Origin of the sequence: Methanothermobacter thermautotrophicus, assembly GCF_014889545.1 — an archaeon.
Classification (GTDB): Archaea; Methanobacteriota; Methanobacteria; order Methanobacteriales; family Methanothermobacteraceae; genus Methanothermobacter; species Methanothermobacter thermautotrophicus_A.
Map to the genome: position 1 here is coordinate 171,114 of NZ_QKOF01000005.1, position 57,671 is coordinate 228,784.

A 57,671-nucleotide genomic window follows, 5' to 3' on the forward strand; every position below is an offset into this window, starting at 1 on the left:
TGCATCTCTTGAGTTTATCCATACCCCCAAACACCACGTCCGTCTCGCTGAGATCCGTGCCTGTTATGTACTTCAGGTTGAAGTTTTCAATGGGGAAAGTGCTACCATCTGGCATTTCCTGTGATGTGGGGTATCTCTTTGTACCGTACCCATATGCTGTGCATCCAACAGGTGAATGGATAACATGCAGAACATCCTTTATTGCGCCAGTTATCACACCCTTTGCACCCGCAAATGCGCATCCCCTCTCAGTCATGCAGCCGGGGATTGTTGTTGTGTTACATGAGGGTATATCCTCCTCGGGATCTTCCTCCTTCTTTATATAGATGTGTTTTCTTCTCTCAGGTATTTCGGTGTCAACATCAAACAGTTCAAATGGCATTTAAATCATCCTTCAGTGGTCCATCCATTACCTTATTAAAGCGCCATGTCTCCTTTTTCGCCTGTCCTTATCCTTACAGCATCATCCACTGGACATACAAAGATTTTACCATCCCCAATGTTCCCTGTGTGGTTTACCTTCATTATGGCCTCCACAACCAGCTGAACGTCACAGTCCTCAACCATGATGCTGATCATCCTCTTAGGGATGTATCTCATTGTGCCCTTTGCCTCTTCAATACCCTCTGGGGGAAAGGGGAGGGTAACATCACCGATTATGGCCCTCTGATTCCCCCTCCCCAGGACTCTTCTGGCGTTCATGGCCGGGAAGCCCAGGGCTTCAAGGACATCCCTGGTCTTCTTCATTTTATTTGGCCTTATTATGACTATTATCTCCTTCATTAAAACACCTAAAGACTCTCTTCCCTTGTTCTGACAGTATATGCGCTTTCCACAGGACTTACAAAGATTTTACCGTCCCCAATGTTCCCTGTGAAGGCTGTTTCACTGACAGTGTTTATGACCTTCTCTGCATCCGCGTCATCCACAACTATGAGGAGCATGGTCTTTGGTATCTCATCATAGTAAATCTCATCAAGGCGTATCCCCTTCTGTTTACCTCTTCCTATAACATCCATTTTTGTGAGGGCTGGAAATCCGACTTCAGCCAGGGCATCAACAACCTCTTCAGATTTCTCTGGTCTTATTATAGCCCTTATCATCTTCATTTTTAACACCTAATCCATAACCCCATATTTTACAACGAGTTCTTCCATTTCATCCATTGTCATTGGTTCCGGTACCACGAAGTCCCTGTTTTCAATTATTTTCCTTGCAAGTTCCCGGTACTCCTGAGACTGGTTGCACTCTGGATCGAATTCTATGACTGATTTTTTGTTGAATTCTGCCTTCTGGACGATATTGTCCCTCGGAACGAAGTGTATCATCTTTGTGCCTATTCTCTCACAGAATTCCTCAAGGAGCTCCCTTTCTCCATCAACGTTTCTGCTGTTGCATATTATTCCCCCGAGACGTACACCGCTCTGGTTGGCGTATTTAACCATTCCTTTGCATATGTTATTTGCTGCATAGAGTGCCATCATCTCCCCAGAGGCCACTATGTATATCTCCTCTGCCTTTCCATCCCTGACTGGCATTGCAAAGCCCCCGCACACAACATCCCCCAGTACATCGAAAAATACAAAGTCCAGGTCCTTTTCATAGACTCCATGTCTTTCCATGAGGGTTATTGCAGTTATGACACCTCTGCCAGCACATCCTACACCGGGCTCCGGGCCTCCTGATTCAACACATTTTATTCCCCCAAATTCCGTTTCAATGACCTTATCCGGTGTGCATGCACCCTCTCCAAGTTCACGGAGAGTATCCATCATTGTTGTCTGCATCTTACCCCCAAGTATCAGGCGTGTGCTATCCGCCTTGGGGTCACATCCATGGATCATCACATTTTTACCATGGAAGTAGCTCATTGCAGCTGCTGTGTTCTGCTGTGTTGTGGACTTTCCAATTCCACCCTTTCCATATATAGCTATTTTTCTTACCATACACCAATCACCATCTTAGTCGGAAGTGTGCTTCCTTCTTCCGATGATATTGGATTGGTGGATCTTATATTTAAAATTTTTGGTGAACAGGTGAAAATAGGTATATTAAAGATCAAAAAACTGAACAGTTTTTCTATAAAAAACACGGTTTATTGATTATTAAATAGTGAATATCTGGAATGATGAATGAGGATACCTTAAGACCATCTTCACTTTATCTTCAAAAAAAATTATGAGAGAAAAGACCTACTTAGAGGCCTTATATTCCCTTACCTTCTCAAGAAGCTTCTCGAGGATCTCCCTGTCTGATAGGAGGTCCGTGTCAACGACCTTCTTCATCCTTATGGGGACACCTTCCATACGGTAGGCTGTTCCCTCTGCCTCCATACCCACGATGGCCGGTGGAATTATTATGTCAGCCATCTCGGTTGTTGGGGTCCTGTGGGGTTCGATGGCTATGACGGGTATCTCAGCCATCCTCTCAAGGGCCCTCTGTGGGAAATGGGCTCCAGGGTCAGAGGCGATCACCATCATGGAGTCGGCTTCCCTGTTCTGAAGGAGGTCATTTGCACCTGTCTCACCAGGGTTGTACCTGGGCTCTCCCTCCGAGAAGTCAACACAGTATGGGTATCCGCTCTCCCAGGTGCAGACCTGGTTGAACCCTGTAACGTTGTAGTGTCCCCTCATTGGTATGAGTGTCCACTTGGCGTAGTCGTTGAGGTCCTCCACCATCATGATGGCTGTGTCGATGTTCCTGTGCTTACCCCTGCTGTGGGTTATACCCATACCGAAGAAGAGTATACCGAACTGTGCGTTCTTAAGCACTTCAACAGCCTCTTCGATCTGTTCCCTTGGAACACCTGCAACCTCGTCGTAGAGTATATCATGGCCAAGCAAACAGGCTCTCATTGCATCGAGGAGTTCATAGTCATGGTCAAAGTCAAGCTGGAGGTGTATGTCTGCAAGCTTCGCACTGTCGGTTTTCCTTGGATCCACCACTATGAGTGTTCTGTCTGATCTTCCCCTCTCCCTGAAGAATCCGCGGGCAAAGACGTTCCTTGACATGTGCCTTGGGTGGGCGTGCATCGGGTTGCATCCCCAGTACACAACAACATCTGCTCTGTTTTTGACCTCACCGAAGGTACATATGGGGTAACCCACGTCCTGGAGGGCGAGGACTGATGGTCCGTGGCATACTGATGCTGTGTTGTCGATTACTGCACCGGCCTCCTCTGCAAGTTCAACTCCAACGGCCTGTGCCTCGCATTCGGTACAGCTCCATCCATACATTAATGGCCTTTTTGATTCTGCAAGAATCTTTGCTGCCTTGTCTATGGCCTCCTCGTAGCTCACCTCGACGAATTCGCCGTTCTTTCTTATGAGTGGTTTGGTGTACCTCATTGCACCCTCTGCATGCACGAACTTGCTGTGACCTATCCTGCATGCGTTGATGGTTCCAACGATCTCGTTGTCCTCAACCTTACATATGATGTCGTCACAGAGGGTTCCGCAGAAGGGGCAGACCACATTTTTCACATATTCCATGATAATTACCTCCAAAAGTTTAGGGTTCTATGTGGCCGTTGCATCCGACAGCCGCATAGACTGTACCCTTAGCTCCTTTAATTGCGTGATCTCCTTCAAACTTGTAGTATGCTCCAGGGAAGGTTTCCCCGTTGACCTCTATGTCCTTTTCAACGCCGAGGTACTTGAATCCTGGCAGGAATTCCTCTATCATTCCCTTGACTATTATTGTTCCACCTGCCATTTCACCGCCGACCCTTGCAACGGCGTTGCCCTCGATTATTATGAGACCGTTGTTCATGTGTATGCCCGGCATTATGTTAACATCACCCTTGATGATGATCTTACCGCCGTTCATGTACTCTCCGATCTCGTTTTCAGCGTTTCCATGTACGGTTATGACGCCACCGCTCATACCTCTCCAGTCACCACGGTAGGAGGATCCGACGTAGTCACCTGCATCTCCGAGGATTTCCAGTTCTCCTCCCCTCATGTCCTGTCCTGCCCAGGATCTTGCGTTGCCTTCCACTGTGATCTTACCGCCCTTCATGCCTGCGCCGACGTACATGTTCACGTTACCCTTCACGAGGATTTCGCCGGCGGTCATCTCCTGGCCTATCCTCTTGGTGTTGTAGACATCACCGTCTATTATGATTTTTATGTCGGCTGCTGAGTCTGCTGGTTCACCACTTACTTCAAAGAAGTCACCAAGTTTAACTACCTCGTTACCATGCATTATCTGGATGTTCCTGATCTCATCTATCGATTTTCCTGCGAATACGTCGGGTTTGATGTTTGGTGCCTCCAGTGGCACTTCAGGCTGTTCCTTTGGAGTTAGTATTATTTCACTCATAACATCACCCCTTTAACTGGAGCAGATTTTGGCAGGTACTCATCCTGCACAGGGTAGTTTGCAAAGTTAACAGAGTAGTACTGTTTGAATGTGCTCTCAACGTTGGCGAGAACCTCGTTGTAGAGGGACTCATCGACCTGGGTGTCAGCCCAGTAGGTCCTTCCGTGTGGTGAGGCCACGACTTCTCCGTCCTTAACAACTATTTCGCCGTCCTTGAAGACGTAGGCCGCCCTTGAGAATCCTTCCTCAATGGCCATGTAGTCTGCTGATGGATCGACTGTTTCAGGGTTGATGTTGTAGACTGCTATGTCAGCATCTGCACCTGCACCGAGGTGTCCCTTGGTTTCGCTGAGACCCAGGACCTTTGCAGATGTTGCCCTTGTGATCTGTGCTATCTCTGAGAATGTGTACTCCCTGTCAATTGTTGCTATGGTACTCTTCCTCTGGGCCCACTTGTGCAGTTCTCCCTCAATGAGGTTCATCCTGTACCTGTTGCTCATGAGCCATGCGATGACCCTTGGGTAACGTGTGAATGGCCCTGCGTTTGGACTGTCCGTTGTGAGGCACACCTTGCCGGGGTCGTCTATGAGGAGGAAGAGTTCCATTCCGATTGCCCACTGGACTGCTGGGACCGGTGCCCTTGCAGAGTATATGAATGGAACGACACCTGAACCTGTTTCGAGTTCCACGTCACAGTTCGCCCATTTGAGTCCGTTGAGTGAGTGGAGGTCGTATTCCATTGGGCCGTCTGCGGTCATGGTTGTTGTCTCGTCGAGGGTTATCTGACCAACGTCTATCACCACATGGTCATTCCTGTTTACATAGTCAGCAACCTTTGGTGCCTCGGATACGAAGTCCCTCCATGTTGTTCCACCGTAACTGTGGAACTGGACGTGTGTTGCATACAGTATTGTGTCCCTTTCACCGGTTGCAGGGTTTGGTTTTATGTTCTTTGGCACGTCAAAGGATGCCAGGGTTGTCTCATAGTTTCCAGGGTGTCCGAGGTCGTTACAGTGGAGGTGTATCGAGTGTGGTAGCTGGAGTTTTTCGTTGACCTCTGCAAGTCCCTTTATGATCTCTGCAGGTGTTATGTCAAAGTAGGGTGCAGGGTCATAGATTCCATGGACGTTTCCACCCCATGCCCATGCCTCGGTACCGGCAGGGTTAACTATCTTTATTGCGTAACCTTTGGTGGCCCTGAGGAGCCATGAGGCGTAGGCTGCGCAGGCATCAACGTCTCCATCCTTGAGGTACTCCATCACAAACCAGTTGTTACCAAATAGAGGGTATGCTGCGTGGTCTATTATGGGTGTGTCATGGAATTCTTCATGGGTGTGCCTTGCAAGCAGTGGCGGCATGGCTGCCTCCATTGCTGTGGTGTAACCCATCTGGGCGTACCTGTAACCTGTCATGAATGTTGATGGCACTGAGAAACCGCTTCCAGCCCTTCCGGCTCTGAACTTTTCAACGTCCCTGCGGCTGTCCTCTGGCCTGTACATCCTTCCCACATTGACCTTTGCACCTGCTATGTGGGCGTGTGGGTCAACACCTCCTGGCATCACCATTTTTCCAGATGCATCAATGACCTTTGCGCTGTCACTGACGCTTTCAACTATTTTACCATCCTTAACGCAGATGTCCATCTTTTCTCCATCGACGTTGTTAAGAGGACAGTAAACAAATCCGTTCTTGATTATGTATTCCATTTGAATCCTCCCGCTGAGCTTTAGATCTGACCTACCTTACCGTAGACCTTCATGAGGGTAGGCATGTCAGGAACCTCTTCATCGGTGGGTATGATCTCCACCGGTATGTTCTTGAAGCTTGGTGTTGCTGTTGAATCGGTGTCTGGCCTTATAACCCTGTTGGCCCAGGGACCCATTGGTATGTAAACCATTCCCTCTGGGAGTGGCTCCTTTGCTTCAACAGCCTTTACAACTACATCCCCATATTCTGAGATGACCTTCACGTTGTCTCCTTCGTTTATCCCGAGCTGCTTCATCATGTCAGGGTTCATCTGGATTATGGCAGCCGCATCGACGTACATCTTAAGGTCCTTACCGGACTCTATAGCCTGTCCCTGCCATATGGTCCTTCCTGTGTTGAGTATGACTCTCATTCTAATTCCTCCAGCCTGATTGCATCAACAGGGCAACTTTCAACGCATGTGCCGCACTTTCCACAGAGTTCAGGGTTCTTTATGTTAACAACCCCGTCCTCAACTATCATGATGATCTCAACATCATCTGTTGGCCCCTTTCCACCGGCGACTTCGGGGCTTCTGAGGGCGTTCACTGGACATGCGATCACGCAGTTTCCACATCCATGGCAGAGTTCAGGGTATGCCTTAAGTCCTATTGCCATCTGATTACCTCCATTTATTTGAGTAATGATTCAAAGGCGTTCTTCCAGGCCTTTGATTTGATTGGAGTGGTATTTATCCTGCTCCTCTTAACCTCTATTGCATCGACGGGACATGACCTCTCACATGCACCGCAGTATATGCAGAACCTTTCGTCCTTGTAGAGCTTGGCTGGTTTTTCACCTGGTTTTTCTGGTTTCGGGAATGATAGAACGTTGCATGGGCAGACCATCACACATGTTTCACAGGCCTGGCAGGTGTCCTCGTTGATTATGAGTTCTCCCTCGAAGGGTTTTGTCACCTTTGCAGCGTCAACAGGGCATATCTCCTGGCACCATCCACAGTTCACGCAGAGTTCAGGGTCGATGTAGGATGTTCCTGTGACCTCAGGGACCTTGATCTCGTATTCACCGTATGGGCATATCCTGCAGACCTGCATTATGGCGTCAACAGGGCATATCCTCTTACATATGCCACAGTGGACACATTTATCCTCGTCGACGCGTATGTCAGTTGCGACTGCTGGACTTGAGGAGCTGGGTACCTGGTGGTCTATCTCTATTGCATCAGCCGGACACATCTCCTCACACATTCCACAGTAGATACAGGTTTCCTTGTCTATCTCGATTTCACCGGTTACGAGGTCCTTCCTTTCGGGAAGGTCCCTTGTTATGGTTATGGCATCCTGTGGACATGCTGTTTCACAGGCCTTGCACTGGATACAGGTTTCATCGTCTATCTCGGCTGATTTGAGGATTTTCGGGTATTCTGCAAGTTCCTTTATTGATGTTCCGTCAATCTGAAGGTCCAGTGCCTGGAATGGGCAGATGGAGCTGCACATACCGCAGAGGACGCATTTGTTCTCATCGATGCATATCTTTGACTCGTCCTGTTCTGTTCTCACCATTGCACCTGTCGGGTTGACTTCAATGGCGTTCACAGGACAGATTTCACCGCAGAGTCCGCAAACAGCGCAGAGGCAATCCTGGAAGATCAACTTTCTGTTTTCTTCACCGGTTCGCTCCACGGTAATGTTCTTACCTTCAATTACTTCGGTTGTTTCCATCAAGTTCTACCTCCTTTATTTCTATAGAATCAGTTGGACACATCTCAACACATATGAGACACCCGCAGCACCATTCGGATTCTATATGTGCCTTGAGGTCTCTTAAACTTATGGCCTTCATAAGGCATGTGTCCACACATAGCCCGCACCCAATACATGAGTTCCTGACCTTTCCCTGAAATCTCTGCTTCTGGCATGTTCTTATGATGGTCCTTGTCATCTCTGTGTTCTGTGTAAGGGAGTGGGTGAGAAGAAGGAAGTCCCTTGGACACATCTCTGTTATTATCCTTGCAACCTCTATTGACCTCCAGGAGAGGTTCCTGCCGTTGAGGTAGTGAGAAACAGTTGATCTGTTCATGTTTAGAGCCTTAGCTATCTCTCTCTGTGAATGGCCCTGCTTTGTCAGATTTACAGCTGCTATGTATTTGAGTCCAGAAACTATATGTTTCGGCATAGGGTCACCATGTGTGTTAATCACACATTTAGCCGCCGCCCCTATAATAATTTTCTACAAAAATCAAATAGAAAAATATATATAATGGTGTGTGGTTACTCCACAGGTCTTATGCTGACGGGTGTGAACTTCAGCTCAGGCATCCCTGATACCGGGTCACAATCTCCCCCTGTGAGGACATTAACAGGGGTCTCTGCAAAGTGGAACGTCATAAAGACAACCCCCCCCATGACCTCCTCTGCAATCCTTGCCCTCACCTCCAGAGAGCCTCTCTCTGATTTCACCATGACCAGGTCACCGTCCCCAACCCCGATGTCAGCGGCATCCAGAGGGTTTATGAGAAGTTCCTCGCTGTCAGAGAATGAATCAAGTTCCGGCACGCGTCCAGTCATGGACCTTGTATGGTACTGGTAGAGGTTGCGACCGGTTACAAGGACAAATGGATACTCCTCTGATACCTCCCTTACATGATACCCTGGCAGTAAAAATGACGCCCTCCCTGTGGGTGTTGAGAATCTCTCAGAATGCAGGTAGGGTGTGCCATCATGGTCATGAGATGTGCAGGGCCACTGTATGCCACCATCCTGAAGCCGCCCATGTGATATGCCGGCATATGATGGCACGAGTTCTGCTATCTCATTGAATATCTCAGATGATGACTCATAGTCGAAGCCCTCAGCCCCCATCTTCTCTGCCAGCATGCAGATTATCTCCCAGTCAGCCCTTGCTTCTCCAGGGGCATCAAGGGCCTTCCTGATCAGCTGAACCCTCCTCTCGGTGTTGGTGAATGTTCCGTCCTTCTCTGCCCATGCACATGCGGGTAGGACCACATCAGCGAGTTCAGCCGTCTCGGTCATGAATATGTCCTGGACAACAAGGAAGTCAAGACTCTCAAGGGCCTTCCTGGTCTTCTCAGTGTCAGGTTCACTTAGGAGGGGATTCTCGCCCATTATGTACATGGCCCTCAACCGGCCCTCAAGGGCGGCGTCAAACATCTCGGGTAGCGTCATACCTGGCCCGGGTATGGGTGAACCCCATTTATCAGAGAACCTGAAGGAGTCATCCATGGACTGATAACCTGGCAGGAGGTCCGGGAGCGCCCCCATATCACAGGCCCCCTGGACGTTGTTCTGGCCCCTCAGGGGGTTTATACCTGCCGATGGTTTCCCGAGGTTCCCTGTTAGGAGGGCGAGGTTGCTAAGTGCGATTACATTGCATGTCCCATCAACGTGCTGGGTGATGCCCATTGAGTATATGATGGATGCCGGCTGGTTCGATGCGTAGGTGATTGCAGCCCTCCTTATATCCTCTACCTCGACACCTGTGAGGCCCTCAACCTCCTCAAGGTCCAGGGCCATGACAGCATCCCTGAATTCATCAAAGTTCTCTGTCCTTGACTCAATGAATTCTGTATCATGGAGGCCCTCCTCAAGGATGAAGCGGCACATGGCCATGATCAGTGGAACGTCAGAGCCGGGCCTGTTCTGGAGGTGGATGTCTGCAAGCTCCGAGAGTCTGGTCCTCCTCGGGTCAATGACCACCAGCTTTGCACCTGATCTGATGGCCCTGATTACACTGTATGCTGTTATGGGGTGTGTCTCTGTGGGGTTGGTCCCAGCAGCCAGGATGCATGCTGAATCCTCAAGTTCAGCTATTGAATTTGTCATTGCACCGCTACCCAGACTCATTCTAAGGCCTTTGAGGGATGGTGCATGGCAGAGCCTTGCGCAGTGGTCGATGTTACCGGATAACATCACGGTCCTAGTAAACTTCTGGAGGATGTAGTTCTCCTCATTGGTGCACTTTGCAGATGCAACTGCAGCAAACTCTTCACCCCGGTACTCTGATAACCTCTCGGCCACAGTGGATAAGGCCTCCTCCCATTCAACCTCAACGAACCTGCCATCAACTTTTATGAGTGGTTTTTTAAGCCTTTCGTGGCTGTTTACGAACTTCAGTGCAAATCTGCCCTTAACACAGAGTTTACCGCTGTTAACCGGATTATCAGGGTCACCCCTTGAACTCACAACCCGGTCCCCCCTCACACCGAGGTAGATGCCGCAGCCAGCGCCGCAATAGGGGCATATGGTCTTCACCTCAGTGAAGGGTTTCTCTCCCCTTGAAATAAGGGCCCCTACAGGGCATACCTCAACGCATTCTCCGCAGGATACACAGGTTGATTCAAGTATCGCCCTGTCCATGAAGGTGGATATCCTTGTGTCATGACCCCTGTAGGCGAATTCTATTGCCTCCGCACCAGTAGCACGACAGACCCTCACGCATAAACCGCAGAGAATGCACTTATCATGTTTTCTCACGAAAAAGGGGTTTGATTCATCTGGTTCGACTTCATGCAGATCCTGTCTGAGTCTCGAAAGGTCATCCTCTGTAAGGTTAAGGTAGGATGAGACCTCCTGGAGAAGGCATTCCCCCGATGATGGGCATGAAAGGCAGTCCCTGCTGTGCTCTGATATCAGGAGGGATAGCACTGTCCTTCTGATATTATTTATCCTCTCTGATTCCGATGTGAACTCTGCACCATCCTCTACAGGAGTTTCGCAGGCTGTTACAAGACGTCCATCAGTGTTCTCCACCAGGCACAGTCTGCATCCTCCAAAGGGTTCAATTCCCTCCCTGAAGCAGAGGTGGGGGATGTATATGCCATTGGCAAGGGCCGCCTCCAGGACGGTCATTCCATCGTCAGCCTCAACTTCCCTTCCATCTATCTTAAATTTAACAGTCCCCTTCATGTTATCTTCAGCTGTCCTTTTATTGTGAAACTTTATCATGATGCACAGATAAAGGTTATGAGTAGAGAGTGAGGTGAAGAGGATGAAGATCATCGGAGTTACCGGTACAAAGAACACCGGAAAGACAACCCTTGTGGAGATGCTGGTGAAGAAACTCACATCGGAGGGCTACAGGGTGGGGACACTTAAACATACCCATACTGGCTTTGATTTCCCGGGGAAGGACACCGATAAGCACAGGAGGGCCGGTGCAGAGATGGTTGCCGGAACCGGCAGGGAAACCTTCTTCCTCCTTGAAAGGGGGATGGACCTCGAGGAGATTGTTGGCATCCTCGAGATCCTTGATGACCTGGACTTCCTCATAGTTGAGGGCTTCAAGGAGATGGAGTATGCCAGCGTATCAACCTCCACCCCAGGGAAGTTCACAGTGAAGGTTGTTGATCCCTTCAAACTTGAGGATGTGGATGAGCTCATCGATCTTGTGAAGAAGAGGAGCTATGGTCTGTTGCAGAACCTCAACTGCAAGAAATGCGGGTTCAGCTCATGCATGGAGTTTAAAGAGGCCAAGATCCGTGGAGAGGCTGATGACATCGACTGTAGGAGCCAGCCCGACAGGGTTCTGCTCAGGATCAATGGAAAACCCGTCCCCCTGAACCCCTTCGTCCAGGAGTTCATATCAAAGACCGTCAGGGGTATGGTTGATGCCCTTGAAACAGAAAGCTTTAAGAATGGAAGGGTTGATCTCATCATAAAGTAGGTCCACATGGAACTCGTGCATGGTCCGGTGACTGAGCCATCAGTATAGCATGGTCTCTGCATATTATGGCATCCACAAGATTCACTTGAGGTAAATCAATGCATGTACAGGACAGACACGGAAGGCCTGTTATGTCACTGCGGATATCAGTAACAGGTCGCTGCAACGTTAACTGTATCTACTGCCACAGGGATGGGATTGTCTCATCCAGGGATGAGATGTCAGCTGCAGATATAGAGAATCTCTGCAGTGTTGCCTCAGACCTGGGTGTGGGGAAGATAAGGCTCTCAGGTGGCGAGCCCCTCATAAGGGATGATATAGTTGAAATAGTTGAGAGGATAAACAGCATCGGATTCAGGGACATATCCATAACAACCAACGGCACCCTCCTTGAAGGGTACAGTGCTGCTCTAAGCGAAGCTGGACTTGACAGGGTTAATGTGAGTTTTGACACGCTCAACCCGGAGACCTACCGCTTCATAACCCGGAAGGATTACCTTGAAAGGGTTAAGTCAGGTATAACCAGTGCCGTTGATATGGGACTTGATCCCGTCAAGATAAACATGGTGATCCTCAGGGGTGTGAACCACCACGAGGTATGGGACATGTTTGAATTCTGCCGGGAGAAGGGCGCGGTGCTCCAGATAATTGAACTCCTCAAAACAGAAAGCTGCCATGATGATGCCGTCGAAAGATACCACTGCGACATAACCCCCATTGAGGAGGAGCTTGCAGAGATGGCAGACAGAATCAGGACCAGGAAATTCATGCAGGACCGCAAGAAGTACTATATAGATGGGGGGGAAATCGAGGTTGTGAGGCCCATGGACAATACAAGGTTCTGTGCAAAATGCACGAGGCTCAGGGTAACCCCTGACGGTAAGCTGAAACCCTGCCTTCTCAGGAACGACAACCTGGTGGACGCAAGGGACGCCCTGAGGGAAAATGACTCTGATAGAATCCGTGAACTATTCCATGAGGCCATAAGAAGGAGAGCCCCCTACTACACCCCATGAACTATTCTATGAGGCCATGAGAAGGAGCCCCTATTTTTATTGTTCTGAACTCTTCTCTACATCCCTTCCTTCTCATGAACTAGAAGGACCCAGAACTAACGGTAGGCGCCGGGTAACCTTCTGACAGCATCCCTCTTACATATATCCATGCATGAACCGCACTTGAGGCATTTATCCTGGTCTATAATATGGACCTCGTCCCTTGAACCGATTATGGCCTCCGAAGGGCATGTCTTGAGGCACGCCATGCATCCATCACATTTTTCAGGGTCTATCAGGTAGTGCATCAGCTCACTGCATGATGCAGCCGTGCATCTGCCGTTTATGTGGTCATGGTACTCGTCCTTAAAGTATCTGAGGGTGGTCAGGACAGGGTTGGGTGATGTCTGACCTAGGCCGCAGAGTGAGGCCGCTCTGACACTTTCAGCCACATCCCTGAGTGTATCTAGGTCTTCAGGATTTCCTGAACCCTCTACGATGTCATTGAGTATCATTAGCATCTGCCTTGTCCCCACACGGCAGGGCACGCATTTTCCACAGGACTCTCTCTGTGTGAACTCAAGGAAGTACCTTGCAAGTTCAACCATGCATGTGCGGTCCGATAAAACAACAAGGCCGCCTGAACCCATTATTGCCCCTGCAGATGTGAGGGAGTCATAGTCTATACCGGTATCGATAAGTTCAGCAGGGAGGCATCCCCCTGAAGGTCCCCCTATCTGTACCGCCTTCAGGTCTCCATCCACAACTCCCCCTCCAATATCAAAGATTACCTCCCTCAGGGTTGTGCCCAGGGGGACCTCTATGAGCCCGGTCCTCCTGACATCGCCCACCAGGGAAAATGTCTTGGTTCCCCTGCTATCAGGGGTGCCTAGGGAGCTGAAGTACTCTGCTCCGTGCTGCATTATCATTGAAACAGCGGCAAGGGTCTCCACGTTGTTTATAACGGTGGGCCTGCCCCATAGACCCCTTGTTGTTGGGAACGGTGGTCTTGTCCTGGGCATTCCCCTCTTACCCTCAATGGATGATATGAGGGCTGTTTCCTCTCCACATACAAAGGCCCCGGCGCCCTCCTTTATCTTTATATCCAGTCCGAAACCTGACCCGAGGATATCCTTACCGAGAAGTCCCAGATCCCTCAGATCAGATATGGCCGCCCTGAGCCTCTCGAGGGCTAGTGGGTACTCTGCCCTGCAGTAGATGTAGGCCTCCCTGGCCCCCACTGCGTATGATGCGATGAGTATCCCCTCAAGGAGTGCATGGGGGTCCCCCTCTATGAGTGAACGGTTCATGAAGGCCCCTGGGTCCCCCTCATCGGCGTTACAAATGAGGTACTTCACATCTGAGTCTTCCTGGCGGCAGAGACTCCATTTGAGCCATGCAGGGAATCCTGCGCCTCCGCGGCCCCTGAGGCCGGAGTCCTTCACCTCCTCAATTACCTCATCAGGTTCCATTTCAAGGGCCCTCACCAGGCCCCTGTAGCCTCCGGTTGCCAGGTAGTGACCAAGGTTTTCAGGATCTATAAGGCCGCATCTTCTGAGTATCCTCCTTGACTGTCCCTCCATGAATTCCAGAGTGTAATTGGGTTCAAATGAGTCGCCATTTAATGAAATGTCGACATTCCCCAGGGCCTCAACCTCCCTGCCCTCCAGGAGGTGCTCCTTGATTATCCTCTTTGCGAGTTTACGGTTCACAGGACCATAGATGGAACCACGGCCATCACCATTGAACACCACCACCATGGGTTCAGCATAGCATAGCCCCATGCACCCTGTGTGTATCATCCTGAATTCAACTGAGAGCTCGGCTGCCGTCTTTCTCATTATCTCTTCTATCTGCTGGGCCCCTGCAGACCTTCCACAGGTGGCTGAACCTATAAATATGGTCGGTTCATCCCTGAAGAGGGACATGTATTCCTTCAAAGAGACCGATACAATTTCTTCAATCATTTAAGACACTCTAAGACTTTTTTGGGAAGATTTTGCCCACCCTTGATGGTTTTATACGCGATACGACCTCATCGTTCACCATTGCACATGGCGCCAGGGAGCAGCACCCTATACAGCCCACGGATTCAAGTGAGTATTCCAGGTCATCTGTAACGTCCCCCTCCTCTATGCCGAGGTGCCTTTCAATTGCATCAAGAACCTGTTCAGCTCCGCTGACATGACAGGCCGTTCCTGTGCATACCATTACATGCTTTCTTCCCCTTGGCCTGAATCTGAACTGGGCGTAGAAGGTGGCTACCCCGTATAAATGGGCCCTGCTAACCCCTGTGAAGCGTGCTACCTCCTCCAGGGCATCCTCTGGAAGATAACCGTATTCATCCTGTATATCCTGCAGTATGGGTATAATTTCAGATTTATGACCAGTGTAGACCGCGAATATTCTCCTCAATTCCTCATCCATTCAAAGCCTCCAGGTTAAAGAGTCATGAACTCAAATCTATTATAGATGAAGGACCAAACATCTGTTTAACTGTTAAGCAAAGTGGGATATATGTTTTTATATACCTGGTGGTGGGTTCATGTCACTTTACAGAGAGGTTGATGCTTTCCGTGTGGATGATGAAAGGAGAAGGATCCATGAAAAAATCGTTAACGACATTGAGGTGCGTATCCGGATAAATGGGGGTATGGAGCAGCGCTTCACTGCAAGTCCCGAGGCCCTTGAGGAGTTTGCAACAGGTTACCTCATAGGTGAGGGTCTGGTGGACTCCGTCGATGACATAGTCTCCATTGAAATCAGCGATAATATAATCGATGCCGAGATAGAATCAGGGGATCTTGATATACGAAGGGAGCTTGTGATGGGATCCGACTGCTTCGGTGGCTGGAGACAGAGGGTTGAAATGGTGGAACCAGTTGATTCAGACCTGAGAGTCAGGGCTGATGACATATTCAGGGCATTCAAGCGTATGGTGAACTCCGCAATTGTCTGGAGGATGACCGGAGGTACCCATGTGGCTGCACTTGTAACAGGTGATGAATTCATGGTTTTTGAGGATGTTAGCAGGCATGTGGCTGTGGATAAGGTAATAGGTTCCGGTGCGATGGATGGTGTTAATTTCAGAGAGAGTTTCATTGTCTACAGCGGGAGAATGCCCGCTGATATGCTCATAAAGGTCGTCCGCGCAGGTGTGCCGGTCATAGCATCCAATGCAGCCCCAACATCCTCAGGGTATGATGCTGCCCAGAGGACGGGTCTTACAATGCTGGGATTCGTGCGCGGGAGGAGATTCAACATATACAGCCACCCTGAGAGGATAATACCTGGATAATTGATTGGAGATAAATTTTCCAGAATACATGAACTGAAAAGTTGAATGGATTCCTGAGGTAAAAGCCAGTGCAGACCCGATCAGAGTCAGGAAAAACCTGGATGAACTGTAATATTCCAAAAAACTGGGATCCCGGAATTTACCACTCCATTAACTGTTACTCAGTTCACTGTTTTAACTTCGGTGTGCTAATCAAAGGAGCTGTGCCTATGGTGCAGGTCCTCCTCCCTCTTATCAAACCTCTCCATTAGCTCAGCTATGATGCCGTCCAGGAATACCAGGGCCGATATCTCAAAGAGTGTTCCAAGGGGTGTTCTTGAGTGATGATTGCCCCTCATCTGCCTCTTCATGTAGTCCTTCTCACCGTCAATCTTTGTCCTTCCCTTTATGGTCACCGTTAGATCTGCCAGCTCTGCCAGGTCAGAGTCAGGGTATGAAGTTACCGCCACGACCCCTGCGCCCCTCTCCCTGGCTATGGAGGCCGCATTCACGATGTAACTTGTCCTGCCCGAACCTGAAATCGCGATGAGGACGTCACCCTCATTTATTGCAGGGGTTATGGTCTCGCCAACCACGAAGGCGTTTATCTCAAGGTGCATCAGCCTCATTGCAAAGGCCCTGGCAACAAGGCCTGACCTTCCAAGTCCCAGGACAAAGACGCTGGATGCAGAGGTGAGGATATCTATGAAATTCTCAACGGTTTCCTCATCAACATCCCTCTCAATCTTCTCAAGATTATTGATTATGTCCCTGATGGCCTTCTTTATTATCATCGCAACACCTATACCCATATATGAAGATATGATATAAAAACAGTGGGTAATTGACCTGCCTAAAAGGAGCAAAACGTATTACTGTAACATGGAATCTGCTGGAGCAATCAGATCCTATTTGCTGAATGCAACCGTAAATGAAAATCTACGCTGAATTTGCCCCTGTTAATGAAAAACAGAGCATATAAGGGAAAGGTGTGAGTATGGATATGAAGCCCCTCCCTGGAATGGAGATCAATGGGCACAGATTTGATCACCGGTTCTTCGAGACCCTAAGGGTGATAGGGGAGACCTTCTCACAGAGGAGGGCTGCCCGAATCCTCGGGGTGTCACCCCAGGTACTCAACAGGAGGGTGCTCAGGGCCGAGTCCCTCCTTGGTGTGAAGCTGGTGAGAAGCAGTGGGGCCGGATCAGAACTCACACCTGAGGCCATGGAGATCCTGGGGGCCTACATGCGCCAGATAAGAATACTGGAGGGATCAGGGCCTCCCATGATAGCTGCAGGCTACATATCCTCAAACCTTGTAGAGGCTGCCATTGAGTTTTTGGGATTATCAGCATCCCTATTTTCATGCTGTGATGAGGATTCATTCCATCTTGCAGAGAGGAGCATGCTTGATGCTGTATTCCTGGATGACCCCCTCCAGGCGTACCGGCGGGACCTTGATTTTGTTCCAATTGCCTATGACCACCTGGTCCTTGTTGGTAGGAGTGTTAATGATATCAGGGAACTTGATGGCTCCTCCTTCGTGGGGGTTTCCGGGTCGGCCCAGAGGCTGGCATGGGAGGTCCTCTCAGAGGCCGGTGTGGAATTTGAGGTTGTCAGGGAGGTGAGGTCCCCCTACCATGCCTACAGAATTGTCAGGAATGAGCAGGGGCTGAGCACATTCCTAAATGCTAGTCAATTCCAGGGTTCTGACATCCTTAGGGCTGAGACAAGGCACGTTATAAGCGCCGTGAAGTGCCGTGATGGTGAGGGGGTCCATGAACTGCTGGAGTTCCTCACCGGTGAGGGCCAGGCCCTGGTTGCTGAAGCAGGCTTTGAACCCCTTCACTGACCAAAACTTAAAACATTTCTGGAATCAGTTACCACGATCTGAGGACTATAACAAATAGGTTATAATCCCGATCCAGAAGAGCCCTGGTGAAGCTATAGGCATGTGAAGAAATTCACAGGTTATAACGAATAATCCAATCAGATTATAAACCAACCCAGACAGAATTAACCCAGATTCAGGTGATCCTATGAGTGAAGACAGAGACCTTCTTGCTGTTGGACATACCGCCTTCGATTACATAATACAGCTGGATGAATTCCCAGAACCCAACTCATCAACAGCCATAAAACGCATGAGGAACCTTCATGGGGGAGCAGCCGCAAATGTTGCCCTGGTGGGATCAATGCTGGGTCTTAGAACATCCCTTGTCTCCGCGGTTGGAGGCGACTTTGAGGGTTCGGAGTACAGGGAGCTCCTTGAGTCAAGTGGTATAGACACCAGTTCCATGATCATGGTGCCCGAGGAAAGCACCCCAACAGCCTTTGTGATGACCGATTCAGATCACAACCAGATAAGCTATTTCTACTGGGGCGCTGCAAGGTACTTCAAATGCGCCGAGACACCTGAGGATGCAATAAGATCTGCCCGTGCAGTGCACCTCGCAACCGGTGATCCCTCCTTCAACTGCAGGTGCGGGGAATTTGCAAGGTCCCTTGATAAGATAATAAGCTTTGACCCGGGCCAGGACCTCCACATGTACTCCCGCAGCCAGCTGGAAAGGGCAGTTGGTGTATGCGACATACTCTTCGGCAACCACCATGAAATAGATCGCATATGCAGCAAACTGTCAGTGGATATCCAGGGCCTCAGGGAGATGGGTCCCGGGGTGGTGGTTAAGACCTACGGCAAGGAGGGAAGCATCATATACTCAGATGATGTGATAAGGATAGACGCCATACCCAGGGAGGCCGCCGACCCCACAGGTGCGGGGGACTCCTACCGTGCTGGCTTCATGAGGGCCTACCTCCAAGGCGCAGACCTTGAAACATGCGGACGGTTCGCATCCGCAGTCGCATCATTCATAGTTGAGGAGGAGGGCACCCAGACAAACATCCCCGACACCGGAAAGGTCATGAAGCGCTTCGTTGAGCACTGGGGCTACGAACCGGTGATATGAGGACTCACTTAAACTGTGACAAACAGATATGCGGTCATGGAAGCAGCCAGTGACGGAGGACATCAAAGATCCTTTAAGAGTATTAACGGGGTCTGAAACAGTAGTTTTTATAACTGGAGGGATCCAATCAATATGATATCCACAGATCTTATTTCCGCTGATCCAGATCATACCCCAAGGGGTTAAGGGTCAAACCAGAAGGGTGATTAGATGACTCAAATGGATGAAGCTAAAAAAGGTGTTATAACAGATGAAATGAAAGCGGTGGCGGAGGCAGAGAACGTCACCCCAGAGTTTGTGAGAAGAGGAGTTGCCAGCGGGAAAATAGCCATCCCAAGCAACCTTAACCGTGAAGATGTTGCAGCTGTCGGCATAGGCGCAGGTCTGAGGACCAAGGTCAACGCCACCATAGGAACATCCACAGACATCGTCGACTTTGAAATGGAGGAGAAGAAGGCCAGAATTGCAATTGAAAACAGGGCAGACACACTCATGGAGCTCTCAGTCGGCGGCGACCTTGATGAGATAAGGAGAAGAATCCTTGACATCTCACCCATACCCGTTGGGAGCGTGCCGGTCTATCAGGCAGCCATTGAGACCATAAGGGAGAAGGGTGCTGCCATCTACATGGACGAGGACGTCATGTTCAGGGCCATTGAGAAACAGGCAAAGGATGGTATAGACTTCATGGCCATCCACTGCAGTGTCAATAGGGAAACCCTCAGGAGGCTCAAAAGGCAGGGCCGTGAAGGCGGCCTTGTGAGCAGGGGAGGGGCCTTCGTATCAGCATGGATGGTTGAAAACGGGCTGGAAAACCCCCTCTATGAGAACTTCGATTACATACTGGAGATTGCGAAGGAGCACGACTTCGTGCTTTCAATGGCCAATGCCATGCGCGCCGGTGCCATCGCAGACTCAACCGACAGGGCCCAGGTACAGGAGCTCATAGTACTCGGTGAACTCATCGACAGGGCAAGGGAGGCCGGTGTCCAGACCATCGTTGAGGGTCCGGGCCACATACCCCTCAATGAGATAAAGGCCAATGTTATACTACAGAAGAAACTCTGCAGGGGAGCCCCATTCTACATGCTGGGACCCATAGTCACAGATATAGGTGCAGGTTATGACCACATAGTGTCATCCATAGGGGCAGCCGCATCAGCAGCTGCAGGTGCAGACTTCATATGCTATGTCACGCCGGCAGAACACCTCGCCCTCCCATACCCCGATGATGTGAAGGAGGGTGTCATAGCAACAAGGATAGGTGCCTACGTGGGTGACATGGTCAAGGGCGTCCACAGCGGAGAGAAGGACCTTGAAATGGCCAACGCCCGTAAGAAGCTCAACTGGGAGGCCCAGTTCGATGCAGCCATGTGCCCTGCTGAAGCGAGGCGCATAAGGGATGAGAGGCCCCCTGAGGACCCGGACACCTGTACAATGTGCGGGGAGTACTGCGCCGTCAAGATCGTTAACGAGTGGCTTGACAGTGCAGATACAAGGATCTTCGACTGAAACCCCCCGCTCCTTTTTTTGAGAAGATTAATATATTTTGAAGTTCACACACTTTTTTATCTCACTGATTCTATCACGTTTTTATACAGGTGATCTCTTTGAAGCACTGGATTGAAAGGATAGCTGATGAACTTAAGGATAGGGATGTTGACGAGCACGTTGTTGCCAGTGGAACATCCATATCAGGCTCAATACATATAGGGAATTCCTGCGACGTTTTCATAGCAAGCTCCATAGCCAATTCACTCAAAAGGGACGGCTTCAAATCAAGGACCGTCTGGATAGCCGACGACCACGACCCCCTCAGAAAGGTGCCCTACCCCCTCCCAGAAAGTTATGAGAAGTACCTCGGGGTGCCCTATTCCATGATACCCTGCCCTGAGGGCTGCTGTGAGAGCTTCGTCGAACACTTCCAGAGGCCCTTCCTGGAGGCCCTTGAAAGGTTCAGGATAAGGGTCGAGCACTACTCCGGGGCCCGCATGTACACGGAGGGCCTCTACAATGATTACATAAGAACATCCCTTGAAAGGGCCCATGATATAAGGGAGATATTCAACAGGTTCAGGGACAGGCCCCTGAGGGATGACTGGCTACCCTACAACCCCATCTGTGAGAAGTGTGGCCGTGTGAACACGACGGAGGCCTATGACTTTGATGGAGATACTGTGAGGTACAGGTGTAAATGTGGCTTCGATGGGGAGATGGATATAAAATCCGGCCACGGTAAACTCACATGGAGGGTTGAGTGGGCTGCCAGGTGGAAGATCCTCGGCGTCACCTGTGAACCCTTCGGTAAGGATCATGCAGCAAGTGGAGGCTCCTATGACGTCAGCAGCATCATATCAGAGGAGATATTCGAGTACCCTGCGCCCTACCCTGTACCCTATGAGTGGATAACCCTCAGGGGGGAGGCCATGTCCAAGTCAAGGGGCGTCTTCTTCACGCCGGGCCAGTGGCTTGAGATAGGACCCCCTGAAAGCCTCAACTACTTCATATTCCGGAGCAAGCCCATGAAGCACAAGGACTTCAACCCTGACATGCCATTCCTTGACCTCATGGACCAGTTCGACAGGACAGAGAGGATCTACTATGGGCTGGAGGATGCTGCATCAGAGAAGGAGGAAGAGAAACTCAGGAACATATACCGGGTTTCGATGATAGAGGAATTCGATCTACCACTCAGGCCATCCTATCGCTTCATGACGGTCGCCTGCCAGATAGCAGGGGATGACCCTGAAAGGCTCTACGACATCCTCAAAAGGAATTCACAGCTCCCAGAGGAATTTATGGACCTTGACCTGGATCAGCTCACAGATAAACAGCTTGAACAGTTAAATGAACGTGTAGAGAACGTTAAAAACTGGTTAAGGCTTTACGCCCCTGAATTCGTCAAGTTCCATGTTCAGGAGGAGCTTCCTGATGTTGAATTATCAGAGCCCCAGATGAAATTCCTCCATGAAGTTGCGGACCTCATGGAGTCCAGGGAGATGACCGCCGAGGAACTCCACGACGAGATGTACAGCATACTCCGAAGGCATGGACTTAAACCCCAGAAGGCATTCCAGGCAATATACAGGGTCCTCATAGGTAAGAAGATGGGTCCAAGGGCAGCCTCCTTCCTCCTCTCACTTGAGAGGGACTTCGTTATAAGGAGGCTCAGACTGGAGGCCTGATATGAAGATCAGGATAGTTGAAAGGGAGGTCATGAACCCCCTGGCGGATACCTGCATGGATGAGATTCCCGTCAACAGAATAGGTGATGTCAGGACAGTCACACTCCTCGACAACACCAAACCAGGCGCAAGGACAATACTGGAGGCTGTTGAGTCCTCTCTGGAAAGTTTAAGATTCCTGTGGTCAAAGAAACCTGCAGGTGCGCCTGCAACAGAGGCCCAGATCAATGGGGCCAGACAGGGTGACCTCTGCATACTCGCCCTGGGTGACTGTGGATCCTGCACAACCTGGGTGATCCTCGACGCAATTCGCCTGGAGGGTATGGGGGTTCCAACAATCTCCATCTGTTCAGACCGTTTCAGGGAGTATGCAGAGAAACTTGCAGCCGCCCACGGGATGCCTGACCTCCGGATAGTTGAGATAGAACACCCCATAGCTGGACTGGAGTCTGAGGATATCCTCAGAAAGGCAAGGAAGATAATTCCATCAATACTGGAACATCTGAGGTGATAGGTTGGTTAAAATTGATAAATCATGCGGATGCCTCATAGATGACCTCCTGGATGATAACAGGCTCTGCGGTTCCTCAGGGGAGGATATGAAGGTCATGGTCGACCCTGACCCTGAGAGGATCAGCCTTGAGTTTTATGAGAAGAGGATGACCGACGGCCTCCCCATAATACCCCCAACACAGGTACGTGTGGAGAAATTCTACAGGTACACCTCCCGGGATCCCGGGGATGTCATAGCAGCATTACCCCCAAGGATGGGGATGGCGACCGTGGAGAAGGTGGCTGTTAACGCGGTCATGGCCGGCTGCATACCACAGATGATGCCGCTCCTCGAGTCATGCATTGAGGGTATCGGAAGGGAGGAATTCAACCTTGCAGGTATAAACGCCACCACCCACCCTGTAGCCGTTGCTGTGGTGGTCAATGGGCCTGTTGTCAGGGACCTGAACTTCAACCCGGGGGCCGGGTGCCTTGGACCCGGAAACCTTCCAGGTGCAACCCTGGGGCGTGCACTGCGGCTCTGCCTCATGAACATAGCAGGGGCTGTTCCGGGTGTGGGGGACCATGCCACAATGGGTTCCCCTGCAAAGTACAGCTACTGCCTTGCAGAGAATGAGGATGAGAGCCCCTGGGAGCCATTACACGTTGAGAGGGGCCTATCAGGAGATGATAGTGCTGTTACCCTCCTGGGGGTTGAGGCACCCCATAATGTGAATGACCACCGGAGCAGGGAGCCCGAGGACCTCCTTGACACCATAATCCATACGGCCTCAACTGCCGGCTGCAACAACAGCCACGTCCCGGGGGAGCTTCTTGTGATAATGAGCCCGGAACATGCAGAGACCCTTGCATCCCATGGATGGACCCGGGATGACGTCAAGGACTATATCCATGAGGGGGCAGTTGTACCTGCAGGGCTGGCTGACCGTGGGGGCAGGAAGCTGGATGATTGTCTCATTGTGGATGGTATGGTCCATCTAACGAGGAGCCCCTCTGACGTTGTTCTCGTTGTGGCGGGTGGGGTGGGAAGGCACACCATGATAGCCCATGGATTCGGTGGCTCATCAGAGTCCCAGACAGTTCCTGTGAGGTTCCCTGAAGATTGAAGCCTCCAGTGGTTCTCTGACTTACATTCTATTTTTTGATTCTATAACATTCCTTAGAACTAGATCCTCCAGGCCTAGAGCACTCTTAAGGGCGTTTTTTTAACTGATTTATTATAATAGAGCGATATTATCCCCATATTGGTCACCAATGTATTAAAGCCTGCGCAAATACGCATAAACGAGAAACTAAAGGCAACTATCATTGAAGAAAGGTAGGAATTCCGCGCAGAGAAACCATTAAACAGGTTGTTTGGCTCAAATTAGGAATACTGGAATGTTAGAGCAGATGAAAGCTTTTTTAGTGATTATATCGGTTATATACCTCCTGGGCTACGATAATACCCTTCTAGCTTCGAATAAGGTGATCTGTAACTCCCTCACCTAATCCCCATCCGTTAACTTAAAAGATCTGATATCCAGAACGAGACTCCCTGGATCCTTATATGGAGCTCATAGTTCAGTATCAGTTTTCATGGTCTACTGGAGACAGTGAAAAGTCAGTGTCTATAGGCGAATTCCTGACAAAAAATAGAGCCAATTTAAAAGGGCGCTCCCCCCAAGTAAACCGTTATCCATGATCCAGAGTGTCATGAATCTGAAAGGAGGAGGTGGGTGAATGAGCAAAGAAGTGCTTGACCCCTTCAGGTCTCCATTCAGAATATAAGGAGAATTCCAGATGATGACCCTGCAAAATATAAGGGATAAGGTTCCAGTCAATAGCTGAAATCATCATGGACATTACAGGTTTATTCTTCGTCTATCAAGAAGTTCCTGCTGTTTGCCCCGGTTCCAGCCCCCGCTTGAGGACTTGGCCCGGCCAACCTGCTGGACGTAACCCGTGATCCGGTCATACCACTCAACCTCATCCCTCTCACCGCAGCGTGCACAGGAATCCTGCAGCCCCCTCATGAGGGTCTTGCACCTCAGGCAGAAGCTGAGGGCGTTGCTGTACGCCCAGAAGCCTATGTCACTCCTCCTGCAGATCCTCCTTGTGAGGCCCCCGAGGGCTTCAGGGTCAGGTTTTGCTTCACCCAGCCAGGCATTGAATATGTGCCCCCCCGGTGTCAGGGGGTGGTACTTCTCCTCGATCCTTATCTTTTCAACAAGGTCCACCTCTGCATTCACGGGTGTGTGGCTTGAGTTGGTGTAGTAGTATGCACCCTCTGTGCCCTGGAGCACCGCCTCCTCAGGGTAATGCTCATGGTCCAGCATTGCGAACCTGTGGGCTGTGGACTCTGCCGGTGTCTGGAGGACGCTCCACCGCCATCCTGTCTCCTTCTTGAGTTCAGCTGCACGTTCATTTATGTGCTCTATAACCTTCAGGCCGAATCTGTTGGCTTCAGGGTCCTGTATACCCACCCCGAGGTGGTACTCGAGCATCTCATTGAGTCCCGTGAATCCGAAGCTCATTGTCGCATTCTCTATACGGTAGTACCTCTCTCCGTCTATCTCCTGGGAGAGGAATGGGAGCAGGTGGTAGTCGTCTAGGCATCTCTGGGCCTGGCTCCTCCTTATCCTGAGGACCTCCACCGCCATGTCAATGTACTCATCAAGGTACTCGAAGAGTTCATCATCATCCCGTGACTGGTAGGCTATCCTTGGGAGGTTGAGGGTTATGTAGGCAAGGTTCCCTGTCCTGAAGCAGTCCTTCTCCCAGTCCCCTGTCCAGTTATCTGCGAGACTCGTACGGCAACCCATGTAGTTGGCCATACTGCCCCTGTAGTCCGCCAGCATGTTTATGAAGTAGGCTGTACCGTACTTGGATGCCAGTTCATGGACCAGGTTCAGTTCCTCATCGAATTCGCCCCTGAAGGTCTCCCTCCGGAGGGAGTATATGGTGTTGGGGAAGAGGTGGGGCTTCCCATCAGCATCACCCTCCAGGAGGACCTCAGTGAATGCCCTTGTGAGGAGCCTTGCCTCCTCAGCGAAGTCACCGTAGACGCCAGCGTATTCCCCGCGGGGCCCATAGGCAGGTTCATCCTCAAGGAACTCCGGGACCCCGAACTCCAGGTTTATGCTTGTGAATGGTACCTGGCTTCCCCTTGCAGCGTAGGCCATGTTGAGGTTGAATATGAACATCTGGACCGCCTGTTTGATCTTCTCATAGGGCAGCCCTGCGGCGAAGGGCGCCACGAAGACGTTCCAGAGGCTCATGGCCTGGCCGCCTGACATGTTCTGCTGGGATGCCAGCATTATCTCCCCTGCATGGTTCATGAGGGTTTCAAGGTGCTTTGGTGGTCCTGCAACAGATGTATGGTCACCTGTACCGTCAACCCTCAGTCCATGCCTTATGAAAAGACGGAGATCGTGCTGCAGACAGTTGAGTGGCCGTGCAGCGAAGAATTCAAGGTCATGGATGTGTATGTCTCCTGACATGTGGGCGTCTGCGAGCCTTGAGGGGAGTATGTGGAGCAGTGTGTACTGTTTGAGGGCCTCATCAGCCACGTACTTGTGGACGGTTTCAGGGTTGTGGATCATGTTGGCGTTGTCCCTGGAACCGTTCTCTATGAGGTTTGTGATGTTGTAGACCGGGATCCCGAGACGTGTGTACCTCTTCCTGAGGGTTTCAAGGCCGTGCTCTATGAGCTTTGTGTTCACAACCTCCCTTATCATGGGGGCTGTGAGGTATTCCACATTCAGTTTCTTGAGCTCCCTCCAGACCTCGGTGGCGATTTCCCTTGCAACGTCCTCTGAGGCTCCTGCCTCCCTTATGAGGTTGTCCTCTATCTTCTTCTGATCAAAGGTCTCTATCTTATCCCTTGACGTCCTCACCCTGAGCCTGTTGGCTGCAAGGTAACGATCTGCCAGTTCCTCATCAACCTTCCTGAGGGAGTCGTAGACCAGGATCTTTATCTCCTTGGTGGTTATCCCATTGTAGACAGACCTTGCAACCTCTGAGGCCACATTCTCTGAGGTCCATAAACTGGCCCCCAGGTTTAGGAGGGATTTTACAAGCTTTTCATGGCTGAACTTTTCCCTTACGCCATTATTTTTCAGTACACATGTTTCTGCCTTTGTTGGCATTGCAGCCAGAAGACGTGAATCATCAACCACAAGATCACCACATAACTCCTTATAAAATCTAATCTCTCAGTGTAATTTATTATGTTCACCAAACCTCTTAAAGGTGCCGTGAACCCCTTAAAAAGCATCCGCTGATTAATAACACCCTTATAATGTTTTCGATAATTATTATTATATTATTTGTTTAATAAAGCATTTATATTGTGGAACTGTTCGTATAGGGAGAAATTAAGGGGCTCTGACAGAAATAAAAATTAATTGAAATTAAAAACTCTATTCAAGCTTTATCTGAACTGCGCCTATCCGTGGTGCCAGTACATTGTAGAAGAGGGCTGTGAGCCCATACACTATGAATGTGCAGATGAATGCACCGACTGTTAGAGCCACCAGTATCAGGATGCCTGCAGTGTACTCCCCTGCAATGGACAAGATGATCAGGGCTATTATTCCCACTATTAAACCCAGGAGGGCGGCTATTGACCCTGTTATGAGTCCAAGTGGTATGGCCTCTATCCCATCTATACTCACAAGTCCATCAACGGTCTCACTGAGTTTCAGTTTTATGGGTGTTATCCTGGCTGACAGGAAGTTGTATAGAAGAAGACCTATGGCGATCACTATGAATGATACCACGAATGTCATTACCGGTGTTAAAACGATGTTTATGATGGTCCCAAGTGCCGTTGCAGATCCAACCGCGGCCATGCTTGATACAGCCGATGGTTCAACCGTCTTTGCAATGCTGGTTATTGTGCTGAAGAATACCCACTGGAGAGGGGCTGCTAAAAGCTGGTATATGAAGTTCAGGATAGCCGCAACAGCAGAGAGTATCAGTGACGTGCTCACGATGTCAAAGGACTCAACCTTCTCCATACCTGTCAGGGCAAGCTTGATACCTCCAAGGCGTGGTGTCAGTCCATTGTAAATGTATGCCCTCAGAAAAGATTCCACAATGCTGAGCAGAAATGTCCCCACAGGTAGGACCACCAGCCCAACAACGGATATGCCAGTAATTAGCCCCCCAAAGGCCCTCAATTCGGCTGGAAGAGCAGATGAAATTGCCCCAGCGAATATAAGGATCAGAAGAGCGAAGATGAATGCCCATATCGCCCCTATGGAGGAGTTCATTATTGTGTAGGGAACAACCCTCACAGACTTTATTTCTTTTAACTCCATCTTATCACCATAATGATCTATGGTGACAGGACATATAAAAAATTTATGAGAAGATTTTGTTGAGGTATTAAGGAGAATAGGGGTCCTTCATGTGCTCAAAGCCATTTCTCTGATTCCTCCAGGACCCTCTCAACGATCCTCCTGGATGAGCCGATGTAGGTCTCAGGGTCCATTATCTCTTCAAGGTCCTCCTCTGTAACGTAATCCATGATCTCAGGGCTCTCAAGGACCACATCCCTCAGGCTCCTTCCCGTCCTGCTGGCCTCAATGGCACACCTGCGTACAGCTGCATATGCTGTCTGCCGACCCATACCCCTCCTTGTTAGCTCGGCCATGAGTCTCTCAGCCATTATGAGGCCCCCTGTAAATTCAAGGTTCCTCTTAATGTTCTCTGGATAGAACACTAGGTTGCCCAGGACATCCAGTGTCAGTTTCAGTATGTAGTCGGTGAGGATGCATGCCTCGGGCAGAATTATGCGCTCGGATGATGAATTCGTGAGGTCCCTCTCATGCCATAACGGGTTGTTCTCAAGGGCGGCGACAACATAGGACCTTATAACACGCGCAATACCACATATCCTCTCTGCAGTTATGGGGTTCATCTTATGGGGCATGGTACTGCTGCCCACCTGTTTCTCAGGATCGAATTTCTCTCCGACCTCCATTATCTCTGTTCTCTGGAGGTTCCTGATTTCAAGGGCTATCTTATCGAGGGTTGTGGCTATATTGGCAAGGACCATTATAAACTCTGCATGGTTGTCCCTCTGGACCACCTGGTTGGATATGAGGACCGGTCTGAGCTCCAGTATCTCTGAAACCCTCTCATGGACCTCCAGGCCCTCCTCACCCAGGGCCGCAGTGGTCCCGACGGCTCCTGTCATCATCCCGACGCAGAGCCTCTCACTGCATGCATCAAGGCGCTCCAGGTGCCTGTGAATCTCATCCGCCCAGAGGGCGAACTTCATGCCATAGGTGGTCGGGAGGGCGTGCTGTCCATGGGTCCTGCCGATGCAGACCCTGTCCCTGTTTTCATCCGCCAGTTCAAGGAGGACCTCAAGCAGCCCGGTGAGTTTATCCCTGAGAACCGATATTGACTCCCTGAGAAGCAGGGAGTTGGATGTGTCAACGATGTCATTGGATGTTGCACCGAAGTGAACATATTCCCCTGCGTCACCCTCGCACTGCTCTGCAAGGGCCCTGACAAGAGATGCTATATCATGTTTTGTCTCCCTCTCAATCTCGTTAACCCTTTCAAGGGTAACAAACTCGGTGCTGGCCTTCCTGACTATCTCAGAGGCAGCTTCCTCGGGTATGATTCCAAGTTCGCCCTCTGCCTGTGCCAGGGCTGCCTCAACGTCCAGCATCTTCTGGAGCTTATTTTCAGCCTCCCATATAACCTTCATTTCAGGTGTCCCGTACCTGAATTCAACTGGATGAATGGCCATCTTAACACTCCTCTATCATCCCGAAAATCTGAGTACAAGGCAGAAGACTGCCAGTATTATGCTCATCACAACTACCTGTTCCGGTGTTAGTTTCGGTCCCTTCGTCTCCTCTTCAAAGTACCTTACAAGACCTGCACCGCTGGGTGGAAGTGTCTTCTTATCCTTCTTTGCCATGAGAAATCACCATAAGTTTGATGTATAAAACCTTATTATACTCTGCAGATACCATATAATATAAGTTTCACCGGATGCTGAAAATGAGCTGGATGGAACAGATTCAGATAGAGTTCAAGTTTAAGCCGTGTGATGAATCATGAGGGACTACTTCGATGAGCTTGAAAGGGAGACAGAACGACTCTATGAAATCGCCAGGAAGGCGAGGGGCCGTGGGCTTGATGTAAGCACCAATCCAGAGATACCCCTTGCAAAGGACCTTGCTGAACGTGTTGAGGGGCTTGTTGGTCCGGAGGGTATAGCCAGGAGAATAAAGGAACTTGAAGGTGACAGGGGACGTGAGGAGGTTGCTTTCCAGATCGCAGCTGAGATAGCCTCCCAGTCCGTTCCCGAAGACAACCTTGAGGAAAGGGAAAAACTGGCAGACCAGGCCCTGAGGACTGCCCTTGCAATACTCACAGAGGGCGTGGTTGCAGCGCCCCTTGAGGGTATAGCCAGGGTCAGGATAAAGGAGAACTTTGACAGATCCCGGTACCTGGCAGTGTACTTCGCAGGCCCCATAAGGAGTGCCGGTGGTACGGCAGCCGCCCTATCAGTCCTCATAGCAGATTACATACGCCTTGCTGTGGGCCTGGACAGGTACAAGCCCACGGATAGGGAGGTTGAACGGTACGTTGAGGAGGTTGAACTCTATGAATCAGAGGTCACAAACCTCCAGTACTCGCCGAAACCCGATGAGGTGCGTCTTGCAGCCCGCGAAATCCCTGTTGAGGTGACAGGGGAGCCCACAGATAAGGTGGAGGTGTCCCACAGGGACCTTGAGAGGGTTGAAACAAACAACATCCGCGGGGGGGCCCTCCTGGCCATGGTTGAGGGGGTTATACAGAAGGCCCCCAAGGTACTCAAGTACGCAAAGCAGCTGCAACTTGATGGCTGGGAATGGCTTGAAGAATTCTCAAAGGCTCCCAAGAAGGGCGAAGGAGAGGAAAAGGTTGTTGTGAAGGCAGACAGTAAATACGTTGAGGACATAATAGGTGGAAGGCCCGTCCTTGCCTACCCATCAGAAAAGGGTGCCTTCAGGTTGAGGTACGGGAGGGCCCGTAACACAGGCCTTGCTGCCATGGGGGTGCACCCGGCCACCATGGAGCTCCTCCAGTTTCTGGCCGTCGGGACCCAGATGAAGATCGAAAGGCCAGGTAAGGGTAACTGTGTTGTCCCGGTTGATACAGTAGATGGGCCCGTGGTCAAGCTCAGAAACGGTGACGTTATACGGGTTGAGGATGTTGAAACAGCCTCAAGGGTCAGATCAGAGGTTGAGGAGATACTATTCCTCGGTGATATGCTGGTGGCCTTCGGGGAGTTTTTAAGGAACAACCACGTCCTCATGCCTGCTGGCTGGTGCGAGGAGTGGTGGATACAGACCATCCTCTCATCCGATAAATACCCTGAAGATGATCCCCTCAATCTCTCATACTACAGGACCCGCTGGAATGAAATGGAAGTGGATGCCAGGGAGGCCTTCCGGATTTCAGAGGAATACGATGTGCCCCTGCATCCACGCTACACCTACTTCTATCATGATGTGACCGTCAGGGAGCTCAACATGCTCAGGGAGTGGCTTAAAACCTCCCGGCTGGAGGATGAACTCGTCCTTGACCTCAGGCCAGAGAAGAGGATCCTGGAGGTCCTCGGGGTTCCGCACAGGGTGAAGGACTCGATGGTGGTTATAGGGTATGATGACGCCTATGCTCTGCTAAAAACCCTCAGAAAGCCCCTTGAGGATTCATCCGATACCGTGGGGTCACTTAACATGGTATCATCTGTCAGGATAATGAAGAAGGCCCCAACCTACATCGGCACGCGTGTCGGCAGGCCTGAAAAGACAAAGGAGCGGAAGATGAGGCCTGCACCCCACGTCCTCTTCCCCATCGGTAAGTATGGGGGTAGCCGGCGTAACATAGCCGACGCTGCAAAGAAGGGCTCAATTGTGGTTGAAATAGGGCGCGCCACATGTCCATCATGCAGGGTCAGCTCCATGCAGTCCATCTGCCCTAGCTGCGGATCAAGGACCGTGATAGGAGAGCCTGGTAGGAGAAAGATCAACCTGGCAGCGCTCCTGAAGAGGGCGGCTGAAAATGTTTCGGTGCGTAAGCTGGATGAAATAAAGGGGGTTGAGGGCATGATATCCACTCAAAAATTCCCTGAACCCCTTGAAAAGGGCATACTGAGGGCTAAGAATGATGTTTACACCTTCAAGGATGCCACAATACGCCATGACTCCACTGACCTCCCCCTGACACACTTCACGCCCAGAGAGGTTGGTGTGAGTGTTAAGAGGCTCAGGGAGCTCGGGTACACCAGGGACTGCTATGGTGATGAACTTGAGGATGAGGACCAGATACTTGAACTGAGGGTCCAGGATGTTGTCATATCAGAGAACTGTGCAGACTACCTGGTGAGGGTTGCCTGCTTCGTCGATGACCTCCTCGAGAGGTTCTATGGCCTTGAAAGGTTCTACAACGTTAAAACAAGGGATGACCTTGTGGGTCACCTGATAGCAGGCCTCGCACCCCACACCTCAGCTGCTGTCCTTGGGAGGATCATAGGGTTCACGGGTGCATCTGCATGCTACGCCCATCCATACTTCCATTCAGCCAAGAGGAGGAACTGTGACAGTGACGAGGACTCTGTGATGCTCCTCCTGGACGCACTACTCAACTTCTCAAAGTCCTATCTACCCAGTTCAAGGGGCGGGAGCATGGACGCTCCCCTTGTTTTATCAACGAGGATCGATCCAGAGGAGATCGATGATGAATCCCACAACATAGACACCATGGACATGATACCCCTTGAGGTCTATGAGAGGAGCTTTGACCACCCGAGGCCTGCGGAACTTCTTGATGTTATAGATAACGTCGAAAAGCGCCTCGGGAAGCCCGAACAGTACACGGGTCTCATGTTCTCCCATAACACCTCAAGCATAGATGAGGGTCCGAAGGTGTGCCTCTACAAGATGCTCCCCACCATGAAGGAGAAGGTTGAATCCCAGATAACCCTTGCAGAGAAGATAAGGGCCGTTGATCAGAGGGGTGTTGTTGAGGGCGTCCTCATGTCACACTTCCTCCCTGACATGATGGGTAACATAAGGGCCTTCTCACGCCAGAAGGTCCGATGCACAAAGTGCAACCGGAAGTACCGTCGCATACCCCTCAGCGGGGAGTGCAGATGCGGGGGGAACCTTGTGCTCACCGTCTCCAAGGGTTCCGTCATAAAGTACCTTGAGATATCAAAGGACCTCGCATCAAGGTACCCCATAGACCCGTACCTGATGCAGCGCATAGAGATACTTGAGTACGGTGTCAACTCCCTCTTTGAGAGTGACCGGTCAAAACAGAGTTCACTGGACGTATTCCTCTAAACCGATGGACTCACAGTTTGCGTTCCAGATACTTCGAAATCATGATTAAGCTTCTCACTGCCCCTCCCTCAACCTTCTTGCAGGTGGTGTGTACCCCCTGAGGGTGAGTGAAAGGGACACCACGGTCACTGAACTGAGGGCCATGGCCATGCCCGCGTATTCCGGTCGGAACACAATCCCCAGGGGGTAGAGGGCCCCGGCAGCCAGTGGTATCAGAACAACGTTGTAGGCGAAGGCCCAGAAGATGTTCTGCCGGATCCTTGATATGACCTTCCCTGCAAGCTGTAGGGCCGCTGGAACATCAAGGGGGTCATCCCCCATGAGGACAACCTCACCGGCCTCCCTTGCTATGTCTGTTCCGCTACCAACAGCCACCCCCAGGTCTGCCTCTGCAAGTGCAGGTGCATCGTTTATACCGTCGCCCACAAAGGCAACCCCTTCACCCCCATCCCTGAATTCAGCCACCCTTGCCGCCTTATCCCCGGGGAGGACCCCTGCAATCACTGTATCTATCCCAACCTCACGGGCCACTGCCTCCGCAGTATTCCTGTTATCTCCGGTTATCATTGCAGTACCTATCCCCATCCTATCCAGTTCCCGGACAGCCAGCGCTGAACCCTCCTTTATCTCATCGGAGACTGCTATGATTCCCTTCACCTCCCCATCGACTGCGACTATGACCACGGTCTTGCCATCTGATTCAAATTTTTCAGGGTCCCAGCGGTCGATGGGGATGCCGTATCTCTCCATGAGGGCCCGGTTACCTGCAAGTACATGGTGCGATTTCACCCTCCCCTCAAGGCCCATGCCGGGTATGGCCCTGAATTCCTCAGCCTCAGGAACATCAACACCCTCCTCCTCAGCCCTCTCAGTTACTGCAGCTGCTATTGGGTGCCTGGATTTTCTTTCAAGGGCTGCTGCCAGTCCAAGCACATCACCAACAATGTCTGTGACCCTGGGCCTTCCACGTGTCAGGGTGCCTGTCTTATCGAAGATCACACAGGATATCCTGTCGGACAACTCAAGGGCCTCACCCTTCTTTATGAGTATTCCAAGTTCAGCCCCCCTCCCTATACCTGCCGTGACAGCGGTTGGGGTTGCAAGGCCCAGTGCGCATGGGCAGGCCACCACAAGTACAGATATGAGGACCGTGAGGGATATCAGGAGCCCGGCGCCCTCAACAAGGTACCAGAACAGAAAAGCTGATGTTGCGACAAGCAGAACCGCGGGTATGAAGTAGGATACTACCCTGTCAGCAATCCTCTGGATGGGTGGCTTTGATGCCTGGGCCCCTTCAACCAGTCTTATTATCCCTGAAAGGAAGGTTTCATCACCGGTTCGTTCAACCCCGAACCTCAGGATGCCATCGGTGTTTATTGTTCCTGCAACAACCTCTGATCCAGGTTTTTTAAGGACAGGGAGGGGCTCGCCTGTTATCATGGATTCATCCACGTAGGATGATCCCTCCATGACCCTTCCATCAGCCGGTACCCTGTCCCCGGGCCTCACGATGACCTCATCACCCACCTCTATGTCATGGATCCTCACCTCAACTTCCCTGCCGTCCCTTAGGACCGTGGCGGTGTCTGGCTGGAGTTCCATGAGTCTCCTGACGGCCTCTGATGTTTTACCCCTGGCACGTGCCTCCAGGTACCTTCCTAGGGTGAGGAAGGATGCCAGCATCAGTGCGGTGTCATAGAACATGAAATCGGAGGGGAGAATCCCTGAGGTGCCAAGGATGCTTGAAAGGAATGCCACACCTATACCCATTGAGTACATTACATCCATGTCAAGTGTCCCTGATCTAAGTGATCTGAGAGCACCCCTGAATATTGGTCCTGAGACATAGATGAAGGGTATGATTGAAACGAGGAGTATGAATACACCCCCTCCGGGGGGGTGTAAACCGAGGTACATCGCTGCCATGAGGGGAACTGAAACCCCGAACCCCACAATTATCCTTCTAAGTTCTGGTTTAAGGTCCTCCCTGACCTCTTCACCCTCCAGGCCCGTGACGGTGTATCCCAGACCCTCCACGGTCCTTCTGAGGTCCTCCACCGAGGTCAGGGAGGGGTTATATGATATGTAGGCCTTTTCAGCTGCAAGGTTGACTGTGGCGCTGCTCACACCCTCAAGTTCCCTAAGGGCAGATTCTATTTTCTGTGCGCACATCACGCAGCTCATACCACCCACAGCCATGGCTATGTTCTCGTTGAGTACAGTGTAGCCGGCATCCTCAATTGTGGCCTCCATGTCGGAGAGTTCCACCCTTCCAGGGTCGTATTCAATGGAAACTTTTCCCTCAACAAGGTTTACTGTGGCGTCACTGACACCATCAAGTCCTTTGAGGGCCTCCTCGATCTTTAGGGCGCATGCGGCGCACCCCATTCCACCTATCCTTATCGTTATTCTTTTCATTTACATTCCGCCAGATCCATGATTCAAGACCTGTAACTTCGGCCAATCACGAGACCAGGTCATCCCTGTAGATTATACCATCCCTTACAACCAGGAGTATGTTCAGGGGCCTGGAGAGTTCATCTATCTCCTCCACGGGATTCACCTCAGTTACAACAATATCTGCAATTTTACCCTTTTCTATTGAACCTATCCTGTCCTCCCACCCCATACATTCTGCTGCATTTATGGTTCCAGCCCTTATGGCTTCCAGTGGTTCCATACCTGTCTCTGTAAGGTAGGACAATTCAAGGAGGTTCATTCCATGCTCAACAACGCCTGAGTCTGTGCCCATAACCATCCGCACACCCTCATTGTAGGCCATCTCCATGTTCTCCCTGTGGACTCCTGCCACCTCAATGGCGTCCCTGCGGCTGTATTCTGCCAGTTCTCCCCTCATGGCCTTTTCATTGTTGAGGCGGGTTACCAGGAATGTTGGCACCAGGTAGACACCCCTTTCAGCCATCAACCTGGCGGTCCTTTTATCCAGGTAGGTTCCATGTTCAACTGAATGAACACCTGCCTTTATGGAATTCTTTATCCCCTGGAGACCATGGGCATGGACCATGACCCTTTTACCCCTGAATGATGCCTCCTCAACTATGGCTGCAAGTTCTGACGGTGTGAACTGGGTGTCTGATGGTCTGTCTGTGCTGCTCATGACTCCACCAGTTGCCATTACCTTCACAACATCCGCCCCTGCCCTCAGGACCTCCCTCGTCTTCTTCCTCACAGATGGGACCCCATCACAGATACCTGAAGGGAGACCCCTGTATCTCCTTTCAATGTTGAGTCCGGAACGTGTGTGAAAGTCGAAGTGGCCCCCTGTGATCGAGAGGGGTGTGACGCTTATCTGCATCCTGGGCGCCTGGATGATGTGCCGGTCGGAGGCCATCTTAACACCGAGGTCTGCAAGACCCGCGTCCCTTACCGTTGTAACACCTGCCTGCAGGGTGGCCCTCATATTCTCAAGGGCCCGGTAGAAGTAGAGTGAGAGTGGATCCTCAAGTTTGCTCTCTGTCCTGAATCCATCCTCCATTAGATGGGTGTGGAGGTCAATGAAGCCCGGGAGAATGAAATTATCGGAGGCATCAATAATCTCAAGGTCACTGATCTTACTCTCAATGGATTTTATCCTGCCGTTTTCAACAACCACGTACCTTCTATCATGCTCCCCGGAATAAATGTCCAGTAATTCACCCCTGACCGCAAATCTCATGGAATAACCCCTGAAAAGACCTTGAATGTTCATCTTCAATCATGTAAAAAATTATATATTGCGCTGAAACCTATATATTTAGGGGAAGTGAATGATATGTTTCCTGACTCCTTTTTATTGGATGAATCTGGTCAGTCATCCTCAGAGTATATACTCCTATTTGGGGCCATAGTGGTGATTGCTATACTGGCACTGGTAATCTACAGGTCATACTTCCAGAGGAGCAGTCTGAACTCTGCCCAGGACACCAAGGAGGTAAGGGGCAGTACAGATGCTGGAAGTGCCTCAGATAATCCCCCGGTGAATAATAGCTCAGGCCCGGGACCCGGACCAGACCCCATACCCCCATCATTCCCATGATAACTCCCTAAACTTAACTGCTGGTTCCAGCCAGCATTGCACCCCCTATATTCCTGATTTTGCCTCGTAGTTAGATAACAGGGTAGCTGCCATTACAGCTCCGGCCATGTTCATTGAGAGGTCCCTCATCGTGTCTGAGTAGAGGGCTGCAGTTGGCTCATAGTAGATTAAAAACCCTGTGATTTCATAGAGGAGACATAAGAAGACTGCTACTGATACCGTGAAGACTAACCTCTCCCAGTGGCCCAGCTTCCGTAGGGTGCCGTGTAGGAGTGTTGAAAGATAAACTGACACCACAAGGCCCGCAGTAAAGTGTTCCGCCATGTTCACTGCCAGGGGAGCCAATGATGCCAGAAGTTTCAGTGCAAATTCGGCGGGGGGATATAATATGAGTGTCAGGATGAATATCCTCCTTTTGTAGCCTTCAAGGAGACCCTCAGGTTTATAGATGATTAACAGGGTAGAGAAAAACAGTCCAGCAAGGAGCTTGAAGGTCAACCTGGGGTGGGAGCTGAGGAGTACTGTTAACCAGACAATCAGGAAGACTGGTAACCATTTATATGATGATTTAGGATTATCAGTAAGCATAAATGCATCCCCTTCAACACTCAAAAAATCCCTGATCTAAAATCCCAGCCAGAGGTTCCATTCTCTTAAGGGAAACGCCATAAATTATATAATCCATCAAAAATTATTATTGATGGTGATAGATGATGGAGATCAAATTTAACTGGAAGGCAGTTGTTTCTGGTATCATCCTTACTGTTATACTTGGACCCATCCTCAGATTGCTGATCCCATCATGGATGGGTGTGCTTTCTATCCTCCTGGCCTCTGTGGGCTGCGGTTACATTGCTGATAAGGATTACCTGAACGGTGCCATGAACGGCGTTATCATGGGGGCCTCCATTGGTATCCTGAACATCTTAATGGTCTACATCAAAACTGGCATCATGAACGTGGCCATCCTCTCAATACTCATATATGCCCTCGCAGGTGATATGAGTCTTGGATTCATTGGTGGGAGTGCCGGTAGCTTACTGAGATCCCTCAGGGATTAGAACCTGATTTTTCCCTCCTCGGCATCCACCTCAACCTCCATTGAATCCTCCATGACACCGAGGAGGTCCTCTGATGGTCTGTCCACCATGGGTATACCGGCCATTATGGCCCCTGTTGCGATTATTGGCTCGGCATTCAGGCATATTATGGCGGCAGGGGCTGTTCCATTCCTGGCCATCTGGTATATGACATAGGACCCCACTGTGGAGCCCTTACCGCCGGGTATGAGGATAACCTTTCCCCTCATGCTCCTACCATGGAGCGGATGTTTTCTATCAATAACCTCCCCTGTGCTGGGGTCAACCCCTCCCAGAAAGCTCAATGGTTCATCTGATACTAGAAGGGGACCTCTTCCCCTTCCGCGTGATATAACTCTGCACTTAACTTCCACCGGATCATCTCCATAAACTTTCATTATTCAGCGAGAGACATGATCATGATGCACTGGTATCCCTTCATTAAACCGTGAAATCAACATAAAGGCCTAGGCAACGTTCTTCTTCATGATCTCCCTCAGGACAGAGGTTGCATAGCATCCCCTGGGTATTGAGAATTCAACTGTAAGGCCCTCCTGGCTCTCATGGGCATCCACGTCCCATATCCTGAAGCGTATCGCCCTCCTCATGCCGTGACTTCCCAGTTTGGGGACCCTTATGGAGTTAAAGTCCTCGAGGGATACTCCCTCGTCCTCGATTATCCTTCTCTCAATCTCACCGGGCCTGCCACCGGCGAGGGGGACCTTGCTGCCATAGAGTGGTGCCGTCGGATGGGCCTCAAAGTTGAGGATCAGCTCCTCCAGTTCATCAGGATCAGTGTCATGTATTATGTGCTGCTCATTATCAATGACTATATCCCCCTTGATGTAGGTGTCTATGCCAAGGGCGGCCCTCTCACTTACTGCCCGGTTGAAGAGGTATGACTGGTAGGCGTGGACGAACATCCTCTTGAGGGGTTTTGGAAGTGCATGGATGGCCCTCACATAGGATTCATCTGAGAACTCACCCCTCCGTAGATCCCTCAGCATGGGTCTTAGCATCATCCTCTCATACCTCATTGATGAGGGCATGAGCTCGTATGCCTCCTCGAGGTCGCCCCTGTCATAGGCCCTCCTGGCCTCTGAAACCCTCTCTGATTCACCCTCAAGGGGATTTCCTATGTAGGCGTCAACCGCGCCCTTTATGTCGCCATGGACAAGGGCCCGACCAACAAGGTGGGTGTTTGCCCTTGGGCTCCCGAAACGCTGCCAGCCATAGTAGTTGGGGACACCCTTCTCCTCGAGCTCCTCCAGGGTCGCCCTGGCAGCCTCAAGGGGTTCAGGGATCTCAGTGTCCCTTATAAGGATCCTGAAGCGGTTGCCCCTTAGCTGGCCCATCCTGAGTTTCTTCTCATTTGCTGTGACCCTGAGGAATTTAACGCCTCTCAGCCTCTCCTCTATTGCCTTAACCTCTTCGGGTGTTGTGTTGCTCACACATATCCACTGTCTGGTGACGGCCCTCTTATCCTTCATGCCGGCGAATCCCATCCTTCTCCTGTCAAGGTGTAGTTCCCTTGCAATGTCCAGGAGGACGTCAAGGGTTGTCCTGCCCTCCTTCTCTATCCATATCCATGTGTTGGGGCCGCTGCCACTGGGCTCTGTGAGGGGTATCTCCTCCACCTCGAAGTCCCTGTTATGTAATCTTATCCTGCCACCGGTACCCGGTGTTGATGTAACATATGTTTCCGCATTCAGCATCATTAAACTCCATAATTTATGTGAATTCAGTGCCCCGAACAGGAGCCTCATTGGTTAAAACTTATCTATTATAATACTGGCTGCCTTAAACCAGAGTCTCCAGCACCTCAAGCAGGCCTGCCTTAGAGATGCTAACGCCTATCCACTATACGCTTTGGCCTGCCCTTAACCTTATAAAATTCGAGTTCTCCGGGCCCGACGAAGTTGAATACTATCTCAAATGTTCCCTCAAGGTAGGCATCATAGAGGTCCTTCTTATATTTGAAGAAGGCCCTTATAAAGTTCTCCTGGATTATCTCCTTGGCACAGTTTCCTGGATCCTCACATTCAAGGGAGACCCTCATGGTGACGGTGCCCTCATCCTCGTCCCCGTAGAGGAAGGCCTCATATTCTCCTGTAAGGTAATCCATGTTCTCCCTCTGGAAAACCGCTGCCTCAACGTCAACCCGGTTGAATGGATGACCGGAGATCCAGAAGGTCTCTGCCTCCCTTTCAGGGTTCATTATTCTCATGTGTGTCCTTCCACATCTGCAGGTATCCCTCGATATTACCACAGTGGTGTCCTCGGTGTCATAGTTGAGGAGGAGCGTGCCTGTCCTCTCACCAACCGGTAGCAGTGTTGTCAGGACTATCCTGCCGCATTCCCCATCATCAACGAAGTCCCGGAGGTTGGGGTCATAGACGTCCAGGTGGACAAGGTCCTCTGGGACGTGGAGGCCCTCCTTGATGTGGCATTCCCCGCACATGGTACCCTCGGTGCTTCCATATGTGTTGTAGACATCAACACCCCAGATTTCCTCAACGTATGCCCTTGATTCGGGGGCGAAGCTTTCACCGCCCACAACCAGCCTCTTTATGCTTGACTCCCTGGGATCAATTCCCTGCTCCTTCATTCGCCTTGCGAGCCTCAGCAGTTTGAATACATTTGCAACTATCCCTGTTGGCCGATAGTTCTCCATTATCCTCACAGGGAAGGTGCATTTGCCCTCAGGTATTATTGTCATCCCTATCTTCTGTGCCGCCAGTGTCATTGTGTTGGCCCCGACATTCATCCCGTAGGATGCGCATACGACGACCCTGTCACCTGCTTCAAATCCCTGGGATACAAAGGACCTTGCATACTTCTCTGCGTACCTCTGCCAGTCCTCCCATGTTAGGAAGAAGGACTTTGGTCTTCCGCTGGTGCCGCTGGTCTCATGTATTGTGTAGATATCCTCCCATGGGGCGCATTTGAATTCAAATCTCTCCTTTTCAGGTGGTTGATTTTTTCTTACTGTTTCACCACTTATTATCGGGAGATCCCGGAGGTCCTCATGGCTCCTTATATCTGAGGGCTTAATATTGTTCTCCCTGAACCATTTGCTGTAGAATGGAGAGTTCTCATATGCATAGTTAACCGTGTACCTTATTCTCTCCTCCACAAGGGCGTCGAGTTCGCCGCGTTCCATGGTCTCTATTTCAGGATTGAAGTAATTCCCCATAACAACCACCATCTCCATAGTATAGATTGTAGTCCATGGAATAAAGATTTATTGATGGGCACCTGAAGGAACACATGCCCTTAAGCTCTCATTCCATTGACAACCAGCGGCTCCAGGATCCAACAACCCTGTTAAATAGAGCAAGGTCAGCACCAAGAGAAGGTAATCCGCCGCTTCACCCTTAAAAAAAGATCATTGCCCACCCTTAATGTAAAGAGAGTGCCCTGACCGGGACTTGAACCCGGGTAATAGGATCCGCAGTCCTACGTGATATCCGCTACACTATCAGGGCAAAATGAGAGTGAAGGATAGTCTATAGCACCCTATATTAATAATTTTCCATGCCGGTATTTAAGTTTTGCATCAGGATCTCCATAGATAGAGTCTGAAGGTGACGTTACCCCTTGACCTCACAGCCACATCAATTTCCTCTGCATCCTCCATTGAGCCCCGGGATGCCACGGTAACCTCACCTGACCCGCTGTCCAATGTGAGATTGTAGTCCATTCCCTCAAGGGTCCTGTTGAGGAAATCCGATGCCATGGTCGGGTCAGGGGACTCTGCAAGCCCATCCAGTATACTTTCACCGGATGGATAGGCTGCCATGACATCAAGAACATCCCCTGCCACCGGAGACTCATGTGTCACAACAGGGGGTTCTGTGTTGATGAGAGATGCTGTTATTATGAAGACCACTGTGAGTGCAAGAACAGCGTCGATTGTTGATATGTAACCTCCATCATCCATCATATCCCTTAAGGCCATTCTAAATATCCTTTAAAATCTATTCCCTGGAGATCATCCGGACCACCATGTCCTTCTTTTCTATGGCACGCCTTGCAGCATCCTCAACCTTCCTCTTCATCTCCTCAAAGTCCCCGGGTCTTCTATCACCCACCATCTTCTTTATCTGGGTGTATGCCGCCTCACGGAAGAGTGGCCTGAGTTCCTCCTCTGAACCATCCCTCAGGAGAACCGGGACCCCTGAGTCTGTGACCCTACCAACCTCTGCAACATCAACACCCGCACCCCTTATGGTGTCCATAACCTCCGGGGCCACATCATCGGGGGCTATTATCATGAGTGAGTCTATGGAGACCCCCAGGGGGTCAATGTCAAGGTCCTGGAGCATCCCAAGGACACGGGGGTTTATCATGGACATGACTGCATCGGCATCGAATTCCAGTCCAACCCCTGCTGTTGAGGATATCTCATGGGCGTCGCCCCTAAGACCACCATTTGTAACGTCAGTCATTGCATGGACATCCTCCAGGAGCCCTGAATCCATTATGGCCTCAGATGCCCTTATGAAATTCACGTCAAGGGTCTCCCATACAACATCGAAAAGTCCATGGTATATTGCGGTTGTGGTTATAGTCCCTCCCCCTGATCCCTCAGTGAGGAGTATGCTGTCTCCGGGCTCTGCCCGCCTCCTGGCTGTGGGGGGTGTCTCTGAAAAACCTATGGCCCCGACTGCACTGACGAGCCTGTCGCCGAGGACCATGTCACCCCCGACCCTCAGGGTGCTCCCGGCGACCACAGGAACTTCAACAAGTTCTGATACTGCTGCAACCCCCGCAGTGAAGTCAAATAGTTTACCGACGTCACCATCATCGGCAAGGTGGAGGTCGCTTATGAGGGCCACGGGCCTTGAACCCATCACGCACACATCCCTCAGGGCTGCCCTTGTCACATGGAACCCCCCAAGGAAGGGGTACTCACTGAGTCGTGAGTGTATACCATCCACTGCAGTTGTTATGTATACGTCTCCGCTTTCTGTTTGAGTCCTTACGACTCCACCATCATCCTGTGCCTCAGGGTTTATGAATGAACGTGTACCTGTACTTGAAACGATATCTGCGATCCTCCTGTGGACGAAGAAGTCGCCCTCACCCCGGGATCCTACCCCCATCTCACCCATTCCAACCCCTGCAGAGGGGTATGATATTATGGTCCGGAGGTCATCATCCACTCCGCCAGTTTTAAGGGTATTCTTAACCTCATAGATAACCGCATCCGCCATCCTTATGGATGTTTCCCTGTCCATATCCTTGAATTCCAGTATACGGTCTGCCAGTATGTTCCTGAGCGACTTTTCATCCATGGAATCAATTTTTCTCCTTACAAATCCCTCTATATCCATTTTTTCACCATCTCACTGATCTCTCATGCCCTGATTATCTCTACAAAGTTTCTTAGAACATCCAGACCTGCCTCCCCGCTCTTTTCGGGGTGGAACTGGGTTGCATGGATATTATCGGATTCGATGGCCGCTGTCATCTCAACACCGTACTCTGTCCTTGCAGTGACCACATCAGCCGAAGGTTCAGCATAGTAGGAGTGGACGAAGTAGAAGTACTCATCCTCAGCACCCTCAAGGAGGGGTGAGTCCTCCGCGATTATTAGCTGGTTCCAGCCCATATGGGGGACCTTATTGCCTGGTGGTATCCTTATGACCCTTCCAGGTATCATGTTAAGTCCCTGGACACCTGGAGATTCCTGGCTCTCTGAAAGGAGGACCTGTAGCCCCAGGCATATCCCCAGGAAGGGTTTCCCCTCCCTGATGTTCCCGAGTATGGTTTCCCTCAGGCCCTCGAGTCTGGCCATCGCACTTCCAAAGGCACCGACACCAGGGAGTAAGAGTGCGTCAGCCGAATCAAGGATCTGTGGATCTGATGTTACGCAGACATCTGCCCCTATCCTCCTGAAGGCATTGGCTATGCTCCTCAGGTTTCCGCTTCCATAGTCTATGATGGCTATCAAGAGATCTCACCTTGTATAGTAATCCTGGACCCTCACGGTGTCGTTTAGGTGAGGTGTTGATACCTCATGTAGTACCGTGTTCTCCATTGCCACTATGGAGTGCTTCTCCCCTGGCTCTATGCGGATGGTGTCGTTCTTGCTGAAGTACTCCTTCCTGTTATCAAATTCTATGTAACCTGAACCTGAGATTATGTACATGGTCTCATCCTTCTCCTCGTGGTAATGGAAGGATGTCCTGTATCCCTCCCTTATGAATAGCTCCTTTGTGAGGTACTTCTCGGTGTTTATGAGGACCTTCTCATAGCCCCATGGCTTGTCCTCCCTGTTACGGTACTCCTTCCTTATCTCCTCAAGTTCCTTGGAGGTGTCGATGGCCATCCAGAAGAGGCCGTCCTCCCTGTAGTAGCCCAGTTTGTTCTCCTTTGCCATGAGTGGGAAGAGTGTCTTTTCGATGTCCCCTGACTCAAAGTCACCGAAGTCGAGGTTTCCCTTGGAGAAGTAGACACCCGCGTTGATGTAATAGTCCAGCAGGGGTTTCTCCCTGAAGTTTACTATCTTATCACCGCTGGTTTCAACTATGCCATAGGGTGACTGCATCCGGGTTATGAACATGGTCATGGGGTAGTCTGATATCTCGCCCAGGTGTATCATCTTCTTTATGTTAAGGTCAGCCACAACATCCCCATTCCTTATTATGCACTGTTTCTCTCCATCTATGGCCTCCATGCCAAGTCTTATGGCGTTAAGCGTCCCCAGTGGTTTTTCCTCCCTTACATACTCTATCCTGAGTCCCTTGTAGTTATCACCATATCTCTCCTCTATTTTTTCTCCCAGGAACCCTGTAAGGAGGTACACCGTGTTTATACCTGCATTTTTAAGGTCAAAGAGCTGCTTATCAAGGATGGTGTAGCCCTCCTTTATCTCGATGAGTGGTTTTGGTATTCTCTCGGTTAGGGGTCTCAGACGTTTCCCGAATCCCCCGCAGAGTATCATTCCAACTGTTTCAGCCATCATATCACCTTTTCAATGTTTCTTCTAAGGGCGTCTCCAAAATCAGATCCCACTATGCTGCTCTGTCCCAGTGTCCTTGCATGGGCATCAAGTTCAGCCACCACATGGGTGTAACCCAGTCCCCTCAGTGGTTCCACCAGTCTGGGCCCATCGGTAACTGCAACGGATTCAAGATCCAGTTCCTCAACTGGGAGTGCATGGGGAACCCCTGATACGACTGCGAACTCTATCTTCTCATTCCTTAAAATTTCTGCAGCCCTTGCCCCGGTTATTGGGTACTCGTCCAGGCCACCTGTTATGTGATCCACCCTGTTACCGCACCCCTCTATCTCTGAGAGTATGTTCTCTGCATGCCTCTGTATCCTTGGAAGGCCAACATCCCTATCAAGATTCGCGATTATAATGGGGGGGTTATCAGGTTTCAGTGAACTGAAGGGCAGGGTCAGGATGTCAGCGAATAGATATGATGTCTCCTTCTTGGCATTGAGGACAAATGCCACCCTTCTACCTTCCATTATTGATTCAATGACCCGAAGAGCCACCTCATCCTTATCATCACCGTAGGATGGGCGGATGTATTCCCCCTGGGCCATGCCCCTTGTCTTCTCAATTTCGGTTGCGAGTTTCAGCATCTTTATCTGGCGCTCTGCCTCTTCTTCAGGAATTATGCCCTGCTCTGCAGCTGCCTCCAGGACTATTATGGCGCCCTCGGTGTTATCACCCTCCCCGAAGCCTCCATGGGATTCAACTGTTAGGACCCTTGCAGGTATACCTGCCCTCTGGACAGCCTCCCTCAGGTCCTCACCGATTATCATGCTGGCACAGGTGCCCACCACACCCACAAGCCGGGGAGAGAACATTTCATGGGCCTTCCTGAGGGTCTCTGTGAGTTTATCAGATGCCCCAAATATGAAATCCTGCTCTGACATTGCAGTTGTTAGGACACGGACTCCATCGGTTTCAAGGAGTCTCCCTGTCCTGAAGCAGCAGCCATGGGGGCCATGGAGGATTATTACGTCAGCGTCAAGGTCTCTGAGTGTGTAGAGTGATGCAGCTATTGGGCTGGGTCTCGGATGCATTCCTTCACCTCAAACGTCTGTAGTTATGCGCATAGGCTGAACCACGATGCAAATTCCTTCCTCATGATTCATATCCATGGATTGATTAATATTCATTTAGAAGCCTACATATATAAGGATGGTTGCAATGATCATAGAGAATCCCCTCATAGGAAACTACATTGAAAGGCCCAACAGGTTCACAGTCGCTGTTTATGTGGATGGTGAGAGGCGAATCGCCCACCTGAGGGACCCTGGGAGGCTAAGGGAACTTCTGATACCTGGAAACGATGTCATACTTAGGAGGGCCCCTGCAGGGAACAGAAAAACAGAGTTTGATGTTATAGCCCTCCGGAGGGATGATGAGTGGGTGCTTGTAAACTCGGGCTTCCACAGTGACCTGGCTGCCAGCATAATAGAATCCTCAGCAGTGGATGAGTTTCAAGGCTTCAGAATAGAAAAAAGGGAATACAGCTTCGGTAGAAGCAGGATCGACTTTCTGCTGACATCTGGAAAGGAAAGGATGCTCGTTGAGGTTAAGGGTTGCACCCTTGTCAGGGGGGAGCTTGCACTTTTCCCTGACGCCCCCACAGAGAGGGGCAGGAGACACGTTGAGGAACTGGAACATGCCCTCTCTGAGGGCTACCGTTGCAGTGTCCTATTCCTCGTATTTGGGAGGGGGGCACGTTTTTTCTCTCCAAATCATGAAATGGACCCTGAGTTTTCATCGGCACTGAGAAGGGCCCATGAAGCAGGTGTAAATGTAATACCCTACACCCTGGCCACTGATATCAATGGAAAAGTCCTTGTCTACCCCCTCAGGAGAATACCGGTACGCTGGCCTGATGAATCACCGTAAATCATATCCAATGCTGTGGCATCCCTCGCCAGGAAAGTAGGGGCCTGATGAATCACCGCAAATCCCTCTGAAAGTTCAGGCCCCGATGTACTCCCTCAACCTTTCAATCTCATCTGGTTTTCCTATGCCAAGTATGATATCCCCTGCCCTGAAGGAGTAATCCCTGGGGGGGTCTATTATGAGTTCATCCCCACGTCCCACTCCGATTACAATGACACCGGTCACCTCATGGATATCGGCGTCAAGCACTGATACTCCCTCAAGTTTGCTCCCATCAGGAACTGGAAGCTCCACCATCCTCCTCGTGGATTCCTCTGCAAGCACATCCTGTACAAAAATTGCCTCATAGCCGTCATCGATACTCCTGGACATCAGCCTCCCTGATATGACAAAGGGGGATATCACCTGATCAGCCCCCGCCATCCTTAACTGCTCAATGTTCTCATATCTCTCAGCCTCGGCTATGATCCTTACGGATTCATCTATCTTCCTTATGCCAAGTATGCAGTGTATGGTCTCTGAATCAGATTGAAGGTCCACTATAACCGCCCTTGCGCCCCTTACATTGGCCTTTTCAAGGTCAGAGACCCTGGTGGGGTCCCCATGGACGAAGTTGGCCCCGATCTTGAGGACCTTCTTCCTGACGTTCTCATCCTCTGCAAGCACAAACACCTCACTCCCCCGGAGTTCCCTGAGGCACTCAAGTGTGCTCTCACTCCAGCCACATATAACCACGTGCCTTGATTTAGCCACATCTATCAGCCCCATTAATTTCATCTGCTCCCTGTTTATGAGGAACTCTAAAAATCTTTCAACTGCAACCGCGAAGGTTCCTATGCCAAGTACAATCAGTGTTACGGTGAAGTACATTCCAAGGGGTGTTGAGGGACTGTAGTCACCGTAACCAACCGTCGCTATGGTTACAAAGGTCCAGTAGAAGGAAACAGTCCATGACTCTCCCTCTATGAAGTGGAACCCTGCTGTGCCGTAGATGATTACAGCAAGGACAAGGAGAAGTATGCGGGTGGCCGGGACCTTTAAAACCCGCGGGAGTTGTTTCCTTATTATCTCAAATACAAGGACCATCTACCTCGCCACCTTCATCAATAATGGTCAAAGATTCCACCAGCCATCCAGTCACTAGATCAGCGCCTCAGATAGACAAGAACCAGCACAGCTATCACAACAATTACAATGACAAGAACCAGGAGCCATACCCAGCCTCCTCCAGGAGAACCGTCACCACCGCCAGAATCTTCATCATCGAAGTCGATCTTATGTTTTGATGAGCTCTTAAAACCGCCCCCAGCCTTACCCTTGACGAAGGGCTTCAGGGTGTCATCTGAGTGGGCCATGCAGGTCCCTAGTGATGAACCCGCCACGAATATCATGAGCATGAGAAGAGCTAACCATCTCATACCAGCACCTCCCTTTCTTCAATTAATCATGGTTCAGTCAGAGTCCTATAAATTAGTATCCCTGACAATCCATGATGTTCACGCCAGCCTCCTCTGTATGAACTTCCTCATCTCATCTGTAAGGAAGACTATGGGCGGGAAGAGTATCAGGATGAACCACTCCATGATTCCCGGTGGGGCTGTGCCGAAGATGGGCTGCAGTGGTGGGAGGTAGATAACAAGGAGCATCACCGAGATTGCAAAGACCATACCTGCCAGTATCCACCTGTTCCTCAGGAGTCCCACTTCAAGTGCTGATGAACGTAGGGTCTGTGAGGAGAGGAGGTTACCCAGCTGTGCCATGACTATACCAGCAAAGACCACAGTTGTGGCCCTCATGTAGAGTGGGTCAGTGGCTGAAAGTTCCTGGCCCGGGACCCATCCACCTGAATAGAGAACCAGGAAGTAGGCTGACATGATAAGGAGTGCCTCAATTGTCCCTGTGAAGAGGTAACCCCTCAGGATGACCTCCCTGTTAAGGAGCCTCTCTGATGGGGGTCTGGGGGGCAGTTTCATAACATCAGACTCCGGCGGGGATCTTCCAAGGGCCAGGGCCGGTAGGGTGTCCGTCCCAAGGTCTATTGCGAGTATCTGCATTATGGTTATCGGGAGGGGGTATGCTGAAGAGCACCATCATAATGAAGGGGACTATTTCAGCTGTCTCATGAGAAAATATGTAGGTTATGAACTTCCTTATATTCTCATATACCGTGCGGCCCTCCCTGACTGCGGTCACGATACTTGCAAAGTTGTCATCTGCAAGGACTATGTCTGCCGCCTCCTTCGCAACATCGGTGCCGCTTCCCATGGCAACACCTATATCTGCCTTCCTGAGGGCTGGTGCATCGTTAACACCGTCACCGGTCATGGCAACAATTTCATCTGAGTCCTCCAGGATGGATGCTATCCTCATCTTATGCTCGGGGACCGCCCTTGCGAATATAAGGTCCCTCTCCCTGGCCAGTATACTCCTGAGTTCGGTGTCTGTGAGCTTATCCAGCTCCTTCCCCCTGATTATCCTGCATTCACCCTCCACTATCCCGATCTCCCTGGCTATGGCCTCTGCTGTTAGACCATAGTCGCCGGTTATCATTATGATCCTTATACCTGCAGTCTTGCAGCGCTCCACAGCCTCCTTAACCCCCTCCCTTGGCGGGTCATACATGGCCGCCATGCCCACCAGTACAAGGTCCCTCTCAACCTCAGCGGGGTCCCTGATCTCAATGTCTTCCGGGAGTTCCCGGTATGCGAAGGCAAGTACACGAAGACCCTCCGAGGCCATTTCATCATGTATACCTATTATCATTTCCTTCTCATCTTCATGGAGGGCTCTGACCCTTCCATCCACAGATATGCGGTCTGATAATCCTATTATCTTCTTCGGTGCTCCCTTGACGTAGGCCACCATCTTCCCTGATTTCTCATGGATGGATGTCATTGACTTCCTCCTGGAGTCAAAGGGGAGCTCTGTTATCCTGGGCATCGCCTCGAGTTCTGCCTCAACATCAAAGCCCATCTTCTCTGCTGCTACAAGGAGGGCACCCTCCGTTGAATCACCCAGAACCCTCCATTCTCCTTCCTCCTGCACGAGGGCTGAATCATTGCAGAATGTGGCTGCCCTCATGAGGAGCCTCAGCTCATCCATATCCCTGTGGCTAACTGGTTCATCCCTGAATAGGAACTGTCCCTCTGGTCTGTAACCAGCCTCTGTGACCTCAATGATTTTGTTGGGGATCCAGATCTTTCTAACCGTCATTTTACCCTCTGTAAGGGTCCCTGTCTTATCTGTGCATATGATTGTCGTTGATCCCAGTGTCTCCACACTGGAAAGTCTCTTCACAAGGGCGTTCTCCCGGGCCATCTTCCTTGCGGAGGCTGCCAGGGAGAGTGTGACGCTCGGAAGGAGGCCCTCCAGAACATTTGCAACCATCAGGCCAATGGCGAATATGAATGCTGTTTCAAGGGGGAGTCTGACTATGTAGAGGTTCACCAGGAAGAGGATGACCCCCATGGCAACCGCCAGGGCCCCTATGATCCTTGCGGCCAGGGATATCTGTCGCTGCAGTGGGCTGGGTTCCTCGCGCACCTCCTGGGTGAGTGCCGCTATTCTGCTGAACTCGGTGTCCCTGCCGGTTGCAAATACCGCGGCCCTTCCTGTGCCCGAGGTCACCTGGGTGCCTGCAAACAGGATGTTCTCGGTGTCTATGTAGTTATCAGCCTCCCTGACAGGATGTGAAACCTTTCTCACAGGTTTGGATTCTCCGGTCAGTGCTGATGCATCCACCCTCAGGTTGTGTGATTCAATGACCCTTGCGTCAGCAGGGACCGTGTCCCCCTCCTCAAGGATTATGATGTCCCCGTGCACAACATCAGCTGCAGGTATCAGGACCTCCTCTGAGGCCCTTATAACCTTAACCATAAGAGGTAGAATGTTTTTAAGGGCCTCTGCTGCCTTCTCAGCCTCATATTCCTGCCAGAAACTGAAGAGCGCGTTTATGATGATAACCATTACAATGGCCACTGAAAGCTGGTAGTTGCCTGTTAGAAAGGATAATATGGCCGCAATCCAGAGAAGCAATGCAAGCACGTTGTACAGGTTTGATAGAAAAAGGAGGATTACTGGTCTCTTTCTGACCTCTTCAATTTTGTTGGGTCCATGGATCTCAAGGCGTTTTTTAGCCTCCATGGGGTTAAGGCCTGATTCTGATGTTTCAAGCCTGCGGAGGACCTCCTCCACCTGAAGTTCACATATGGATGTCATGGTTCACACCACAGTTACACTTGAAAGGCACCACCCTCATTATTAAATTAATGTAATACTCTCATTCCATACCCTTGTGGTTGCACAGCCACATACAGGAGGCTTACACTTGAAATGCACCACTCACATTATTAAATTAATGTAATATCCTGTGAAACTATCTGCTGCATATAATGCTTATTATGTCCCCATCCTCCAGTTCATGGTCGGATGCGACCCTCATGCCCTTCCTGGCGTCCACAGCATGGAGGAATGATTCCCCTATATCCGTGTGTATCCGGTAGGCGAGATCCCTTGGACTGGATCCCCGGGGTACGAGGATGGCGTCTGGCAGCACGTTTCCCTTCTGGTCAGTGAATCTGTGCTCATCCTCAACAGGGAATACAACTATCATGTCCAGAAGATCGAATACTGCCCTGTTGATGGCCTCCTGGACGCCTGTGCTCCCGTAAACCTCCAGGACATTTTCACGTATGTACTCGAGGGCAGCCCTCTGTTTATCTGTGAGGCCTGATTCATCGATGATCTTAAATTCGCTGTCACCAGGTGTGTAACTGATTAAACCTGCCTCTGATGCCCTCCTTAGGGCCAGTTCGGCCTCTGCAGATGCAGGTACCACGTGGGGGTAGGCATCCTTAAGGCGTTCAATATTTTCACTGGCTGATGGAAGGTCAGCCTTATTTGCAACTATGAGCATTGGCTTTGCTATTCTGAGGAGTTCACCAAGGAACTGGAGGAGTTCATCCTTCCCCCATGAATAAACATCGGCATCCACCTTCCTTGATGCCTCAATGATATCCTCGGGTGTTATCCCGGTGCCTGAGAGCTGTTCATGTATGATGCGGTTCATGTCGAGCTTCTCTGAGGCCGCCTTCCTGAGGAGTCTCTCCCAGTTCCTCTCAAGGATCCCGTATAGCCACATGGTTATCTCCTCCTCCAGGAACTCAACGTCCTCCATGGGGTTGTGGCTTCCGGGTTCAACAGGCCTTCCCTCCTCGTCGGTGGAACCCGAGGCGTCTATGACATGGAGGAAGGCCCTGGCCTGTCTGAGATCATCCAGAAACTTGTTACCGAGACCCCTCCCCTCATGGGCCCCGGGTACCAGGCCAGCTACGTCTATGAGCTCCACAGGTATTAGTCTCACACCATTGATGCACCGGGAGTTTCTGGGGTTGCATTCAACTCCAAGCTCACTGCAGGGGCATCTGCAGGATGCATAGGCTACTGCATGGTTGGCGTCGATTGTTGTGAATGGATATGATGCAACCTCGGCCTCAGAGAGGGTGGCTGCATTGAAGAATGATGATTTTCCAACGTTGGGTTTTCCTGTGACTGCAATCTGGATCATTGTTATCACATTAATAGGTAGTGCAGTGATATTATAATAAATGTTGGTCGTGTGGTTGATGTATAGGGCACCCACCAACCACGAGATACTGTATGATGGTAGTGTGGGAGCAACATTAAATCTGTGAAGTTAGAGAATTGACTTTGTATAACCTGAATGCTCCTGAAAATGCTGATTTGCTTGGTAATCAGAGGTGGTAAGCTTGACTCTGAACCAGAACTACTCGAACTAAAAATAGAATTAGACAAACAGTAATCAGAGGTGGTAAGCTTGACTCTGAACCAGAACTACTCGAACTAAAAATAGAATTAGACAAACAGTAATCAGAGGTGGTAAGCTTGACTCTGAACATAGTGGGAATAGGTCCCGGATCTGCAGATTACATCACACCTGCTGCAAGGAATGCTGTTATGAATTCAGACGTGGTATTTGGAAGTCGCAGGGCCCTTGAACTTTTTCCATCCGCCAGGAAAACCGTGGCTCTGGGTGCCAGTGATATGGAGGAGACACTGGGGAGGGCCGCTGAACTTGCAACTTCCCTGGAGGTCTCTGTGCTCTCCACAGGGGATCCTGGATTTTCAGGTGTCCTCAAACCCCTGAAGAGGATAATATCATCCCGTGGACTCCAGGTGGAGGTGAGGGTTGTGCCTGGAATCAGCTCCATCCAGCTATGCGCGGCGAGGCTCCTCATCCCCTGGGATGAAGCTGATATAGTTACCCTTCATGGACGGAGGGAGGAGGGGATCATGGATGTGATTGATAATGGCAGACCAACCATAATCCTTCCCTCAAGGAATCCCTCCCAGACCGCAGCATTCCTCATTAAAAGTGGAGTTGACCCTGATAGGATGGTGGCGGTATGTGAAAGGCTCAGCTATCCCGATGAGAGGGTTCTGACATCAACACTGGGGGATGTGAGGGAATCTGAATTCAGTTACATGTCCATCCTGGTGATCCCCTGAATCCCTTATTCGCAGATTTCAGGTCCTTTAACTCATTCTGATATTAAAATGGGATTTTCCGCTGATCCCCCATGCCGGGATCTCCATGATACCTCCACCCCATATATAACGAAGTATTCTGGCAGAGTTCTGGATGTGTTCTGGGGATTCCAGATCCGGAATTAATACTAATTAACTCCCATATTAACAAAAATCTCCTTTTAGATCCCTTTTCATTCTATACCCTCACTAGAACAGTTTTTTGATTTGTTGAACTATAAAGCCAAGTTATTAATTTCAAGATTAAACCGCAAATTATATGCATTATAAATATAAAAGTAAGTTCCATGTTTGGGAGGTGATAAAATAGATCTATACAAAAGTTTTTCTCTCCTATTCTGCACCCTATTCCTCCTATTCATACTGCAGGGTACGGTAGCTGCAGAATCAGCCTACACAGTGGACTACTCCACCTACATAGGTGACAGGGTGGTTGATGAGGCACGTGATGTCTACGTGGACGACTCGGGATACATCTATGTGACCGGCTCAACACATGTGAACGGATCAAAGGACGTCTTTGTCACCAAGTTCAACGTAACAAGGGAGGTCATATATCACAAGACATTCGGTGGACCAGGAGACGACTGGGGTCACAGAATAATTGCAGATGGAGATGGATACGCCTACGTTGTGGGTGAGATAAGCCATGATGGTTTAAAGGTTGCTGACGCCTTCATATCAAAGATAGACCCATCAGGCAACGAAGTTAAGAGGATATACATTGGGGGTTCAGGCTATGACGTTGCAAAGGGCCTTGCCATTGACCAGGAGGGCAACTTCTATGTCGCTGGCTACACAATCTCAACAGCCCTCACGATATCGGAGCTTGAGGGGGGGCACAGTTAGAGTTGCAGGGACCAGCCAAAACGCAACTCTAATAACAGACTGGACCTACCATGGTGGATACGATGGATTTCTTGCCAGGTTCGACCAGGACCTCAATTTTGTAAATATAAGATACTTTGGAGGATCATGGGACGACTACTGCTAGGGGATTTCCATTGACTATGCAGGTAACATATACACTACAGGGTACACCTACTCCGATGACTTTCCGGTGACCTTTGATGCAATATCCAGTTACAAGAGGGGAGCCACCGATATATTCCTATCAAAATTCACGCCAGAACTCATTCTTGATTATTCAACCTACCTTGGAGGTTCAGGCCAGGATCTGTTATTCAATCATATCCTCCGATAACGGCATTTACCTTGCAGGTAAACCAATTCATCTGACTTTCCGGTGACATTCAACGCCTACCAGAAAACAAGGAATGGCACTGATGGTTTCATCATGAAAATCAAGGCCTACTCAGGGGAATACTCAGTTGAATACTCAACCTACCTCGGTGGACGGGGAGATGACTCAATAAATGACATCTCACTTGATATACATGGAAACCTCTACCTCACCGGTTTGACTGGATCAGATAACTTCCCTGTGACATATGGAGCCCATGACAGTTCCCTTAGTGGTGTGGACGCCTTCGTCATGAAATTCAGCGCACCGAAAAGCGTTCTCTACAGCTCATACCTGGGTGGCATCGAGGCCGACCAGGGCTACGCTGTGGCAGTTGACAGGTACCAGAACATCTATGTTGCAGGTAAAACATGGTCCTCAAACTTCACTGTAACACCGGATGCATGTAAAGAACCTCACAGGACTCTCCGATGGCTTCCTGACAAGATTCACGCCATTCATGATAAGCAACATCGAAGTCACACCCCTCAACGGAACAGGACCGCTCACAGTTACAGTCACAGGCGACATAACCAACTGCGGAGATTCGACAGGGTGGTACAGACTCGACCTGTATATAAACGGTTACAGGACCATCGGGGACTGGGTCGAGGTTGGTTCACAGGAAACAAGGACCTTTGAATTTGAATACACCCTGAGAAACAGCAGGGCATACTCTGTGGGTGTGAACAACCTGCCACCGGTGACTGTCAGGGTATTCAGCGGCCCACTCATAATCCCAGAGAACCTCAAGGTGACACCATACGCTGGCCAGGAGCCCCTCAGGGTGAATGTGACAGCCGACCTTGTAAATTACGGTGATCTGCCAGACAACTACACAGCGGAGCTTTACATAGACGGTGTGCTTGTTGAAACCAGGAATGTCACTGTGAATGCCAGTAGCAGGACCACGGTATCCTTCAACAGGACCCTTCCAGCAGGATTGTATGAAATCACCATCAATGACCTTGAACCCGAGTGGGTCTATGTCATGGAGGGGGAGAAGTTCTACATAGAAAACTTCACACTGACACCCCAGAGCGGAACCGCGCCACTAGCAGTTACAGTCAGCGCCATGATCACCAACATCGATTCAAGGGCAAGAACCTACACGGCCGTGATCTATGTCAACGGTGAACCAGACCATGCGGAAACCCTAGATATTCCAGCAGGAGGCACAGTACCATCCAACACAACTGTAATTCTCCCTGAGAGAGGATTCTACACTATATCACTCAACAATAACGTCTCTGGAACAGTTAGGGCCCTCAGTGAGGCCAATTTCACATTATCCAATGTTACAGTGTCCCCTGTGGAGGGCAAATCACCACTCAACTTCACTGTCAGTGCTGTCGTGAGGAACCATGGTGACCTTGCAGGCAACTTCACGGTAACACTCTACCTTGATGATGTCTTATGGGAAACCAGAACCGTCAGTGTCCCTGGTAAGAGTTCAGTACTAGTCTCATTCAGGAAGGAGCTCACTGTTCCTGGAGAATACCATCTGCATGTGAACTCAGGAGACGATGTAATTGTCAGGGTGCTTGAACCTGACCCAAGGATTACAGGTTTCAATGTAACTCCTGTGACAGGTCCGGCACCATTAAGGGTAACGGCGTCTCTGAACGTCACAAACCCCCATGACCTGGTTATAGGTTTCACTGCAAGGCTCATGGTTGATGGTGTGGCCGTCCAGGAAAACACAGTCAGTCTAAGTCCAGGTGAAACAAGGGAAATCCTCATGGAGACCCTACTAAACCCTGGAAACCATACAGTTGGAATCAATGATTTCAGTAAAACCGTGCGTGTGCTGAGACCAGCGAACATAACCATCTCAGATCTGCGCGTGACACCAACCTCAGGTTTCAGTCCGCTTACAATACTGGCCACTGCAACTGCCAGGAACACCGGCGAGGTTGACGGAAATTACACTGCAGTCCTCTACATTAACGGTCTGGCGATGGATGAGAAGAATGTCACAGTTGGGGCCGGTAGAAGTGTCCAGGTGGCCTTCAATTACACCATGAATAATCCGGGGATATACCTTGCTGGAATAGGATCCCTCACACCAGTAGAGGTAAGGGTACTCAGTGAACCGACACTCTCAAACCTCACTGTAACGCCACTTTCAGGTGTTTCACCACACAGGATAATGGTCACGGCCATAGTAAGCACCCCTGAGAATGGTTCTGGAAACTACACTGCAATGCTTTACATTGACGGTGTGAACGTCCAGAACAGGACCGTCAAGGTCATAGGCCCGGGTTCAGTGCCTGTCAGCTTCACAGCTGATATAAATGAAATAGGGGAGCACCAGGTGACGGTCGGGTCACTCCCGGCAGCAACAGTGAGGGTTCTAAGACCTGCAACCTTCATCGTTGACAGCCTGAGTGTCTCACCATCCAGCGGGACCATACCCCTCAGGGTTGAGGCAAGTGTCAGGGTGACCAACGTTGGCGATATTCCAGGTAACTACACCGCGAGGCTCTACATTGACGGTGTGAACGTCCAGAACAGGACCGTTAATGTGCCAGCCGGTGGGGAGGTCACAGTTACCTTCAACTACAATATAACACAGAGGGGCAACCACACGGTGTGGATAGATAACCCGCCAGGCATCAATGTGAATGCACTGAAACCCGCCACCCTTGAAGTGAGATCATTCATTGTTACACCGACAAGCGCTGTGGAATCAGTGAATGCAGATGTCACTGCAGAGATAGAAAACAGTGGTGACCTCGAAGGTGAATTCAGCATTCCATTCTACCTCAACGGATCACTCATAAGGAACCAGACCGTCAGGCTTGGACCGGGTGAGAGTCAGGCCATAAGCTTCCAGCAGTACCTTTCAGGACCAGGTGTCTA

53 protein-coding genes, 1 tRNA gene and 2 pseudogenes (3 of these 56 running past the window's edge) are annotated in these 57,671 nt (G+C 50.4%); 20 read left to right on the forward strand and 36 right to left on the reverse strand.

Features of this window, described 5'->3' with window-relative positions; all coding sequences use genetic code 11:
- The 12 genes from DNK57_RS03425 to fdhF all read right to left on the reverse strand — a co-directional run.
- A protein-coding gene (locus DNK57_RS03425) for a nitrogenase subunit alpha (RefSeq protein ID WP_192961642.1) crosses the window boundary here: on the reverse strand, nucleotides 1-382 show its 5' end (the start). Its footprint begins 1,028 nt before the window's first position; 382 of the gene's 1,410 nt are visible here — the first part of the coding sequence; the start codon lies at nucleotides 380-382; its stop codon lies beyond the left edge, outside the window.
- Between the two features lie 35 nt (nucleotides 383-417).
- Nucleotides 418-783, reverse strand: a complete 366-nt coding sequence (locus DNK57_RS03430; protein ID WP_192961643.1) for a P-II family nitrogen regulator — start codon at nucleotides 781-783, stop codon at nucleotides 418-420.
- An 8-nt stretch (nucleotides 784-791) separates the two neighbouring features.
- Nucleotides 792-1,109 (reverse strand): P-II family nitrogen regulator, encoded by a 318-nt coding sequence (locus tag DNK57_RS03435; RefSeq protein WP_192961644.1) that lies wholly within the window; start codon nucleotides 1,107-1,109, stop codon nucleotides 792-794.
- A 9-nt stretch (nucleotides 1,110-1,118) separates the two neighbouring features.
- The gene (gene nifH / locus DNK57_RS03440; RefSeq protein WP_192961645.1) at nucleotides 1,119-1,946 is read right to left on the reverse strand and encodes a nitrogenase iron protein; all 828 of its coding nucleotides are present in this window, start codon (nucleotides 1,944-1,946) and stop codon (nucleotides 1,119-1,121) included.
- 246 nt (nucleotides 1,947-2,192) lie between these two features.
- Complete coding sequence (locus tag DNK57_RS03445) at nucleotides 2,193-3,491, reverse strand: formylmethanofuran dehydrogenase subunit B (RefSeq protein ID WP_192961646.1); 1,299 nt, start codon at nucleotides 3,489-3,491, stop codon at nucleotides 2,193-2,195.
- Between the two features lie 19 nt (nucleotides 3,492-3,510).
- The gene (gene fwdC, locus DNK57_RS03450; protein WP_192961647.1) at nucleotides 3,511-4,323 is read right to left on the reverse strand and encodes a tungsten-dependent formylmethanofuran dehydrogenase subunit FwdC; all 813 of its coding nucleotides are present in this window, start codon (nucleotides 4,321-4,323) and stop codon (nucleotides 3,511-3,513) included.
- Complete coding sequence (fwdA, locus tag DNK57_RS03455) at nucleotides 4,320-6,029, reverse strand: tungsten-dependent formylmethanofuran dehydrogenase subunit FwdA (protein WP_192961648.1); 1,710 nt, start codon at nucleotides 6,027-6,029, stop codon at nucleotides 4,320-4,322. The genes fwdC and fwdA overlap by 4 nt, the downstream gene beginning before the upstream one ends.
- 20 nt (nucleotides 6,030-6,049) lie before the next feature.
- The gene (gene fwdD, locus DNK57_RS03460; protein ID WP_192961649.1) at nucleotides 6,050-6,442 is read right to left on the reverse strand and encodes a tungsten-dependent formylmethanofuran dehydrogenase subunit FwdD; all 393 of its coding nucleotides are present in this window, start codon (nucleotides 6,440-6,442) and stop codon (nucleotides 6,050-6,052) included.
- Nucleotides 6,439-6,687: a 4Fe-4S binding protein gene (locus tag DNK57_RS03465; protein WP_192961650.1), complete on the reverse strand. Its 249-nt coding sequence runs from the start codon at nucleotides 6,685-6,687 to the stop codon at nucleotides 6,439-6,441. Before DNK57_RS03465 ends, fwdD begins: the two co-directional genes overlap by 4 nt.
- A 14-nt stretch (nucleotides 6,688-6,701) precedes the next feature.
- The gene (fwdF, locus tag DNK57_RS03470) at nucleotides 6,702-7,751 is read right to left on the reverse strand and encodes a tungsten-dependent formylmethanofuran dehydrogenase subunit FwdF (RefSeq protein WP_192961651.1); all 1,050 of its coding nucleotides are present in this window, start codon (nucleotides 7,749-7,751) and stop codon (nucleotides 6,702-6,704) included.
- Nucleotides 7,729-8,205, reverse strand: a complete 477-nt coding sequence (locus DNK57_RS03475) for a helix-turn-helix domain-containing protein (protein ID WP_192961652.1) — start codon at nucleotides 8,203-8,205, stop codon at nucleotides 7,729-7,731. The genes fwdF and DNK57_RS03475 overlap by 23 nt, the downstream gene beginning before the upstream one ends.
- A 95-nt stretch (nucleotides 8,206-8,300) precedes the next feature.
- Nucleotides 8,301-10,955, reverse strand: a complete 2,655-nt coding sequence (fdhF, locus tag DNK57_RS03480; protein ID WP_192961653.1) for a formate dehydrogenase subunit alpha — start codon at nucleotides 10,953-10,955, stop codon at nucleotides 8,301-8,303.
- Nucleotides 10,956-11,037: 82 nt separating this feature from the next.
- Between fdhF and mobB the strand changes: the two genes are divergently transcribed.
- Together mobB and moaA are read left to right on the forward strand one after the other, a co-directional pair.
- On the forward strand, nucleotides 11,038-11,712 hold the full coding sequence (gene mobB / locus DNK57_RS03485; protein WP_192961654.1) for a molybdopterin-guanine dinucleotide biosynthesis protein B: 675 nt from the start codon (nucleotides 11,038-11,040) through the stop codon (nucleotides 11,710-11,712).
- A gap of 98 nt (nucleotides 11,713-11,810) precedes the next feature.
- Nucleotides 11,811-12,728: a GTP 3',8-cyclase MoaA gene (gene moaA, locus DNK57_RS03490; protein ID WP_192961655.1), complete on the forward strand. Its 918-nt coding sequence runs from the start codon at nucleotides 11,811-11,813 to the stop codon at nucleotides 12,726-12,728.
- A gap of 95 nt (nucleotides 12,729-12,823) precedes the next feature.
- On the opposite strand, the gene nuoF is transcribed toward moaA, so the two are convergent.
- On the reverse strand, nucleotides 12,824-14,674 hold the full coding sequence (gene nuoF, locus DNK57_RS03495) for an NADH-quinone oxidoreductase subunit NuoF (protein WP_192961656.1): 1,851 nt from the start codon (nucleotides 14,672-14,674) through the stop codon (nucleotides 12,824-12,826).
- A gap of 10 nt (nucleotides 14,675-14,684) precedes the next feature.
- Entirely contained in the window at nucleotides 14,685-15,134 is a 450-nt protein-coding gene (nuoE, locus tag DNK57_RS03500) for an NADH-quinone oxidoreductase subunit NuoE (RefSeq protein WP_192961657.1), read from the reverse strand.
- 118 nt (nucleotides 15,135-15,252) lie between these two features.
- On the opposite strand from nuoE, the gene fdhD reads away from it, so the two are divergent.
- On the forward strand, nucleotides 15,253-16,005 hold the full coding sequence (gene fdhD / locus DNK57_RS03505) for a formate dehydrogenase accessory sulfurtransferase FdhD (protein WP_192961658.1): 753 nt from the start codon (nucleotides 15,253-15,255) through the stop codon (nucleotides 16,003-16,005).
- 188 nt (nucleotides 16,006-16,193) lie between these two features.
- Here fdhD and hxlB read toward each other — a convergent pair whose 3' ends face one another.
- On the reverse strand, nucleotides 16,194-16,778 hold the full coding sequence (gene hxlB, locus DNK57_RS03510; protein WP_192961659.1) for a 6-phospho-3-hexuloisomerase: 585 nt from the start codon (nucleotides 16,776-16,778) through the stop codon (nucleotides 16,194-16,196).
- Nucleotides 16,779-16,981: 203 nt separating this feature from the next.
- Here hxlB and DNK57_RS03515 point away from each other — a divergent pair, with 203 nt between their 5' ends.
- The 6 genes from DNK57_RS03515 (at nucleotide 16,982) to DNK57_RS03540 (ending at nucleotide 23,757) form a co-directional block, all read left to right on the forward strand.
- Nucleotides 16,982-17,836 (forward strand): LysR family transcriptional regulator, encoded by an 855-nt coding sequence (locus tag DNK57_RS03515; RefSeq protein WP_192961660.1) that lies wholly within the window; start codon nucleotides 16,982-16,984, stop codon nucleotides 17,834-17,836.
- 187 nt (nucleotides 17,837-18,023) lie between these two features.
- Nucleotides 18,024-18,953: a carbohydrate kinase family protein gene (locus tag DNK57_RS03520; RefSeq protein ID WP_192961661.1), complete on the forward strand. Its 930-nt coding sequence runs from the start codon at nucleotides 18,024-18,026 to the stop codon at nucleotides 18,951-18,953.
- A gap of 210 nt (nucleotides 18,954-19,163) precedes the next feature.
- A complete protein-coding gene (thiC, locus tag DNK57_RS03525; protein ID WP_192961662.1) occupies nucleotides 19,164-20,465 on the forward strand; it encodes a phosphomethylpyrimidine synthase in 1,302 nt (433 codons plus the stop codon).
- Nucleotides 20,466-20,563: 98 nt separating this feature from the next.
- Entirely contained in the window at nucleotides 20,564-22,138 is a 1,575-nt protein-coding gene (lysS, locus tag DNK57_RS03530) for a lysine--tRNA ligase (RefSeq protein WP_192961663.1), read from the forward strand.
- A 1-nt stretch (nucleotide 22,139) separates the two neighbouring features.
- Entirely contained in the window at nucleotides 22,140-22,649 is a 510-nt protein-coding gene (locus DNK57_RS03535; RefSeq protein WP_192961664.1) for a UGSC family (seleno)protein, read from the forward strand.
- Nucleotides 22,650-22,653: 4 nt separating this feature from the next.
- A complete protein-coding gene (locus DNK57_RS03540) occupies nucleotides 22,654-23,757 on the forward strand; it encodes a hypothetical protein (RefSeq protein ID WP_192961665.1) in 1,104 nt (367 codons plus the stop codon).
- Nucleotides 23,758-24,495: 738 nt separating this feature from the next.
- Here DNK57_RS03540 and nrdD read toward each other — a convergent pair.
- From nrdD to DNK57_RS03560, 4 genes are all read right to left on the reverse strand, one after another.
- Nucleotides 24,496-26,781, reverse strand: a complete 2,286-nt coding sequence (gene nrdD / locus DNK57_RS03545) for an anaerobic ribonucleoside-triphosphate reductase (protein ID WP_192961815.1) — start codon at nucleotides 26,779-26,781, stop codon at nucleotides 24,496-24,498.
- A 273-nt stretch (nucleotides 26,782-27,054) separates the two neighbouring features.
- Nucleotides 27,055-27,957 (reverse strand): hypothetical protein, encoded by a 903-nt coding sequence (locus DNK57_RS03550; RefSeq protein ID WP_192961666.1) that lies wholly within the window; start codon nucleotides 27,955-27,957, stop codon nucleotides 27,055-27,057.
- 95 nt (nucleotides 27,958-28,052) lie between these two features.
- The gene (purB, locus tag DNK57_RS03555) at nucleotides 28,053-29,402 is read right to left on the reverse strand and encodes an adenylosuccinate lyase (protein ID WP_192961667.1); all 1,350 of its coding nucleotides are present in this window, start codon (nucleotides 29,400-29,402) and stop codon (nucleotides 28,053-28,055) included.
- Between the two features lie 15 nt (nucleotides 29,403-29,417).
- The gene (locus DNK57_RS03560) at nucleotides 29,418-29,576 is read right to left on the reverse strand and encodes a preprotein translocase subunit Sec61beta (protein ID WP_013294958.1); all 159 of its coding nucleotides are present in this window, start codon (nucleotides 29,574-29,576) and stop codon (nucleotides 29,418-29,420) included.
- Between the two features lie 139 nt (nucleotides 29,577-29,715).
- Between DNK57_RS03560 and polC the strand changes: the two genes are divergently transcribed.
- Nucleotides 29,716-32,994, forward strand: coding sequence for a DNA polymerase II large subunit (gene polC, locus DNK57_RS03565; protein WP_192961668.1), 3,279 nt, complete (start codon nucleotides 29,716-29,718; stop codon nucleotides 32,992-32,994).
- A gap of 54 nt (nucleotides 32,995-33,048) precedes the next feature.
- Here the strand turns inward: polC and DNK57_RS03570 are convergent, their stop codons facing one another.
- Nucleotides 33,049-35,412 carry a heavy metal translocating P-type ATPase gene (locus DNK57_RS03570; RefSeq protein WP_192961669.1) on the reverse strand — a complete coding sequence of 788 codons (2,364 nt, stop codon included), beginning with the start codon at nucleotides 35,410-35,412 and terminating at the stop codon, nucleotides 33,049-33,051.
- 46 nt (nucleotides 35,413-35,458) lie between these two features.
- Entirely contained in the window at nucleotides 35,459-36,670 is a 1,212-nt protein-coding gene (locus DNK57_RS03575; protein ID WP_192961670.1) for a metal-dependent hydrolase family protein, read from the reverse strand.
- A gap of 96 nt (nucleotides 36,671-36,766) precedes the next feature.
- Here DNK57_RS03575 and DNK57_RS03580 point away from each other — a divergent pair.
- A pseudogene (locus DNK57_RS03580) lies at nucleotides 36,767-36,931 on the forward strand (Flp family type IVb pilin); the annotation flags it as partial.
- A gap of 144 nt (nucleotides 36,932-37,075) precedes the next feature.
- Here DNK57_RS03580 and DNK57_RS03585 read toward each other — a convergent pair.
- Nucleotides 37,076-37,618, reverse strand: a complete 543-nt coding sequence (locus tag DNK57_RS03585; RefSeq protein ID WP_192961671.1) for a hypothetical protein — start codon at nucleotides 37,616-37,618, stop codon at nucleotides 37,076-37,078.
- 125 nt (nucleotides 37,619-37,743) lie between these two features.
- On the opposite strand from DNK57_RS03585, the gene DNK57_RS03590 reads away from it, so the two are divergent.
- On the forward strand, nucleotides 37,744-38,091 hold the full coding sequence (locus tag DNK57_RS03590; RefSeq protein WP_226891030.1) for a DUF5518 domain-containing protein: 348 nt from the start codon (nucleotides 37,744-37,746) through the stop codon (nucleotides 38,089-38,091).
- On the opposite strand, the gene DNK57_RS03595 is transcribed toward DNK57_RS03590, so the two are convergent.
- From DNK57_RS03595 to cfbD, 9 genes are all read right to left on the reverse strand, one after another.
- The gene (locus DNK57_RS03595; protein WP_192961673.1) at nucleotides 38,088-38,507 is read right to left on the reverse strand and encodes a DUF126 domain-containing protein; all 420 of its coding nucleotides are present in this window, start codon (nucleotides 38,505-38,507) and stop codon (nucleotides 38,088-38,090) included. The genes DNK57_RS03590 and DNK57_RS03595 overlap by 4 nt on opposite strands.
- Nucleotides 38,508-38,576: 69 nt before the next feature.
- Nucleotides 38,577-39,824: a tRNA pseudouridine(13) synthase TruD gene (gene truD / locus DNK57_RS03600; RefSeq protein ID WP_192961674.1), complete on the reverse strand. Its 1,248-nt coding sequence runs from the start codon at nucleotides 39,822-39,824 to the stop codon at nucleotides 38,577-38,579.
- A gap of 131 nt (nucleotides 39,825-39,955) precedes the next feature.
- Nucleotides 39,956-41,305, reverse strand: coding sequence for a coenzyme F390 synthetase (gene ftsA / locus DNK57_RS03605; protein WP_192961675.1), 1,350 nt, complete (start codon nucleotides 41,303-41,305; stop codon nucleotides 39,956-39,958).
- Between the two features lie 220 nt (nucleotides 41,306-41,525).
- Nucleotides 41,526-41,597: transfer RNA gene (locus DNK57_RS03610), tRNA-Arg, on the reverse strand.
- Between the two features lie 71 nt (nucleotides 41,598-41,668).
- On the reverse strand, nucleotides 41,669-42,070 hold the full coding sequence (locus DNK57_RS03615; protein WP_226891031.1) for a hypothetical protein: 402 nt from the start codon (nucleotides 42,068-42,070) through the stop codon (nucleotides 41,669-41,671).
- 19 nt (nucleotides 42,071-42,089) lie between these two features.
- Nucleotides 42,090-43,448, reverse strand: a complete 1,359-nt coding sequence (locus DNK57_RS03620; protein ID WP_192961677.1) for an AIR synthase-related protein — start codon at nucleotides 43,446-43,448, stop codon at nucleotides 42,090-42,092.
- 23 nt (nucleotides 43,449-43,471) lie between these two features.
- A complete protein-coding gene (hisH, locus tag DNK57_RS03625) occupies nucleotides 43,472-44,068 on the reverse strand; it encodes an imidazole glycerol phosphate synthase subunit HisH (RefSeq protein WP_192961678.1) in 597 nt (198 codons plus the stop codon).
- A 6-nt stretch (nucleotides 44,069-44,074) separates the two neighbouring features.
- Nucleotides 44,075-45,079: a sugar phosphate nucleotidyltransferase gene (locus DNK57_RS03630; protein ID WP_192961679.1), complete on the reverse strand. Its 1,005-nt coding sequence runs from the start codon at nucleotides 45,077-45,079 to the stop codon at nucleotides 44,075-44,077.
- Nucleotides 45,079-46,158 carry a Ni-sirohydrochlorin a,c-diamide reductive cyclase catalytic subunit gene (gene cfbD, locus DNK57_RS03635; protein WP_192961680.1) on the reverse strand — a complete coding sequence of 360 codons (1,080 nt, stop codon included), beginning with the start codon at nucleotides 46,156-46,158 and terminating at the stop codon, nucleotides 45,079-45,081. Before cfbD ends, DNK57_RS03630 begins: the two co-directional genes overlap by 1 nt.
- 127 nt (nucleotides 46,159-46,285) lie before the next feature.
- Here cfbD and sfsA point away from each other — a divergent pair, with 127 nt between their 5' ends.
- Entirely contained in the window at nucleotides 46,286-46,996 is a 711-nt protein-coding gene (gene sfsA, locus DNK57_RS03640) for a DNA/RNA nuclease SfsA (protein ID WP_192961681.1), read from the forward strand.
- Between the two features lie 75 nt (nucleotides 46,997-47,071).
- On the opposite strand, the gene mthK is transcribed toward sfsA, so the two are convergent.
- From mthK to DNK57_RS03665, 5 genes are all read right to left on the reverse strand, one after another.
- Nucleotides 47,072-48,082 carry a calcium-gated potassium channel MthK gene (gene mthK, locus DNK57_RS03645; protein WP_192961682.1) on the reverse strand — a complete coding sequence of 337 codons (1,011 nt, stop codon included), beginning with the start codon at nucleotides 48,080-48,082 and terminating at the stop codon, nucleotides 47,072-47,074.
- Between the two features lie 59 nt (nucleotides 48,083-48,141).
- Nucleotides 48,142-48,414, reverse strand: a complete 273-nt coding sequence (locus DNK57_RS03650; protein ID WP_192961683.1) for a hypothetical protein — start codon at nucleotides 48,412-48,414, stop codon at nucleotides 48,142-48,144.
- 78 nt (nucleotides 48,415-48,492) lie between these two features.
- On the reverse strand, nucleotides 48,493-49,050 hold the full coding sequence (locus DNK57_RS03655) for a cation transporting ATPase C-terminal domain-containing protein (protein ID WP_192961684.1): 558 nt from the start codon (nucleotides 49,048-49,050) through the stop codon (nucleotides 48,493-48,495).
- Nucleotides 48,974-51,214: a cation-translocating P-type ATPase gene (locus DNK57_RS03660; RefSeq protein ID WP_192961685.1), complete on the reverse strand. Its 2,241-nt coding sequence runs from the start codon at nucleotides 51,212-51,214 to the stop codon at nucleotides 48,974-48,976. The genes DNK57_RS03655 and DNK57_RS03660 overlap by 77 nt, the downstream gene beginning before the upstream one ends.
- A 157-nt stretch (nucleotides 51,215-51,371) precedes the next feature.
- Complete coding sequence (locus tag DNK57_RS03665; RefSeq protein ID WP_192961686.1) at nucleotides 51,372-52,562, reverse strand: redox-regulated ATPase YchF; 1,191 nt, start codon at nucleotides 52,560-52,562, stop codon at nucleotides 51,372-51,374.
- A gap of 338 nt (nucleotides 52,563-52,900) precedes the next feature.
- Between DNK57_RS03665 and DNK57_RS03670 the strand changes: the two genes are divergently transcribed.
- The gene (locus tag DNK57_RS03670) at nucleotides 52,901-53,524 is read left to right on the forward strand and encodes a cobalt-precorrin-7 (C(5))-methyltransferase (RefSeq protein WP_192961687.1); all 624 of its coding nucleotides are present in this window, start codon (nucleotides 52,901-52,903) and stop codon (nucleotides 53,522-53,524) included.
- 330 nt (nucleotides 53,525-53,854) lie between these two features.
- The gene (locus tag DNK57_RS03675; protein WP_192961688.1) at nucleotides 53,855-54,412 is read left to right on the forward strand and encodes an SBBP repeat-containing protein; all 558 of its coding nucleotides are present in this window, start codon (nucleotides 53,855-53,857) and stop codon (nucleotides 54,410-54,412) included.
- Nucleotides 54,393-54,557 carry a hypothetical protein gene (locus DNK57_RS03680; RefSeq protein ID WP_192961689.1) on the forward strand — a complete coding sequence of 55 codons (165 nt, stop codon included), beginning with the start codon at nucleotides 54,393-54,395 and terminating at the stop codon, nucleotides 54,555-54,557. Before DNK57_RS03675 ends, DNK57_RS03680 begins: the two co-directional genes overlap by 20 nt.
- Before the next feature lie 27 nt (nucleotides 54,558-54,584).
- Entirely contained in the window at nucleotides 54,585-54,767 is a 183-nt protein-coding gene (locus DNK57_RS03685) for a hypothetical protein (RefSeq protein WP_320056862.1), read from the forward strand.
- Between the two features lie 93 nt (nucleotides 54,768-54,860).
- Nucleotides 54,861-55,145, forward strand: a pseudogene (locus tag DNK57_RS09040) (SBBP repeat-containing protein); the annotation flags it as partial.
- 61 nt (nucleotides 55,146-55,206) lie between these two features.
- A protein-coding gene (locus DNK57_RS09045; protein ID WP_226891032.1) for a CARDB domain-containing protein crosses the window boundary here: on the forward strand, nucleotides 55,207-57,671 show its 5' portion. It continues 46 nt past the right edge of the window; 2,465 of the gene's 2,511 nt are visible here — the first part of the coding sequence; it begins with the start codon at nucleotides 55,207-55,209; its stop codon lies beyond the right edge, outside the window.
- On the forward strand, nucleotides 57,665-57,671 hold the 5' end (the start) of the coding sequence (locus DNK57_RS03695) for a hypothetical protein (protein WP_192961691.1). Its footprint extends 413 nt past the window's final position; 7 of the gene's 420 nt are visible here — the first part of the coding sequence; the start codon lies at nucleotides 57,665-57,667; its stop codon lies off the right edge, out of view. The genes DNK57_RS09045 and DNK57_RS03695 overlap by 53 nt, the downstream gene beginning before the upstream one ends.

What these genes read in the sequence shown, in the direction of transcription:
- DNK57_RS03575 (WP_192961670.1), bottom strand. Translation starts at nt 36,670, where the DNA reads ATGAGATTTGCGGTCAGGGGTGAATTACTGGACATTTATTCCGGGGAG.
- DNK57_RS03650 (WP_192961683.1), bottom strand. Translation starts at nt 48,414, where the DNA reads ATGAGATGGTTAGCTCTTCTCATGCTCATGATATTCGTGGCGGGTTCA.
- DNK57_RS03475 (WP_192961652.1), bottom strand. Translation starts at nt 8,205, where the DNA reads ATGCCGAAACATATAGTTTCTGGACTCAAATACATAGCAGCTGTAAAT.
- mthK (WP_192961682.1), bottom strand. Translation starts at nt 48,082, where the DNA reads ATGGTCCTTGTATTTGAGATAATAAGGAAACAACTCCCGCGGGTTTTA.
- DNK57_RS03665 (WP_192961686.1), bottom strand. Translation starts at nt 52,562, where the DNA reads ATGATCCAGATTGCAGTCACAGGAAAACCCAACGTTGGAAAATCATCA.
- DNK57_RS03570 (WP_192961669.1), bottom strand. Translation starts at nt 35,412, where the DNA reads ATGAAAAGAATAACGATAAGGATAGGTGGAATGGGGTGCGCCGCATGC.
- DNK57_RS03615 (WP_226891031.1), bottom strand. Translation starts at nt 42,070, where the DNA reads ATGGCCTTAAGGGATATGATGGATGATGGAGGTTACATATCAACAATC.
- purB (WP_192961667.1), bottom strand. Translation starts at nt 29,402, where the DNA reads ATGGCCATTCATCCAGTTGAATTCAGGTACGGGACACCTGAAATGAAG.
- DNK57_RS03620 (WP_192961677.1), bottom strand. Translation starts at nt 43,448, where the DNA reads ATGGATATAGAGGGATTTGTAAGGAGAAAAATTGATTCCATGGATGAA.
- moaA (WP_192961655.1), top strand. Translation starts at nt 11,811, where the DNA reads ATGCATGTACAGGACAGACACGGAAGGCCTGTTATGTCACTGCGGATA.
- DNK57_RS03435 (WP_192961644.1), bottom strand. Translation starts at nt 1,109, where the DNA reads ATGAAGATGATAAGGGCTATAATAAGACCAGAGAAATCTGAAGAGGTT.
- DNK57_RS03655 (WP_192961684.1), bottom strand. Translation starts at nt 49,050, where the DNA reads ATGCAGATACTCGCAATAGACCTTGGGACGGACACCCTACCGGCCCTG.
- nuoF (WP_192961656.1), bottom strand. Translation starts at nt 14,674, where the DNA reads ATGATTGAAGAAATTGTATCGGTCTCTTTGAAGGAATACATGTCCCTC.
- truD (WP_192961674.1), bottom strand. Translation starts at nt 39,824, where the DNA reads ATGCTGAATGCGGAAACATATGTTACATCAACACCGGGTACCGGTGGC.
- DNK57_RS03595 (WP_192961673.1), bottom strand. Translation starts at nt 38,507, where the DNA reads ATGAAAGTTTATGGAGATGATCCGGTGGAAGTTAAGTGCAGAGTTATA.
- DNK57_RS03560 (WP_013294958.1), bottom strand. Translation starts at nt 29,576, where the DNA reads ATGGCAAAGAAGGATAAGAAGACACTTCCACCCAGCGGTGCAGGTCTT.
- fdhF (WP_192961653.1), bottom strand. Translation starts at nt 10,955, where the DNA reads ATGAAGGGGACTGTTAAATTTAAGATAGATGGAAGGGAAGTTGAGGCT.
- nifH (WP_192961645.1), bottom strand. Translation starts at nt 1,946, where the DNA reads ATGGTAAGAAAAATAGCTATATATGGAAAGGGTGGAATTGGAAAGTCC.
- DNK57_RS03550 (WP_192961666.1), bottom strand. Translation starts at nt 27,957, where the DNA reads ATGGAGTTAAAAGAAATAAAGTCTGTGAGGGTTGTTCCCTACACAATA.
- ftsA (WP_192961675.1), bottom strand. Translation starts at nt 41,305, where the DNA reads ATGGGGAATTACTTCAATCCTGAAATAGAGACCATGGAACGCGGCGAA.
- fwdA (WP_192961648.1), bottom strand. Translation starts at nt 6,029, where the DNA reads ATGGAATACATAATCAAGAACGGATTTGTTTACTGTCCTCTTAACAAC.
- DNK57_RS03630 (WP_192961679.1), bottom strand. Translation starts at nt 45,079, where the DNA reads ATGGCTGAAACAGTTGGAATGATACTCTGCGGGGGATTCGGGAAACGT.
- sfsA (WP_192961681.1), top strand. Translation starts at nt 46,286, where the DNA reads ATGATCATAGAGAATCCCCTCATAGGAAACTACATTGAAAGGCCCAAC.
- polC (WP_192961668.1), top strand. Translation starts at nt 29,716, where the DNA reads ATGAGGGACTACTTCGATGAGCTTGAAAGGGAGACAGAACGACTCTAT.
- DNK57_RS03520 (WP_192961661.1), top strand. Translation starts at nt 18,024, where the DNA reads ATGAGTGAAGACAGAGACCTTCTTGCTGTTGGACATACCGCCTTCGAT.
- DNK57_RS03445 (WP_192961646.1), bottom strand. Translation starts at nt 3,491, where the DNA reads ATGGAATATGTGAAAAATGTGGTCTGCCCCTTCTGCGGAACCCTCTGT.
- fwdC (WP_192961647.1), bottom strand. Translation starts at nt 4,323, where the DNA reads ATGAGTGAAATAATACTAACTCCAAAGGAACAGCCTGAAGTGCCACTG.
- DNK57_RS03590 (WP_226891030.1), top strand. Translation starts at nt 37,744, where the DNA reads ATGGAGATCAAATTTAACTGGAAGGCAGTTGTTTCTGGTATCATCCTT.
- mobB (WP_192961654.1), top strand. Translation starts at nt 11,038, where the DNA reads ATGAAGATCATCGGAGTTACCGGTACAAAGAACACCGGAAAGACAACC.
- DNK57_RS03585 (WP_192961671.1), bottom strand. Translation starts at nt 37,618, where the DNA reads ATGCTTACTGATAATCCTAAATCATCATATAAATGGTTACCAGTCTTC.
- nuoE (WP_192961657.1), bottom strand. Translation starts at nt 15,134, where the DNA reads ATGGATGAGGAATTGAGGAGAATATTCGCGGTCTACACTGGTCATAAA.
- DNK57_RS03430 (WP_192961643.1), bottom strand. Translation starts at nt 783, where the DNA reads ATGAAGGAGATAATAGTCATAATAAGGCCAAATAAAATGAAGAAGACC.
- hxlB (WP_192961659.1), bottom strand. Translation starts at nt 16,778, where the DNA reads ATGATAATAAAGAAGGCCATCAGGGACATAATCAATAATCTTGAGAAG.
- DNK57_RS03535 (WP_192961664.1), top strand. Translation starts at nt 22,140, where the DNA reads ATGAAGATCAGGATAGTTGAAAGGGAGGTCATGAACCCCCTGGCGGAT.
- fdhD (WP_192961658.1), top strand. Translation starts at nt 15,253, where the DNA reads ATGTCACTTTACAGAGAGGTTGATGCTTTCCGTGTGGATGATGAAAGG.
- nrdD (WP_192961815.1), bottom strand. Translation starts at nt 26,781, where the DNA reads ATGCCAACAAAGGCAGAAACATGTGTACTGAAAAATAATGGCGTAAGG.
- DNK57_RS03660 (WP_192961685.1), bottom strand. Translation starts at nt 51,214, where the DNA reads ATGACATCCATATGTGAACTTCAGGTGGAGGAGGTCCTCCGCAGGCTT.
- fwdD (WP_192961649.1), bottom strand. Translation starts at nt 6,442, where the DNA reads ATGAGAGTCATACTCAACACAGGAAGGACCATATGGCAGGGACAGGCT.
- DNK57_RS03465 (WP_192961650.1), bottom strand. Translation starts at nt 6,687, where the DNA reads ATGGCAATAGGACTTAAGGCATACCCTGAACTCTGCCATGGATGTGGA.
- DNK57_RS03515 (WP_192961660.1), top strand. Translation starts at nt 16,982, where the DNA reads ATGGATATGAAGCCCCTCCCTGGAATGGAGATCAATGGGCACAGATTT.
- cfbD (WP_192961680.1), bottom strand. Translation starts at nt 46,158, where the DNA reads ATGCATCCGAGACCCAGCCCAATAGCTGCATCACTCTACACACTCAGA.
- thiC (WP_192961662.1), top strand. Translation starts at nt 19,164, where the DNA reads ATGACTCAAATGGATGAAGCTAAAAAAGGTGTTATAACAGATGAAATG.
- fwdF (WP_192961651.1), bottom strand. Translation starts at nt 7,751, where the DNA reads ATGGAAACAACCGAAGTAATTGAAGGTAAGAACATTACCGTGGAGCGA.